This is a genomic window from Arthrobacter sp. ok909 (assembly GCF_900104405.1).
In the GTDB taxonomy this organism is placed as follows: Bacteria; Actinomycetota; Actinomycetes; order Actinomycetales; family Micrococcaceae; genus Arthrobacter; species Arthrobacter humicola.
Genome location: NZ_FNJS01000023.1, coordinates 1 through 56,800 on the forward strand (window position 1 = coordinate 1; position 56,800 = coordinate 56,800).

Annotated in this window: 55 protein-coding genes and 2 pseudogenes (1 of these 57 cut by a window edge); 20 read left to right on the top strand and 37 right to left on the bottom strand. The window is 63.2% G+C overall.

The window, feature by feature from the left end; all coding sequences use genetic code 11:
- Positions 1-1,787 (bottom strand): ATP-binding protein (locus tag BLR03_RS24080; RefSeq protein WP_139184580.1); only part of this gene is annotated, 1,787 nt, incomplete at its 3' end.
- Between the two features lie 1,751 nt (positions 1,788-3,538).
- Here BLR03_RS24080 and BLR03_RS16615 point away from each other — a divergent pair.
- The 3 genes and pseudogenes from BLR03_RS16615 (at position 3,539) to BLR03_RS16625 (ending at position 7,567) form a co-directional block, all read left to right on the top strand.
- Positions 3,539-4,072, top strand: a complete 534-nt coding sequence (locus tag BLR03_RS16615) for a hypothetical protein (RefSeq protein WP_139184581.1) — start codon at positions 3,539-3,541, stop codon at positions 4,070-4,072.
- Positions 4,073-4,352: 280 nt separating this feature from the next.
- Positions 4,353-5,588, top strand: a complete 1,236-nt coding sequence (locus BLR03_RS16620; protein WP_091254817.1) for an RES family NAD+ phosphorylase — start codon at positions 4,353-4,355, stop codon at positions 5,586-5,588.
- A gap of 346 nt (positions 5,589-5,934) precedes the next feature.
- Positions 5,935-7,567, top strand: a pseudogene (locus tag BLR03_RS16625) (IS1634 family transposase).
- Between the two features lie 35 nt (positions 7,568-7,602).
- Here the strand turns inward: BLR03_RS16625 and BLR03_RS16630 are convergent.
- From BLR03_RS16630 to BLR03_RS25355, 10 genes are all read right to left on the bottom strand, one after another.
- Positions 7,603-8,400: a hypothetical protein gene (locus tag BLR03_RS16630; protein ID WP_091254820.1), complete on the bottom strand. Its 798-nt coding sequence runs from the start codon at positions 8,398-8,400 to the stop codon at positions 7,603-7,605.
- Positions 8,401-8,674: 274 nt separating this feature from the next.
- The gene (locus tag BLR03_RS16635; protein WP_091254823.1) at positions 8,675-9,202 is read right to left on the bottom strand and encodes a hypothetical protein; all 528 of its coding nucleotides are present in this window, start codon (positions 9,200-9,202) and stop codon (positions 8,675-8,677) included.
- A 106-nt stretch (positions 9,203-9,308) separates the two neighbouring features.
- On the bottom strand, positions 9,309-9,455 hold the full coding sequence (locus BLR03_RS24495) for a hypothetical protein (protein WP_175460594.1): 147 nt from the start codon (positions 9,453-9,455) through the stop codon (positions 9,309-9,311).
- A 9-nt stretch (positions 9,456-9,464) separates the two neighbouring features.
- Positions 9,465-9,752 carry a hypothetical protein gene (locus tag BLR03_RS16640; protein ID WP_091254826.1) on the bottom strand — a complete coding sequence of 96 codons (288 nt, stop codon included), beginning with the start codon at positions 9,750-9,752 and terminating at the stop codon, positions 9,465-9,467.
- A 43-nt stretch (positions 9,753-9,795) separates the two neighbouring features.
- Positions 9,796-10,176, bottom strand: coding sequence for a hypothetical protein (locus BLR03_RS16645; RefSeq protein WP_091254829.1), 381 nt, complete (start codon positions 10,174-10,176; stop codon positions 9,796-9,798).
- 6 nt (positions 10,177-10,182) lie between these two features.
- A complete protein-coding gene (locus BLR03_RS16650; protein WP_254788557.1) occupies positions 10,183-10,497 on the bottom strand; it encodes a hypothetical protein in 315 nt (104 codons plus the stop codon).
- Positions 10,478-10,810, bottom strand: a complete 333-nt coding sequence (locus tag BLR03_RS16655; RefSeq protein ID WP_091254831.1) for a hypothetical protein — start codon at positions 10,808-10,810, stop codon at positions 10,478-10,480. The genes BLR03_RS16650 and BLR03_RS16655 overlap by 20 nt, the downstream gene beginning before the upstream one ends.
- A gap of 204 nt (positions 10,811-11,014) precedes the next feature.
- Positions 11,015-11,671: a helicase associated domain-containing protein gene (locus BLR03_RS16660; protein WP_091254833.1), complete on the bottom strand. Its 657-nt coding sequence runs from the start codon at positions 11,669-11,671 to the stop codon at positions 11,015-11,017.
- Between the two features lie 214 nt (positions 11,672-11,885).
- The gene (locus tag BLR03_RS16665; protein ID WP_091254835.1) at positions 11,886-12,788 is read right to left on the bottom strand and encodes a DNA/RNA non-specific endonuclease; all 903 of its coding nucleotides are present in this window, start codon (positions 12,786-12,788) and stop codon (positions 11,886-11,888) included.
- A gap of 379 nt (positions 12,789-13,167) precedes the next feature.
- Entirely contained in the window at positions 13,168-14,364 is a 1,197-nt protein-coding gene (locus BLR03_RS25355; RefSeq protein WP_091254839.1) for an HNH endonuclease, read from the bottom strand.
- A 568-nt stretch (positions 14,365-14,932) separates the two neighbouring features.
- Between BLR03_RS25355 and BLR03_RS16680 the strand changes: the two genes are divergently transcribed.
- The 3 genes from BLR03_RS16680 to BLR03_RS16690 all read left to right on the top strand — a co-directional run bounded on the left by BLR03_RS16680 (position 14,933) and on the right by BLR03_RS16690 (position 17,197).
- On the top strand, positions 14,933-16,138 hold the full coding sequence (locus BLR03_RS16680; protein WP_091254841.1) for an IS110 family RNA-guided transposase: 1,206 nt from the start codon (positions 14,933-14,935) through the stop codon (positions 16,136-16,138).
- 104 nt (positions 16,139-16,242) lie between these two features.
- Positions 16,243-16,560: a toxin-antitoxin system YwqK family antitoxin gene (locus BLR03_RS16685; protein WP_175460596.1), complete on the top strand. Its 318-nt coding sequence runs from the start codon at positions 16,243-16,245 to the stop codon at positions 16,558-16,560.
- Positions 16,561-16,600: 40 nt separating this feature from the next.
- Positions 16,601-17,197, top strand: coding sequence for a recombinase family protein (locus BLR03_RS16690; RefSeq protein WP_091254847.1), 597 nt, complete (start codon positions 16,601-16,603; stop codon positions 17,195-17,197).
- Between the two features lie 56 nt (positions 17,198-17,253).
- Here BLR03_RS16690 and BLR03_RS16695 read toward each other — a convergent pair whose 3' ends face one another.
- The 10 genes from BLR03_RS16695 to BLR03_RS16740 form a co-directional block, all read right to left on the bottom strand.
- Positions 17,254-17,796, bottom strand: coding sequence for a DinB family protein (locus BLR03_RS16695; protein ID WP_091254966.1), 543 nt, complete (start codon positions 17,794-17,796; stop codon positions 17,254-17,256).
- Positions 17,797-17,814: 18 nt separating this feature from the next.
- On the bottom strand, positions 17,815-18,141 hold the full coding sequence (locus BLR03_RS16700; protein ID WP_091254849.1) for a hypothetical protein: 327 nt from the start codon (positions 18,139-18,141) through the stop codon (positions 17,815-17,817).
- Positions 18,142-18,260: 119 nt separating this feature from the next.
- Positions 18,261-18,833, bottom strand: a complete 573-nt coding sequence (locus tag BLR03_RS16705; RefSeq protein WP_091254851.1) for a sulfocyanin-like copper-binding protein — start codon at positions 18,831-18,833, stop codon at positions 18,261-18,263.
- Positions 18,830-19,090, bottom strand: a complete 261-nt coding sequence (locus BLR03_RS16710; RefSeq protein ID WP_254788558.1) for an SHOCT domain-containing protein — start codon at positions 19,088-19,090, stop codon at positions 18,830-18,832. Before BLR03_RS16710 ends, BLR03_RS16705 begins: the two co-directional genes overlap by 4 nt.
- Positions 19,091-19,256: 166 nt before the next feature.
- Entirely contained in the window at positions 19,257-19,721 is a 465-nt protein-coding gene (locus BLR03_RS16715) for a hypothetical protein (RefSeq protein WP_091254854.1), read from the bottom strand.
- Between the two features lie 7 nt (positions 19,722-19,728).
- The gene (locus BLR03_RS16720) at positions 19,729-20,607 is read right to left on the bottom strand and encodes a F510_1955 family glycosylhydrolase (protein WP_091254856.1); all 879 of its coding nucleotides are present in this window, start codon (positions 20,605-20,607) and stop codon (positions 19,729-19,731) included.
- A 78-nt stretch (positions 20,608-20,685) separates the two neighbouring features.
- On the bottom strand, positions 20,686-21,297 hold the full coding sequence (locus BLR03_RS16725; protein WP_091254858.1) for a DUF305 domain-containing protein: 612 nt from the start codon (positions 21,295-21,297) through the stop codon (positions 20,686-20,688).
- A gap of 140 nt (positions 21,298-21,437) precedes the next feature.
- On the bottom strand, positions 21,438-21,905 hold the full coding sequence (locus tag BLR03_RS16730; RefSeq protein ID WP_091254861.1) for a hypothetical protein: 468 nt from the start codon (positions 21,903-21,905) through the stop codon (positions 21,438-21,440).
- 63 nt (positions 21,906-21,968) lie between these two features.
- Complete coding sequence (locus BLR03_RS16735; protein ID WP_091254863.1) at positions 21,969-24,098, bottom strand: copper-translocating P-type ATPase; 2,130 nt, start codon at positions 24,096-24,098, stop codon at positions 21,969-21,971.
- 75 nt (positions 24,099-24,173) lie between these two features.
- Positions 24,174-24,491 carry a heavy-metal-associated domain-containing protein gene (locus tag BLR03_RS16740; RefSeq protein WP_091254865.1) on the bottom strand — a complete coding sequence of 106 codons (318 nt, stop codon included), beginning with the start codon at positions 24,489-24,491 and terminating at the stop codon, positions 24,174-24,176.
- A 307-nt stretch (positions 24,492-24,798) separates the two neighbouring features.
- On the opposite strand from BLR03_RS16740, the pseudogene BLR03_RS16745 reads away from it, so the two are divergent.
- The 4 genes and pseudogenes from BLR03_RS16745 to BLR03_RS16760 form a co-directional block, all read left to right on the top strand.
- Positions 24,799-25,319, top strand: a pseudogene (locus BLR03_RS16745) (recombinase family protein); the annotation flags it as partial.
- A gap of 379 nt (positions 25,320-25,698) precedes the next feature.
- Complete coding sequence (gene dprA / locus BLR03_RS16750; protein WP_091254867.1) at positions 25,699-26,613, top strand: DNA-processing protein DprA; 915 nt, start codon at positions 25,699-25,701, stop codon at positions 26,611-26,613.
- A 955-nt stretch (positions 26,614-27,568) separates the two neighbouring features.
- The gene (locus tag BLR03_RS16755) at positions 27,569-28,801 is read left to right on the top strand and encodes an IS110 family RNA-guided transposase (protein WP_091254870.1); all 1,233 of its coding nucleotides are present in this window, start codon (positions 27,569-27,571) and stop codon (positions 28,799-28,801) included.
- A 195-nt stretch (positions 28,802-28,996) separates the two neighbouring features.
- On the top strand, positions 28,997-30,340 hold the full coding sequence (locus tag BLR03_RS16760; RefSeq protein WP_091254872.1) for a ParB/RepB/Spo0J family partition protein: 1,344 nt from the start codon (positions 28,997-28,999) through the stop codon (positions 30,338-30,340).
- A 437-nt stretch (positions 30,341-30,777) separates the two neighbouring features.
- On the opposite strand, the gene BLR03_RS16765 is transcribed toward BLR03_RS16760, so the two are convergent.
- The 7 genes from BLR03_RS16765 to BLR03_RS16795 form a co-directional block, all read right to left on the bottom strand.
- Positions 30,778-32,421: an SIR2 family protein gene (locus tag BLR03_RS16765; RefSeq protein WP_091254874.1), complete on the bottom strand. Its 1,644-nt coding sequence runs from the start codon at positions 32,419-32,421 to the stop codon at positions 30,778-30,780.
- A 48-nt stretch (positions 32,422-32,469) separates the two neighbouring features.
- Complete coding sequence (locus BLR03_RS16770) at positions 32,470-35,355, bottom strand: DNA methyltransferase (RefSeq protein ID WP_091254877.1); 2,886 nt, start codon at positions 35,353-35,355, stop codon at positions 32,470-32,472.
- Between the two features lie 538 nt (positions 35,356-35,893).
- Positions 35,894-36,277, bottom strand: coding sequence for a DUF6262 family protein (locus BLR03_RS16775; protein WP_091254880.1), 384 nt, complete (start codon positions 36,275-36,277; stop codon positions 35,894-35,896).
- Positions 36,264-37,811 carry a tyrosine-type recombinase/integrase gene (locus BLR03_RS16780; protein WP_254788559.1) on the bottom strand — a complete coding sequence of 516 codons (1,548 nt, stop codon included), beginning with the start codon at positions 37,809-37,811 and terminating at the stop codon, positions 36,264-36,266. Before BLR03_RS16780 ends, BLR03_RS16775 begins: the two co-directional genes overlap by 14 nt.
- Positions 37,808-38,911 (bottom strand): tyrosine-type recombinase/integrase, encoded by a 1,104-nt coding sequence (locus BLR03_RS16785; protein ID WP_091254882.1) that lies wholly within the window; start codon positions 38,909-38,911, stop codon positions 37,808-37,810. Before BLR03_RS16785 ends, BLR03_RS16780 begins: the two co-directional genes overlap by 4 nt.
- 375 nt (positions 38,912-39,286) lie before the next feature.
- Positions 39,287-40,252, bottom strand: a complete 966-nt coding sequence (locus BLR03_RS16790) for a DUF2971 domain-containing protein (RefSeq protein WP_091254885.1) — start codon at positions 40,250-40,252, stop codon at positions 39,287-39,289.
- A 401-nt stretch (positions 40,253-40,653) separates the two neighbouring features.
- Positions 40,654-41,166, bottom strand: coding sequence for a hypothetical protein (locus BLR03_RS16795; RefSeq protein ID WP_091254887.1), 513 nt, complete (start codon positions 41,164-41,166; stop codon positions 40,654-40,656).
- A 355-nt stretch (positions 41,167-41,521) separates the two neighbouring features.
- Between BLR03_RS16795 and BLR03_RS16800 the strand changes: the two genes are divergently transcribed.
- The 4 genes from BLR03_RS16800 to BLR03_RS16815 all read left to right on the top strand — a co-directional run bounded on the left by BLR03_RS16800 (position 41,522) and on the right by BLR03_RS16815 (position 43,167).
- On the top strand, positions 41,522-41,797 hold the full coding sequence (locus tag BLR03_RS16800; protein ID WP_091254889.1) for a glutaredoxin family protein: 276 nt from the start codon (positions 41,522-41,524) through the stop codon (positions 41,795-41,797).
- Positions 41,794-42,306, top strand: a complete 513-nt coding sequence (gene ssb, locus BLR03_RS16805; RefSeq protein WP_091254892.1) for a single-stranded DNA-binding protein — start codon at positions 41,794-41,796, stop codon at positions 42,304-42,306. Before BLR03_RS16800 ends, ssb begins: the two co-directional genes overlap by 4 nt.
- Positions 42,307-42,616: 310 nt before the next feature.
- Positions 42,617-42,874 (top strand): ParB family protein, encoded by a 258-nt coding sequence (locus BLR03_RS16810; protein ID WP_091254894.1) that lies wholly within the window; start codon positions 42,617-42,619, stop codon positions 42,872-42,874.
- A 2-nt stretch (positions 42,875-42,876) separates the two neighbouring features.
- Positions 42,877-43,167 (top strand): helix-turn-helix domain-containing protein, encoded by a 291-nt coding sequence (locus BLR03_RS16815; protein WP_091254972.1) that lies wholly within the window; start codon positions 42,877-42,879, stop codon positions 43,165-43,167.
- Between the two features lie 1,183 nt (positions 43,168-44,350).
- On the opposite strand, the gene BLR03_RS16820 is transcribed toward BLR03_RS16815, so the two are convergent.
- Positions 44,351-44,671, bottom strand: a complete 321-nt coding sequence (locus BLR03_RS16820) for a hypothetical protein (RefSeq protein WP_091254896.1) — start codon at positions 44,669-44,671, stop codon at positions 44,351-44,353.
- Positions 44,672-44,876: 205 nt separating this feature from the next.
- On the opposite strand from BLR03_RS16820, the gene mobC reads away from it, so the two are divergent.
- From mobC to BLR03_RS16835, 3 genes are read left to right on the top strand one after another with little or no spacing between them, the layout of a single operon-like run.
- Entirely contained in the window at positions 44,877-45,272 is a 396-nt protein-coding gene (mobC, locus tag BLR03_RS16825; RefSeq protein WP_254788560.1) for a plasmid mobilization protein, read from the top strand.
- A 7-nt stretch (positions 45,273-45,279) separates the two neighbouring features.
- Positions 45,280-46,878, top strand: a complete 1,599-nt coding sequence (locus BLR03_RS16830) for a relaxase/mobilization nuclease domain-containing protein (RefSeq protein WP_139184583.1) — start codon at positions 45,280-45,282, stop codon at positions 46,876-46,878.
- A 9-nt stretch (positions 46,879-46,887) separates the two neighbouring features.
- Positions 46,888-47,637, top strand: coding sequence for a hypothetical protein (locus BLR03_RS16835; RefSeq protein ID WP_139184584.1), 750 nt, complete (start codon positions 46,888-46,890; stop codon positions 47,635-47,637).
- Between the two features lie 180 nt (positions 47,638-47,817).
- Here the strand turns inward: BLR03_RS16835 and BLR03_RS24085 are convergent, their stop codons facing one another.
- From BLR03_RS24085 to BLR03_RS16865, 7 genes are all read right to left on the bottom strand, one after another.
- Positions 47,818-48,498 (bottom strand): hypothetical protein, encoded by a 681-nt coding sequence (locus tag BLR03_RS24085; protein WP_139184585.1) that lies wholly within the window; start codon positions 48,496-48,498, stop codon positions 47,818-47,820.
- A gap of 6 nt (positions 48,499-48,504) precedes the next feature.
- Positions 48,505-48,888 carry a hypothetical protein gene (locus BLR03_RS16840; RefSeq protein WP_091254902.1) on the bottom strand — a complete coding sequence of 128 codons (384 nt, stop codon included), beginning with the start codon at positions 48,886-48,888 and terminating at the stop codon, positions 48,505-48,507.
- 24 nt (positions 48,889-48,912) lie between these two features.
- Positions 48,913-49,386 (bottom strand): hypothetical protein, encoded by a 474-nt coding sequence (locus BLR03_RS16845; protein ID WP_091254905.1) that lies wholly within the window; start codon positions 49,384-49,386, stop codon positions 48,913-48,915.
- Positions 49,387-49,466: 80 nt separating this feature from the next.
- On the bottom strand, positions 49,467-50,153 hold the full coding sequence (locus BLR03_RS16850) for a hypothetical protein (RefSeq protein ID WP_091254907.1): 687 nt from the start codon (positions 50,151-50,153) through the stop codon (positions 49,467-49,469).
- Positions 50,154-50,185: 32 nt separating this feature from the next.
- A complete protein-coding gene (locus BLR03_RS16855) occupies positions 50,186-50,608 on the bottom strand; it encodes a hypothetical protein (RefSeq protein ID WP_091254909.1) in 423 nt (140 codons plus the stop codon).
- 297 nt (positions 50,609-50,905) lie between these two features.
- The gene (locus BLR03_RS16860; RefSeq protein WP_091254911.1) at positions 50,906-51,334 is read right to left on the bottom strand and encodes a DUF4913 domain-containing protein; all 429 of its coding nucleotides are present in this window, start codon (positions 51,332-51,334) and stop codon (positions 50,906-50,908) included.
- On the bottom strand, positions 51,331-53,100 hold the full coding sequence (locus BLR03_RS16865; protein WP_091254914.1) for a type IV secretory system conjugative DNA transfer family protein: 1,770 nt from the start codon (positions 53,098-53,100) through the stop codon (positions 51,331-51,333). Before BLR03_RS16865 ends, BLR03_RS16860 begins: the two co-directional genes overlap by 4 nt.
- A gap of 221 nt (positions 53,101-53,321) precedes the next feature.
- On the opposite strand from BLR03_RS16865, the gene BLR03_RS16875 reads away from it, so the two are divergent.
- The 3 genes from BLR03_RS16875 (at position 53,322) to BLR03_RS16885 (ending at position 56,543) form a co-directional block, all read left to right on the top strand.
- Positions 53,322-54,413 carry a tyrosine-type recombinase/integrase gene (locus BLR03_RS16875; RefSeq protein ID WP_175460597.1) on the top strand — a complete coding sequence of 364 codons (1,092 nt, stop codon included), beginning with the start codon at positions 53,322-53,324 and terminating at the stop codon, positions 54,411-54,413.
- Positions 54,414-54,417: 4 nt separating this feature from the next.
- Positions 54,418-54,765: a helix-turn-helix domain-containing protein gene (locus tag BLR03_RS16880; protein WP_091254920.1), complete on the top strand. Its 348-nt coding sequence runs from the start codon at positions 54,418-54,420 to the stop codon at positions 54,763-54,765.
- A gap of 407 nt (positions 54,766-55,172) precedes the next feature.
- Entirely contained in the window at positions 55,173-56,543 is a 1,371-nt protein-coding gene (locus BLR03_RS16885; RefSeq protein ID WP_254788561.1) for a site-specific integrase, read from the top strand.
- 59 nt (positions 56,544-56,602) lie between these two features.
- Here the strand turns inward: BLR03_RS16885 and BLR03_RS16890 are convergent, their stop codons facing one another.
- Positions 56,603-56,800 carry the 3' end of a helicase HerA domain-containing protein gene (locus BLR03_RS16890; RefSeq protein ID WP_254788562.1) on the bottom strand. 1,356 nt of this gene lie beyond the right edge of the window, so the window shows 198 of its 1,554 coding nt (coding positions 1,357-1,554); its start codon lies off the right edge, out of view; it ends in the stop codon at positions 56,603-56,605.

Genomic DNA, 56,800 nt, shown 5'->3' on the forward strand with positions numbered 1-56,800 from the left:
TTGTTCAGTGATCCTGCGAGGTGCGGGAGGTAGACGGCGGGATTTCCAGACTCCGGGTCAGCCAGTACCCGGTAGATGTCGACAGCCTCCTGGGCGGGTGCCAGTGCTTCCCGGCGCCGGCCGGCATTGTGGTATCTGTAGGCCACCGTTGCGAGCAGTGTGGCGTGTTCCGCGGTACTCGTGTTCGCGTTCGATGCCAGTGCAATCCGGCGTTCTGCGACGACGACAGCAGCTTCGTCGAACTCGAGGTTCGCCCTCGGGGGAAGCTGTCCATCGATGAGCTTGAGGAGATTGGCATCGGTGCCAGCCAATGTGGCAAGACGGGCCACGGTAGCGCCGCCGCCGACAAGCACCAAACCCGGGTTTCGATTCAGGAGCGGCCGTATTATCTGCGTGAGTAAATGGGGCCAACGCGATGCTGCTTCCACCAGCCCTGTGACTGCGGGTCGTATATATATGGGTAGGGCAGGGGAGCCGTCCCGCCAAGCTTGGGTCGGTGTGAGCAAGTGGCTCAAAGCACTAATTGTCCATGGGTCACTAAAATCCGATTCTGGTCCAGCCCCGGGAACAGTGAGCGCAATGTAGTCCTCGGCCAAGCGGTCAGGGGTTAGTGCCTCAAGTACCATTTCCGGTCTGGTAGTCGGGTAGGTGATCTTGTGGTCCAGCAGTAGCTGATCGGCTTCGGGGGCGCTTGTCGCGATTCCGGCAACCTGAACCGCTTGTATGCCCGCAGAGTAAGGCAGGGCCTGGGTGAGTGCCGCGACCACGCTGACGTGTCCTATCTGCTGCGGCGAGGAGGTGATTTTGCCTGAGTTCGCGAGCTGCCACCACCCTTCCCGCTCCCGATCCAGCAAGTAGGTTGATAGCGCGGCAGGGTTTAATGGCGGTTCTGATCCACGGGCTGTTGCATCAGCTACTACCAATGCAGCCATGTATAAGGTCAACGCATCCCCACTGCCTGGTGTTGGTGCGTAGTCAGGGACCGACACAAGGGACGACTCGGTCAGGCCGAGATACGGGGAAAACGCCGCCACTGCCGACCTAAACGCGCGTTGGACGTCCAACCCTTCACGGTCAAGCCCGTCGGACAAAGGCGAGAGTCTGAACTCATCGACCTCATCAATTCCCGCATCAAGCAGGGCCCCCTCCACTGACTTCCACCAGCCCTGAAGCCCCCGTCCCACCAGCAGGACCCGGACCGGGCCAGGCAGACCAATATGGGCGTCCAATATGGCGAGCAAGTCCGGGGTGGGCCAGCGGTCGGCATAATCGACAATAATCAGCAATCCCGCGCCGTCCAGGGACTGAGCGGTATCTACGGCGGTAGTGGCGCCACCCAGAAGGGGAGCTAGGCGGTTATGAGCCTCGACCACAGCCCACCCCACCTGGGACAGATCATGAGCGAACCGGGCCACGAGCCGCGTCTTTCCCTGCCCGCCCATGCCGTAGACGACCCTGACTGCGGTTCCCGCCGGCTTCCAAGCCCAATCCCTCAAATTTTCAAGCTCTTCGCTGCGGCCGACGAGATCGACCACTTCGTACCGGGCCGCCAGTAACCGGCTCGGAAACCTGCGTGCTAACACCTCTGACAACACCGCGGGTCCTGTGCCGGCTGGCCGCAACCGATAATGGGGATCGCCCCGATACGTCCAAGCGAACAGGTCTCCGTCCTTGACCGCGAACACATCACCAACACCTCCCTGCACCTCTTGAGCAATGCCGGGGCTGGCAGTGGGCTTCCTAGAGCCAACGGGGATGTCCCGTTTGAAAATGGATGCCCGCTTCATTGGTTATCCCGACGCTTCGCTTCCGGCTTGGATGGCTTGTTCACGTTCATGGTCCCGTTCTGAACGCCGAATGCATCACCGCGCTCGGCTTTGACCACTTGCATACCCGAACCTGAGTTGCCCGCAGGTTTCGCAGCTCGCAGGCCCACCACGCCTAAGACAACCCCGACCCCGGTCAACACGAATCCCCATATGGCCAGCGCACTTACAAGGCCTTCAGGAGTTCTTGCAGCGAGCACCACCATCACCACGGCGCATACGAGAACGGCTACTGACCCAAAAATTAGGACGCGCCGTAACATGCTTACATGCTCTCATCCGTCCAAGGCGCGAGACCAGAGCTAAGACTTCAGCGCCCTGCATGAACCCCGTGAACGGAATTGCACGAAGTTGTGCCGCACAACGCAAGAGTGAATCTGAACCGGCTCGCACGTTTACCCGTGGGAGCAGGGAATGTGTTTCTTACCAACCCTAGGGATACGAAACGTCCCAGAGCTTAAGCAGCGTTGTCTCGTGCCCTGGTGACCAATTCGCCAGCCGAAAACCGAATGTACCGCTGTCCGCGCTATCACGTGACCACATTCAGCAGATGGTCAATACTCTGAAGACCTTCACCCACAGGGCGGACACAGTGTCTTGAAACCACGGTCTCGAATCGCTAGCGTTTCGAGACGGGTGCATATGTGCCTGCATTGGTAGTGGCTACAGTCGGGGCATGAACCAAAGGGCCCGCCGCACGGGGCCTCGTGCCTTGGACTGACTAGGGCACGCTGAGGCCCTGTTGATTACGGTGACACTGGGGAGGTCCTTGTGGACCTCGTTCTGGGGGTCGTTGTACCAGGATGTGTTGCCCGAGTAACCCGCAAGCTGCCCCGTTAATCCCAGCTCGATGGAGACAGGCTCCTCCATGCCTTCGGGCCACTGGTTCATCAGGTGCGGGTATTTCTTGTCCGGGTGCGGGAAACCGCTCGATACCCGACGGGGGCGGGGAGATGACAGGTGTTCCGTGCTCGCGGGCCGCGAACTCGCCACCGGAAGGCACTCCCCTGGGGACGCGGGGCTGGATGGCCACCGTTGTTCTCTTCAGGCGGGGCAAAGGCAGGCTGGTCTTTCTGCCGACTGACCTGCCTGTGCGGCGGGACGCGAAAACGCGCTTCCAAAACAGAACGCCCCCTCCAGCAGGGCCCGGGGCGGGCTGCGGAAGGAGGTGTCTAGACCCGAAATGGCAAAGCGTCGCTTGTGATGAGCTCGGAGCATCGTGACGGGACGGAAAATAACGTGTGCCCGGAGTTAGTTTTCGACCCTTGCGGACTCTATACGTCTGATGGACCATTGGTGCACCTACAGTCCTGGATTCAGGAGGCAATGATGGCTGTTGACGACGATGCCGCTGGCGATGAAGACCAACTCAGAGAGAGGAACTTGGCCCGCTCACATGAAAACATCCTGCTGCGAACTACAGTAACTTCGATCGATCCAGCTTTGGCGTCAATCCTAAGACTAGGTGAACCTCGTGAGGTCCCTGATGACGAAGTTCGTGACTCGCAATGACATATGTGGTATTTGTTTACGCGGGAACGCTAGCGTACCTCCCCGTCACCAATGCTTCATTCGGGAAATATAGTGCGGAGAATCTCAACTTCACTCGGGGAAGTCAGTTTGCGGGTTATTACCTCGTGGGGGTTGGGGCCAATGAAACCTTTCCTACGAACGCGCCCGGTTACGACACCGTTCAGACTTACACAGACTCCGTGGATCCAAATCTTCAGCAATTCAATGTGCATTTGTCGCCAACCCCTACTCCACCCCCGCCTCCGCCGCCACCTCCACCCGCACCGGCAAAGCATGGTGATCACTTCTACACCACCTCATCTGTGGAACGTGATAACGCGGTGCAGAAATACGGCTATCAAAAAGAAGGAATTGCCTGCTATATCTTCGATACCCAACAGCCTGGCACGGACGCCTTGTACCGCCTTCTAAACAGTCAGAATGGGGACCATTTCTATACGACGTCGGCTTTTGAGCGAGATAACGCCGTGCAGAAATATGGCTATCACAGTGAAGGCGTCGCGGGTTACGTCTACGTCGGCCAGCAGACTGGCACATCCCCGTTCTATCGCCTTCTAAACAGTCAGAATGGTGATCATTTCTATACGACGTCGGCTTTTGAGCGGGATAATGCCGTGCAGAAATATGGTTACCACAATGAGGGGGTTGCTTGCTTTGTGTTTACTGATCAGCAAGCCGGTACGACCCCGCTCTATCGGCTTGTGCAGGCCTGATATCCCACTGCCTGGATAATTCGCGGGCTTCTTGACCAGCGGGCCTACCGCTATCGAACGGGCGGCCGGGCGTCATACCGCCTGACCTGCCTGTGCCCGGCCGCACGCGAATACGGGCGCCAAAAGCACCACCGCCCCTCCCGCAAGACCCAGGGGACCCGAAGAGATGCGGCATCGAACGTAGGACGGTCCAGTCTTCGTGCCGAATCTCGTTGTGCTGCGATCGTTGCGGGGTGCGCCTGAGCCTAGGAGCGACCGAGGACGCTGGCATCATCTACGTATGGAGTTCAATTCAGTAAGGCCGGCTGAGGACACGATGTGCCTTGCGCATATCACGGACTCGCATCTTCTTCGCCGCGTGGAAGAGTTCGCGGAAACTGGCGAGTGCACAATCTGCGAGACCGAGAGTCTCATGCCCAGGGGACACGTCGTGAACGTGGAGCGAGTGGCGCGCGTCGTCGCGGATGTCGCTTCTCGTAGCTACGACCACGAAGGTTTCGTCGTGGACAACGAGCAACTATCGCGGCCGTTACAAACGGACGAAGTTGTGGCGACGTTGCTCGACGGTAGCGTAGAGCCTGCGGCCTTCGACCTCGTCAGTGGCTTGACGAAGCAACTCGTCCACCAGGAACAGGACTGGTTCGAACCGTTCGACGAGGGCTACGAAGCAGGTGTTCAGTTCGAATGGGATGACTTCGAGCAGAGCCTGAAGCACGAGTCGCGGTTGCTCACACCTACGACGAGCACCCGGCCCAAGACGGCGCCGGAGAAAAACTACGCGTTCGTGAGGTCGTTGCTCGTTTTCGCGGAGGAACGAGCAGGGCTCGTTCGCACCTTGCGCAGGGGCACGAAGCTGTATCGAGCGCGCACCGAGCGTGACTCGCGCGCGCTCGAAGAGAAGGTACGAGATTCACCCGCGAGGGAACTCGGTCCCGCCCCCGCCGAGCGAGTGACCGCCGGCCGTATGAACGCTCAGGGCGTTCCGATGCTTTATGTCGCCCTCGACGCAGAGACAGCGTGTGCTGAGGTGGCGTCGCACAGCCCGTACGACGAAGCCGTGGGCGGGGCGTTCATCCTCCAGCAAACGTTGCGCATCCTCGACCTCACGCAGGTGCCACCGCCGCGGAGCGTATTCGACGAGACCCACGAGGAGGGTGATGACCGCCTGCGTTCTCTAAACTTCTACAAGGACCGCATCACGCGCCCCGTCATCCTCGACGACAATCATCCGGTGGATTACGTGCCGTCGCAGATGCTCACAGAGGCGTTTCGATGGTGGACCAACCCGTCGCTCGACGGAATCGCGTTCCCGTCACGTGTGCGCAAAGGTGGAACAAACGTGGTCCTGTTCTTCGGCGACCCGATGTGGTTTGAGCAGCAAGGCCGGCAGTCATCCCGCTTCACGCGCTTCCAGCGAGACAACGAACGTGGCAACCAGGGGCCGGTCTTCATCATCGACCCGAAGACGGTGCGGCGGTATCGAGTGAAGCGTGCGTTGACCGTCGAGCGCCAGTAAGACTGGCCGCCTGTAGGTGCGATCTCGCCCGGTGGCAGTGCAATAGCTCGCCTCGATAGATGCCGTTGGCGATACCAGGAAACGTCAGGTCGTGCGACCGTGTTGGGCGGCTTCTTCTTTGAGGTGCTGGGAGGTCCCGGAAAGTAAATAGCCGGGGCAGACCACAAGGCCTCGCCAGCCGAATGCGATTCCAGCAGCGGGGGCCTTGCCGTGCCCGGTGGGGAGCTAAGTCCTGACTTGGCTCACGGGTCGTGGTCTCCCGATCGTGCAGGGCTCTGACCTGCGGTGATGTTGGCAGAATGGTGCCTTTTCACGCACTAATGGGTTTTGTTCTAGTGTCTCCGGTGTGGCGTTCATCAGGAGGGTACTGACGGCCTCGGGAGCGACGGCTGTGCAGATCGCCGAGTATGTGCGCGGTCGTCAGCGGATCGTGGAGCACGTCGGCTCGGCGCATACGGAGGCCGAGCTCGGGGTGCTGCTCCAGCGCGCCCGTGAGCTGCTGGACAACCCTGCCCAGGGTGTCCTCGAGCTCGGCATCGAACCCACGCCGCCGGTGAAAGGCCTGATAGTGCCCGTCGAGACGGGCCTCTTCGAGACAGCCGCCGCGGTGACGCCGGCAGGCCGTGACAGTCCGGGACGCGTGGTCGGCGCGGACTCTCGGATCTTGTTCGATGCGCTGGCCGGGCGGTTCACGGCGCTGGGGTTCGACGCCCTCGAAGACGAGGTGTTCCGCGATCTGGTGATCGCCCGGATCGTCGAGCCGACATCACTGCTGGATACCGGCCGTGTCCTGCGGGACCTGGGCCGGGCCCCTGCCAGTTACGCGACGATGAAACGTTCCCTGACCCGGGCCGCCACGGGCAAGTACCGCGACCGGATCGCAACCTGGTGCTTCCAGCACGCCAGCACCGACGGGGACATCTCCTTGGTGCTCTACGACGTCACCACGCTCTACTTCGAGGCCGAGGAGGAAGACGAGCTGCGCAAGGTCGGCTATTCCAAGGAACGCCGGGTCGATCCGCAGATCGTCGTGGGTCTGCTCGTGGATCGGGGCGGGTTCCCGATGGAGATCGGCTGCTTCGAAGGCAACAAGGCCGAGACCTCGACCATGATCCCGATCATCAAGCAGTTCCAGGCCCCGCCATGACCTGGCCGACATGGTCGTCGTGGCTGACGCGGGCATGCTCTCAGCGGGCAATCTGCGTGAGCTGGACGAGGCGGACCTGCGGTTCATCGTTGGCTCCCGGATGACGAAGGCCCCGAACGATCTGGCCTCGCACTTCCGCTGGCACGGCGACGCGTTCACCGACGGGCAGCTGATCGACACGATCACTCCCAGAACCGGGCACACGAAGGAGAACAACGCGGATCTGCGCGCTGAACCGGTCTGGGACCCAGTCACGCACCCGGGCTCGTGGCGGGCCGTGTGGGCCTACTCCCGCAAGAGAGCGGCCCGTGACGCCATCACGCTCACGGCCCAGGAGAACCGGGCGCGCGAGGTCATCGAGGGCCAGAAAGCGGCCCGAAACCCGCGCTTCGTCAAGACCGCCGGCGGGAAACGCAGCCTCGACGAGGCATCACTGGCACGCGCCCGGCAACTGGCCGGCCTGAAGGGCTACGTGACCAACATCCCCGCAGCCACGATGGCCGCGTCAGAAGATATCGGCTCGTACCACGAGCTGTGGCACGTCGAGCAGTCCTTCCGGATGAGTAAGACGGACCTGCGGGCCAGGCCAATGTTCCACCGCACCCGCGACGCGATCGAGGCACACCTGACGATCGTGTTCACCGCGCTGGCCATCTCCCGCACCATCCAGGCCAGGACCGGGCTCGCAATCGGGAATGTCATCAAACAGTTCGGGCCCCTGCGCTCAGCGACCATCGCCATCAACGGCACCACCCAGACATTCGCCCCCGACATCCCCGCCGGGCAGCAAGCCATCCTCGACGCGATCCAGGACCCAAAAGTCACGCACTAAGGAAATGAGCCAAGTCAGGTGGGGAGCTAAGTGGGTCAACGGGGGAGGTAGAGTCCTGGACGAACTATCTGCAGTTCAGGTGCTGGGCGGGAAAAACTTGTCCCGGAATGTAACGGATTCTTGGAGAAGGCGCCCTGCACGGTTTTGGCCTTGCGCGCGATGCAGCAGGCTATGTGGAGTGCCATAGCGATGGCGCTTTCGTCGGAGACAAGGCGACCGCTGAGAACCTTGGACCTTCCGTCGTCTTGAGCCTCAAAGAGTGTCAGATACTCTCGTGCCCAGCGGCGGCCATGAGCTGCAGCCGAGCACATCTGCCACATAACAGCAGCACCGAACACATCAAAATGTTTGGACGTCTCTTGAATGATCTTCAGGTGGCCTGGTGGACGTGGCTTGATTTCCGAGAACTTCCAGCCGTGCCGGGAGAGGCAGTGGGTGAAGACCTCCAGCCGAACTTCATCGTGCCCGGCAGCTGGGTCTATAGATTGGTTTGCCCGCTTCAGATCATTCAGGTCGGCGTACTCGAGTTGCAACGACCGGCGTGCAACTTCGTGCGGTGAATCCGGTTGAAGGATCCACAGAGCTGTGGACGCGCTCTCAATCGCCGCCCGGATAAGCGTGTATGGAGCAAAAGTATGCTGCGCCCCGGCCTGCCCCATAACCATCGTCAGGGTGTGCAGGTGGTCCACTGCCGTATGAAGCAGATAGCCGATGTGATGAGATACCTGGTAAGGCTCAGTGACAGCATCAACGCCGTCGAGAATCGAACCCGAGCTGACTGCGACCGTGTTTGGGCCCTCGTCCTGCCACCGACCAATCTCGGCGAAGTCCATTCGCAGAGACCGCCACGCTCGCTTGGACTCGTCTTGGGACAGTTGGCGGCGTAGCCCTGACTTGGTTTCGCTCAACTTCGACTCTCGGGTTTAGGTGGCTAGGTGGTGCGGATTGCGATGGCTTTGGAGCCCTCTGGGATATTCGCTTCGGCGTCTACCTTGGCCTTATCGTACGTCTCGCCGTTGGTATCGACGTACGTTGGTAAGCCGTCTCTGGCTACTAGTGTCAGGATCACTTTCACCCCCATATCCTCGGTCGCCGTGTCTGCCGGAGTTATTGCTTATCGGCCCAACGTTCGTGGGCGGACTGACGGCTGATTCCTACGGCGCGGCCGATGTCCGCCCAGGATGCTCCGGCGGCTTTGGCCGCTGCGACGGTCTTGTCCAGGCGGTGCCCGGCCTGGTTGTACTCGCGCGCTGCGGCTTTCACGCCGGCCACTGCTTCCAGGGGTGCGAGGTGGATTTTCCATTCGTCGTGGATGGCGTCTTCGACTTTGTTGGACGCGTGCGCGAATTCGTTGGGGGCAAGGTACTCTCGGCGGCGGCTGAAGGCCGCGTCAGTCGGGGACGACATTCGCTCCCACAGTTCGCCGCGCCAGCCGCATGTGCAGGCTCCGCGCCAGCCGATAATTTCTCTGTCCGGGACTACTTCGTAGTCCGGCATCATCTTGTCCGGCTTGTAACGGCCGGTGATGCCCTCAACGAGCATTCCTTCGCTTGTGGAGGAGCCTGCGAGCCGTCCGTCCGGCGCAACGGGGGCCGCCCAACCTTCGTGTTCGTTGTCGTTTGATACCCAGCCCATAACGCACACCATCCTGTCAGGTAATCCTGACGGTCAGTATGTCAGGGAACCCTGACGAAGACCATGGGAGGCTTCCAATCCCTGCCCTCATGCTGGCCGGGCCAGATTAGCGGTCGGTGCGGATCGCGAGGAGCTTGTGTCCCTCTGGGATTTTTTCGTTGAGGGCTTCGCGGGCGTCTTCATAGGTTGCCCCCTGGACGCTCACGCGCTCATGGCTGCCGTCGGGTGCTTGGATCGTGCCGGTAATTTCCACCTGAACACCTTATGCCGGGCTGACCTGGAACCCCTCCAGAGCCTCGACTTCCGCGGTGTCGAGAAGTGCCGCGGCGTCTGCGCCGGTGGCCCGGGCCAAGTCGTCCAGAGACTTGAAGTGGACTCGGGCGAGGGTGATGGCCACCAGTTCGAGGTAAGCGGTGCCGTTGCGTTGTTCCAGTTCGCCCAGATAGTCCCGCATGCGTCCCTCCAGGGCGCCGGGTCCTTCGGATTCTTCGGCCGCGAGCCGCGTCAGTGTCACGGCTGCCAGGTCCGGATTGTCATAGATGAGTGCCATGGGCCAACGCTACGCACCCCACCGGCGCGGTCAAGAGGAAGTTCTAGCTCCACCGGAAGGCTTCCAGCGCGCGCAGCAGGGGAGCAGGGCCGCCCTTCAGATGGTCAACGGGACGGCCTCCGGCAAAGGCTCTGGACGAGGTAACCATCCAGAGGGTGAAGTAGTTGTGCGGGATCTGCAGTTCCATCGCCCGTTGAAAGAGCAGCATGACGATTGGGTGGAGTTGTCCGCCGGGGAGGAATTGGAACCCCGGGCAGAAGGTGCCGTCGTCGATGAAGACGCGGACGAGCTGCTGCATCACGGGTTCGGGGTCTTCCATCAGCTCCGAGAGCCGGCGGCGCACCTGCCTGAGGGCCGGCAGCGTGAATTCTGTCCGGATCGCCTCCCAGGTCTGATCGCTGATCGGCTGGCTGCTCGGTGTCACTGTTGCCTAGCCGCCGTCGCTGATGTCTTCCAGCAGCCACTGGGTGGCGAGCGGGTTCCGGCGTAGCGTGAAGGTCCGCAGCGCGGAGCTGGAGCCAAGCCGGACCTGAATGCGCCAGTATTCGATGCTCACCAGGTCACCGCTGCCGACGGAGGCCGTGCGCCGGGTGTCCCACCAGGCGTCCCGGGTGAACCAGTGCACCGGATCGGCGGCCACGGCCCAGATGCGGCCCTCATGCCGGACGGCCAGGGGTGTGCCGGCCTGGGTGAACCGGACGTCCACGGCAACGTCCAGGGCTGTATCATTCGCTACTGCTGTCACGGTCTACGCGCTCTCCCAAGTTCCTGGTCATCATTTCTTCCCGGCGGGTGACCGCCGAACTCCACACCCAGGTCCGGTAGGTCACCGGACCGTCTTTCCATGTCACTTCCGCGGCCTTGGCCGTCCAGGCGTACACCTCGCCGTCCACCAGCTCGGCGCAGTTTGGAAACCGGATCCATGCCTTTACCGGGATCCCGGGGAACCCGTTCTTCGCGGGGAAGTGGTCGAAATCGAGCTCTTCGACCGTCAGCCCGATCGGGCCCGCCCGCCGGGCATACTGCGCCTGCAGCCTGCTCGCCTTCTCCGGGTTCATATCATTAGTTTTGAACTGATTTTCGATTGCATATTTTCTGTCTAGCAAGTGTGTTCGAATATCTGCGGCCGTAAAAAGCGGCCCGGAAGCCGCTGTGAACTACTCTGCACGCAGGCACCGACATTACAGCCGGTTGCACCCCCAGTGTGGACAGCCTTGAGCTTCGCCAGGGCTCCGTCTGCCCACAATGGGCACAACCAGCGGCTACTGCCGGGGAGGGCGGCCTCTGGTCCTCCCTACCTGCCATCCGGGAACGGCGTCGTCCAGGAGTTTGAGTTTCGCAGGGTCGAGTTCGCCGCGGCGGTGTTTGTACCGCTGGGTGTGGATCCACACGCCGAGGGTGTGCTCACGATCAGAATCGCACTCCTTATGGCGCGGCCAGTCGTTGCCCTCCTGCCGGAAGTCCACGAGCTGGGCCAGCCGATGGTGCCAGCGGGCTTCGTCCTCGGTTTCCCTGCGGTTTTCGGCCCACCCCGGCACCCGGGCGAGACCGGCGCTGTAGGCCGGGTCCAGGGTGCCCTCGGCCGCTTCGCGCCGGCGCCCGGACAGCCACCGCGCCATCGACCTTTCCCCCCTGTCACCGGAACGGTCCTCGGGGAGCCGGCCTTCGGCCAAGACCCAGGCGATGACCTCGTCCATTCGGGCGAGGTCCGTGGGGGAGGGGTACGGAACGGCCGCGGCACCGGCGGCGTCCTGGTGTTCGGCCTCGAGGCCAGGGTCCTGGCGGCGGGCAATGACCAGGTGGTATCCGACCGTGGCGGGCTCGGCGCGGACGAGGGCAGCGATGCGCTGCCGGCTCAGTCCGAGCCGGTACATCAGTACCCATTCGGCGTCCGGGGCGCGCCGCAACCGCCTGTCCATGGGCCCCATCCTGCCACGGCCCTTTCCGCACGTCGGGCGTGCACCCGGCCCATAATGCACGGCTTGTGGCCGTCCGCTGGCGCGGCCGGCGGTCCGGTCTGGTGCGGGCGTCTCTCGCAGGGCTTTGCCGTGCCCAAATGGTTGCTTTTGCCGCCGTCGGTGCCTGCCTTGCCGGGGTGGCTCCGGTGCCCGGTATGGGTCAGGCCGGGGGAGGTCAGTCCGGGCTGTTGAGGTCGAAGTCCAGGTCGAGGTCCCGCGGCGAGTTCAGCCGTCTCCAGGTGGAGGTGACTGGCGCGGTGGTCAGCGCGCGGGCGATTGGCATCCGGTCTGCTGCCACGAGCTGGTCCAGGTTCAGGCCGGTCAGGGCGGCAATGTCTCGGACGGGGACCTGGAAGGTGCGGAACGGGCCGAGCGGGGGAGCCTCGTCGATGGCGCCGGGCCGCGGGATGTCGGGCAGGTTCGCGAGCTCGGGTGTCTGGTCCACGATGTAGCCGGTTGCGGCGAGGTCTCCGTGGTGGAGGAAGAGGGCGACCTTGAAGTACCGCAGCGGAATGTTCACACCGCGGTAGGCGGGGTCGGTGTCGCTGAAGATCGGGCCCGTGAAGACGACGATCCGCCGGCCGTTGTCGGCTGCGTTGTCCTGCAGGTAGGTTTCCAGACCGAGCCAGAGGCTCAGGCCCTGGTTGAACGTTGCCGCCTGGGGCGCGGCGTTCGTGTAGTGGAAGGTGTCCTCGTTGGCGCGGGCGGCCTCGTCCCGGGTCTCGCCCCAGACGGCTGAGGCCCGGCGGACCAGGTGGCCGCGGTCGATGTCGTTGCGGGCGTAAACCCTCTCGCCGGTCTGCTGGTCTTCGCGCAGCCGGGGATCGAGCCGCCACTGGATACCGGAGCGGTCCAGGTCCATCAGCTTCGCCCCGTCAATCCCCAGGGCCGTCACCGCGGCCAGGCGTTTGTCCAGCCGCATGAGCACGGAGAAATGCGTGTAGGGCAGAAGGACCGTCTCGACCCCTGCCAGGGTCGGAACGGGGACCGGCACACCGAGGAAGCCGGTGTCGAAACCGGACCGGCCCGACAGATCGCGTGCAGCAGCAGGGCCCGGTCCCAACAACAGTTCATCCATCCCCGGACCCTAACAGCCGCCGGTGACAACGAAGTGAATCAGCGCCGGCCGCCCAACGGTCCGGGGCCAGAAGGTGGGACGGGACTCCGGCCCGGCCGGCACAATGCGTCGGCTCTTTCGCCTTAACGCCCCTGTGACCGCCACGTCCAAAAGACCGCGGCTATCGCCCCGTTCAACCCCACGATAAACAGATCGCCAGCAGCTGACCTGCCGATGGCCAGGTCAACGCCGACCAGCACCAGCGAACCCAAAGCAACCGCGGAAAAGACCACGGCCAGAACCAGCAGAACCCCCCGGGGCGGCACCGCCCTGCTAGGCCGCGCAGCGCGCTCCCTAGTTCGGGACGGATTCACCTCTTTCATCCACCCAGACTAGGCGGCTAGAACAGCTGTAGCTGGCCTTCGGCTATGCCACCCCAGTGGGCTGGCCGGTCCCGAGCAATCCACGCGCACTCAATAGAACAGAATTTCCGTTCGCTCGTCCCTTTGCGATCGGGGAGCTCAAAGTCTTTTCCACACAGGGGGTTGAGGCACTTCTTGACCACGGAACGTGCCCGGCGGGCCTCAGTGCTGCACATCTTCGAGCAGTGTTTTCTGGAATCTGCCTCGTGCGCCCTGATCATAAATGTGGAGTTGCACTGGGGGCAGGTCCATTCGACGCGCGGCCGCCGAGGAATCTCCTGGTCCCTTCCGGTCCGTGGGCTGGGGTGCCGGAATTTTGCGAGGAGATTGTCCGGGGCCAGTGGCCAGCGGCCGCCCTTTGATGAGTTACAGGAACGACAGATTGGCCTCAGGTTGGACAGACAGTGGGAACCACCTTTGACTATGGGCTTGACGTGGTCTTCCTGGGTGGCGCCTTCGATTCCACACATCCAGCAGCGTCCGCCCCAAAGGGAGAAGCGTTCCGCCTTCTGGGCCGGCGTGAACTTGACGACGATACCTCCCGGCGCTGCCCGGTAGCCGTAGCGTCGCAACCTGTAGCTGTCCTTGTTTTTTTCGTAGTAGCCGCGGGCGCAGTCCTTGCATTCGCTGGCCAGTCCGTTGCGGTTGGTCTTTTCTTTCGTGAAGTGGTCGCCTGGGCGTACCCTCTTGCATCCGCTGCACACAGCAAAGATCTGCCCAGTTTGGGCCGCGTGATCCTCAAGCTGCGCCGTCACCGCGCAATCGTCCGAGCAAAACTTCTCTCCAACCGCCTGCCTGTCAACGGGGCGGATTTTGGAACAAACGGCGCAGCCCAACGCGGCGAACATACAGGCCCGGTTGCAGAAGCGTTGGCGTTTCGCCCGATTGGCTTTGAAGCTGGTCGTCTGGCCGCAGTGCTCACAAGTGACGTCCCGGCGCCCGGCCGCGCTACGGCATGCAACTGAGCAGAACCGGGCACGTTCCCGAGTGACTGCCGCCCTGAAGGACTTGCTGCACTGTTCACAGGTCACCTCGCGGGAGGTCGATGCGGCACGACGGCAGGTCATGGAACAAAATCGTGCCCTACGTTGCTGCGCGATGCTTGTGCCGTTGGCGGGGATAGTTTGCCCACAGATCTCGCAGCTATTGCCGGCGAAGACCCTTGTGCGTGGCATGTCGTTGTCCCGTCTTCCAGTGCCGACGAACCCGCCGCGCAGGTGATGCCTGTCAGCGTTAGGATAGCGGCCAGCTAGGACGGTTATACCGACCGCCGTCCTGGGTGGCGCCTAGTCAACGCTCCCCGGAGCCGCCGAGGGGCAGTGGTCCGGCGCGAGTTGGACCAAGGACATGCCAGCAGAGCTCGCACGGGTTCGTCGCGCTCCAGGCCAACGACCAGAGCGGGCGTCCGCTGGCGCGGCCGGCTGGTGGGTCCAGGGTGCGCCGTCGCAGAGCTCCGTCACTCCCTGGCCCTGTTTGTCTACGACGTCTTTTGGTTGCTGTCCTTATGTTGTTACCGGGTGCAGTTCCCCGGCCGTTGTAGGGTCGTGGCTACCCAGGGGAGGCGGGTATGGCTTTGGTTGCTGTGGCCGGACGATTCGTGTCGTGACGGCTTCGAAGGATTGGCCGCCCGCCACCCCGCGATGACCCGACCGCTGATTGAGAGACGCGACATGATCGCCGGATAAGGACACGACGGCGCGGTTATCTGCTGGGCTCCACCCATCCGACAGACTGGAGGCTGTTTTGGTGCACCTATGGGCCGGTATCGATGCCGGCAAAGCCCATCATCACTGCTTTGTGATCGATGCCGACGGAAACCGTCTGCTCTCCCAACGAGTCCCCAACGATGAACCGGCCCTGCTCCAACTCCTCGCCGCCGTCCTCAAACTGGCCGACGGCAATGAGGTGGTCTGGGCGACCGACTTAAATCACGGCGGGCCGGCGCTGCTGATCGCCCTGCTCGTCGGTCACGGCCAGGACATCCTCTACATTCCCGGCCGGACCGTGCACCACGCCTCCAAAATTTACCGCGGCGACGGCAAAACGGACGCGAAAGATGCCGCCGTGATCGCCGACCAGGCCAGGATGCGCCGCGACCTGCAGCCGCTGCGGGCCGGGGATGAGATCAGCACCGGGCTGCGGATCCTCACCGCCCGGCGTGCTGACAAGTCCGCGGACAGGGTCCGGGCGATCAACCGCCTGCAGGCCCAGCTGCTCGAATACTTCCCCGCGCTGGAGCGTGCCTACGACTACAGCCGCTCCAAAGCGGCCCTGTTGCTGCTGACCAAACACCGGACCCCGGACGGGATCCGCCGCGCCGGCCAGGCCAGGATCCACGCCTGGCTGAAGAAGCAGGGTGCCCGGTCTTCGGCTGCCGTCGCCGCAGCAGCAGTCGAGGCCGCGAAGTCCCAGTACACCACGGTTCCGGCCCAGCACATGGGGGAGGGGATCGTCGCCGCCCTCGCCCGGGAAATTCTCGCCCTGAACGAGGAACTGGCAGAACTCGACGCGCTGATCAGCGAGAAAGTCGCCGAACACCGGCACACAGAAGTGCTGCTTAGCATGCCCGGCTTCGGGCCCGTCCTCGCCGCCGAATTCCTCGGTGCCACCGGCGGCGATCTCACCGTCTTCCAGACCGCCGACCGGTTCGCCGGCGTTGTCGGACTGGCGCCTGCGCCGCGGGACTCAGGGAGGATCACCGGCAACCACCACCGGCCCAGACGTTACGACCGGCGGCTCCTGCGCGTCTTCTACCTCTCTGGGCTCTCGGCACTGAAGTCATGTCCCGCCTCGCGTGGCTATTACGACCGAAAACGTGTGGAAGGAAAATCCCATATTCAGGCAATGCTCTCGCTTGCACGGCGGCGGCTCAATGTCCTCTGGGCCATGCTCCGTGACGGCACAACTTACACTCGAGTGCCGCTTCCGGCGGCGAGGATTGCTACCTGACTCCTCCTAGGCAGCGCCTAGAGTTACGTCATCGGTTGCGGCTGTTCCGCTCCCGGATCGGAGGGGCCATGGCAGGAATTCGGCGAGACACGTACAAAGACGGAATGCCTATGGGTGAAGGCCCGATCCTTGACGGGAAGAAGCACGGCAAGTGGTGCAATTGGTACCGCAACGGCCAGGTTAAAGCCGAAGGCAACTTCGTTCAGGGCGAGTTTGACGGGAGCTGGACGTGGTGGCGGGAAAACGGGGAGTTGCTCCAAAAAGGCAATTTCGTAGACGGCAAGCAGAGTGGCACGTGGCAGCGCTGGCATGACAACGGTGCTCTTATGGATGAGGGCATGTGGCACGCTGGCAAGCGCAGTGGCGACTGGGTGTTCTACAACCCGGACGGATCCATCAGAAAGAAGCAAACATTCCGGTAGCCGGAGTTGTGCGACGGGGAACGCCGATGCCGTCGGATACATGCGCGTCTCAAAGGCCGACGGCTCTCAGGCCACCGACCTGCAGCGGGACGTACTCCTGGCCGCGGGCATCAACGAGGACTCCCTCTACGAGGCCAGGGCCTCCGGGAAGAAGGATGACCGGCCCCAGCTCGCCGCGTGCCTCAAAGCCCTGCGCCACGGGGACACCCTGGTCGTCTGGAAACTCGACCGGCTCGGCCGGGACCTGCGGCATCTGGTCAACATCGTCCACGACCTGACCGAGCGCGGCATCGGGCTGAAGGTTCTCACCGGGCAGGGCGCTGCTATCGACACCACTACCGCCTCCGGGAAGCTGGTCTTCGGGATCTTCGCCGCCCTGGCCGAGTTCGAGTGCGAACTGATCTCCGAACGTGCTCTCGCTGGCCTCGCCTCTGCCCGGGCCCGCGGCCGTAACGGCGGGCGCCCTTACAAGATGACCCCGGCGAAACTCCGCCTTGCCATGGCCTCCATGGGCAAGCCTGAGACCAAGGTCAGCGACCTCTGCACCGAACTCGGCATCACCTGGCAGACCCTGTACCGGCACGTGTCGCCTACCGGCGAGCTGCGACCGGACGGTGAAAAGCTACTGTCGCGGTAGGCGGTCAGTGAAGTGTGGGGGGCGCGGCTGGGTCTATTGCGCGGCGGAAGGCGGTTTCAGGGCCTGCCGGGTCCGTCCGGGTGGCGGAGGTTTAGCTGTTTGGCGTGGAAGTCGAAGTGAAGCGTGGGATAGGCGTAGACGTCGTGGAGCGTCATGTCGGGTTTGAAGTAGGGGTCCCACCTGTCGGGGAACGGCATTGATCGGGAGAGGGATCTCAGGCTCTCGCGTTCCAGGCGCCGTGACAGGGCATTGATCGTTCGTTCCAGTTTCCGTCCCATCCGGCGCCGGTTGTAGACGAGGGCGGCGGCACGGGAGCCCCAATAGTTCACGACATCGAACGGGCGGGTGCCTGCGTTCAGCGCGGCGGCGAACGCAGTGCCGGCGGGCCTGGGGAGGTGGCTGACGACCCGGACGAGGGGAAGCAGGGCGCGGACAACCATGTATCCGAAGACCATGTGGAACAGCAGTTCTTCATTGGTCCACCGTGTTCCGTTGCTCCTGCGGTGAAGTTCCGCGGTCGTTGTGCTCCCGAGCCAGGTGTCGAGGTCGTGGGCGGCGCGGAGGTACCCGGCCTTAATCTCGTCCTTTGCTGGCTCCATGGTGTGCACGACTTCGTCCTAGGTCGGGAGCCGGCTCTGTGGCCCGGCGCGGCGGATCGCTTTGCGGAGGGATTCCAGGTCTGGTTGCCCTGACAATCCGCGCTGGCTTGGATACACCCGGCATGTGAGGGCCGGTGCCGTGCTTGTCGGGAAGAGATCTGTGCCGTCGATGATGAAGGAGGGTGATCCGTGGAATGACGCTGCTGCCGCGTCGGCGTCTGTGGTGATTTCCGTGACCTCGAGCAGCGCCGGATCGATGCCCTCCCGGGACAGAGCACTGGCGAACAATTCCCGGGCCGAGCGGCTGTGGGGGCAACCCGGAATGGTCAGCAGTTCGATGTGCATGACCTCATTATTGCCCCCCTGAGGTCAACGCAGGAGCTCAGGTTCCTCATCTGATCGCAGGCGCCCGCCGTCGGGCCTCGGGCCTCAAGGGCTTGCGGTGTCGAGAGTTCCCGAAGGGGCTAGCTGACCGTGAGCTGGGTGTACATCCCGGCGGCGTAGTGGCCGGGGAGGTTGCAGACCAGTTCATAGCGACCTGGCGGCAGCGTGAGGGTTACCCAGCCTGAGGTGCCGGGCAGGATTCCTTGTCCGGTACCTTCCGCGCAGGTGTTGGACGCTTCCCCGAGGCTGCCGGCCTCATCGATCTTGGCGTCCGCGCCGATCTGGCGGGTGCCGGGAATCTGGTTTTCGGGAAGGGGAAGGATGACGAGTTCGTGGCTGATGGTGCCGGCATTGGCGACCAGGAAGGACACCGTGCCGTGTGACACCGTGCTTCGGTCTGCCGTCATCCGCATGGCGCCGCCCATCATGCCGTTGGGCCGGCGCATCATGGGCCCGCCCATATTGGTCAGCGAAACGCTGACGACCGGTCCGGGAAGATCCGGTGCCACGCAGCGGGTCCGGGACAGAAAACCTGTGCCCCCCGGGTTCATAAGAGTGCCCGCGACACCGACCGCCACCAGAGACAGCGCGGTCAGAAGGATCACGGCTGCTGCCCCGAGGATGACCTGCCCGCGGCGGGAAGGGCTCTTCATTCCTGCCGCCTGAGCGCCGTGCGCCGGGCGGTTAACTCCTGCTCGTCGATTTCCCCGCGGGCGAAGCGCTCATTGAGAATACGTTCGGCGTCGTGGTGCGGCGGCCGCGGCGCGGCCGGCCCCTCACCCGGATGGGGCCGCCGGAGCAGGAGCACAACGACAGTGACCACCCCGCCCCAGAAAATCAGCATCAACAGGGCCATGGCCACCCACGCGCCGATACCCCAGCCATTCCCGTCCCAGCCATACATCATCATCAGACCTCCTCTTGTGAAACTACGTCCGGGCCGCCTCCCGGGACAGTGCCCAACGGCCCGGAGGGCATTCACAGTCACCTCCGGAATCCGGGCATGGCCGGTCCCTGTGGCGGGTCGCAGGATCGCCGGACCCCGTTCCTCAGGACTCGGAGCGGGGCCACACAGCCTAGCGAAGTATCAATCCGGCCACCACGGTGATTAGACCCAGAAGAAGGAGCAGAAGGCGGAGGAACGTGCCGATGTATTCGGCGGCTTTGACTTGGGCAGGCTCCGCCGGCCTCGGAAGGCCGTAGAGTACGGCGCCGAGCCACAGCTGGTACCGGAGGACCTCGTCACGGAAGATGGACCACACGACGGCGAGGACCATCATGGCAAGCCCGAGCTCCACGGTGACGCTGCTACCGGCGGAGGAGGAGGATGTGCCGATCCCGTATGAGGCGGCAACGTCCAGACCTGCCGCGGCCAGCAGGATGCAGCCGCTCAGTTCCCAGCGGCGCACTGTCCGCCTGGCCCGGGTGGTCTCCGGACGGGGCCGGGCGCCTTTCCGGCCCGGACCGGCCAAGGCCATCCAGAGAGCTATGGCGACGGAAACGATAGAACCTCCAAGCAGGACCATGATCGAGTCGCGCATCGAGGGGTCAGGGGGCGTTGGCGGGACGGAACGTCGTTCCGCCGTCGGTGGAGACGACCAGCCCGCTGGCAGTGGCGGCCCAGATCGCCAGCTTTGCATCCGGGCCCTTCACTGCCGCCACAGCCTGGACCGTGTCCTGGATTTTGCCCTTGCGGGTCCAGGTCGCACCGGCGTCCGCGGAGGAGTGGACGGACCCGTCCGGTTCGACTCCAACCGCCTCGGCGGGGCCGGCGAAGGCGGCGAACTGGACCACGGGTCTGGAGGCCACCCTGGTCCAGGTTCTACCGCCGTCCGTTGAGCGGCGGATCCCTTGCGGGGTGGTGGCCAGGACGGTGTCGCTGCTGGGGTTTCCGGCGAGGACGGCTGGGACGAAATCCGCGGCCACCGTGGTCCAGGTCGTACCGTCCGGGCTGGTGCGCAGTGCTCCGTCGAAGCCGACGATCCCGGATCTGGTCACGGTGAGCGCATGGAAGTCGGATTCACCCTGACGGGAGAGCTGCTCCCACGTTTCACCGGCGTCGGTGGATCTGATCAGCCCGATCGGATTGGGAAGGCTGGAGCCTTCCCCGGGGTGTCCGGATGCGTAAAGGACGCCGTGGTCCGTGCCGCCGGTGAAACCCATCAGGTCGTTGGTCGCGCCGATCTTGGCAGCGGGCTGTTTCGTGACGTCGAACAGTCCATCGTGCGTGGCCAGAAGCACTTGGCCGGTTTCGCTGCTGACGCTCAGCCCGTGAACATGGGCGTCAGGCAGGCCGCTGCCGGTGCCGGCCGGTGAGGGTGCTGCCGCGCCGGAGGAGGGACTGCATGCCGAGAGGGCAAATATGAGGCTGGCGCCGGCTGCCAGGACGGCTGTGGCGCGGCGCCGGGGACGGGCGGGACGGGGCATGGGGACTCCAGGGATTCAGGCGGGCATGGCAAGGGCGTTGGCGCCGGACCGTGACGGGCCGGCGCCGGAGGACACCGGTCAGAGGGTGGCCAGCAGGTCCTGCATTTCCTTGATTTCGGCTGTCTGGGAGGTCACGATTGCCTTACTCAGCTGGATGGTGTCGGGGTTTTTGCCTTGGCTGATTTCAGTCTGGGCCATCGCCACGGCGCCCTGGTGGTGGGTGATCATCCCGGTCAGGAACAGCTTGGCCGCTTCGGCGCCCTGGGCGGCATCGAGCTTGTTTAGATCGTCATCGCCCATCATCCCGTCGCCCATGCCATGGCCGGACGCCATCTGGGTCGGTTCGTTCCAGGTCTTGAGCCAGCCCGTCATCTGCTCGATTTCGGGGGCCTGTGCGGCCTTGATCCTGGTGGCGAGGGCGGTGATCCGGGCATCCATACCCTGTTTCTTGAGCATCATGTCGCTCATTTCCACGGCCTGGGCGTGGTGCGGGATCATCCCTTGGGTGAACATGGTGTCCGCCGCGTTGTGGTCCGAGGCGGCCGGGGCTGAGCTCGAGGACATCCCCATCCCGTTTTGGCCCATGCCCGGCATGGAGCTGGCAGGTGTAGTTCCGGAGGTCCCCGCGCAGCCCGCGAGGGCTATGACGGAGGCAAGGCCAAGGGCAGAAATGGTCAGAGTTTTCTTCATGGAGTTCAAGTCCTTTAAATCATCAAATCAGCTTTGTTGCACGACTGCGGATGACACGCCCATACCAGGCCTGAGCGGCCGGCAGGTGCGTATCGGGTAAGCGGGGGCGCGCCGGGCAGGACGCGGCGCAGCGTGGCCGTTTACGTCCGGCTGATGGAAAGTTGGCCCGGAGAAGGACCTCGCGGAATAAACCCGTACCCGAGGGCAGGCACGCCGCCGCCGGGCCCGCCGCCGGAAGAGCAGGGCGTCGTGGCCGGCGGCGGAGCTGCCAGTGTCGTGTTCCCGGGAGATGGGACGCAGTCCCCGCCCATGGCGGAGATCATCGTGCACCCGCAAGTATCGGCGCATGTCGGTCCCGGTGCGTGCGTGATACTAGGAGTCGCGGAGACGCCCTGGACCTTGGTGATGTCCGCGACGTGGCCGGGGTGCTCAGGAGCCGGCATGGCATGCAGTGCCCCGGTGTCATGACCGGTGGCCGCCGCCGGCATGGCGTGCGTGCCGGTCATGATGTGCATGCCCAAAATGCCGGCGACGATCGCCAGCAATCCCGCGAGAAGGGCACCCCGGAGGAGAAACGCCGTGGCGCGCTGGGCTGAGATGGCGGTCATGGTGTTCCTCCTTCCGTGCGGTCTGGTTGGCTTCAAGGTTACCGGCCCGGGACGGGCCCGGGTTCAGCGGACCTGGGCGGGATTGAGTTTCAGCCGGCGTAGCAGTTGCGCGTTCAGGGCGACGACGATGGTGGAGACGGACATCAGCACGGCCCCGGCGGCGGGCGAGAGTACGACCCCGGCGAAGGCCAGCACGCCGGCGGCCAGCGGGACGGAGATGATGTTGTAGCCGGTGGCCCAGATGAGGTTCTGCCACATTTTCCGGTAGCTGGCCCGGGACAGGTCCAGCATTGATAGGACGGCCCGGGGGTCGTTGCCGGCCAGGACCACGCCGGCGGATTCCATCGCGACGTCGGTTCCGGCGCCGATCGCGATGCCGACTTCGGCCCGGGCCAGCGCAGGGGAATCGTTGACGCCGTCGCCGACCATCGCCACCTTCAGGCCGCGGGACTGCAGTTCGGCGACCTTCTTGTCCTTGTCGGCTGGCAGGACCTCGGCGAAGACCTCATCGATGTTGAGTTCCTCGCCGACGGCGCGGGCGACCTGTCGGGCGTCTCCGGTGATCATGGCGACCTTGATGCCACGGTCCTGCAGGGCCTTGACGGCCTGGCGGGACTCGGTGCGCACGGCATCCTCGAGACTCACGGCCCCCAGAATTTTCTGCCCGTCAACGATGTGCAGCACGGCCGCGCCGCGGTCCATCCATGCCCGGGTGGTACTTGCCAGTGCCTGCGGTTCTTCCGCTTCGAGGTCACGGAGCAGAGCCGGGCCGCCGACCTGGATGGTCCTGCCGTCGACTGTGGCGCGGACCCCGCGGCCGGTCATGGACGAAAATCCGGAAGCCACTGGAATCTTCAGGCCCTGTTTTTGTGCGGCCCGGACGATGGCCCGTGCCACCGGGTGCTCGCTGTCTGCTTCAACGGCTGCGGCCAGCGCCAGGAGATCGTTCCGGTCCACACCCTCGGTGGCCGCGACGTCCTTGAGTGCGGGTTCGCCCTTGGTGAGGGTCCCGGTCTTGTCGAAGAGGACGACGTCCACGGTCCGCATGCGCTCCAGTGCCATCCGGTTCTTGATCAGGACACCGGCCCTGGCCGCCTGCTCGGTGGAAATGGCGATCACCAGGGGGATGGCAAGGCCCAGGGCATGGGGGCAGGCGATCACGAGCACGGTGACGGTGCGGGTGACGGCGTCCGGGATGCTGCCGAGCAGTGACCAGACGATGAAAGTGATGACGCCGGCGCCGGCGGCGAAGTAGAACAGAAAGGCGGCGGCCCGGTCGGCCAGGGCCTGGGCCTTGGAGGAGGAGGCCTGCGCCTCGGCGACCAGGCGCTGGATCCCGGCCAGGGCAGTGTCATCCCCGACCGCGGTGACCTGCACGCGGACGGTGTTGTCGGTGGCAACGGTTCCGGCGATGACTTTATCGCCGGGTGAGCGGAGGACGGTCTTGGATTCGCCGGTGATCATCGATTCGTCGAACTCGGCCTGGCCGTCGACGACCATGCCGTCGGCCGGCATCCGGGCCCCGGAGCGGACCAGAACGGTGTCCCCTGCCACGAGGTCGCTGACTTTGACGGTTTCCGTGCCATCTGCGGTGATCCGGTCCGCCTCGTCGGGCAGGAGTGCGGCGAGAGCGTCGAGGGCGCCCCGTGCGGAGCCGAGGGCGCGCATCTCGATCCAGTGCCCGAGCAGCATGATCGTGACCAGCAGGGCCAGTTCCCACCAGAAGTCCAGGTCAAAACCGCCGATCCCGAGGCTCGTGACCCAGGAAGCGATGAACGCCACGCTGATGGCCATGGCGATCAGCAGCATCATGGCCGGTTTCCGGCTCTTCAGTTCCTCCAGGCCACCCTTGAGGAAGGGCTGGCCTCCGTAGAAGAAGATCACGGTGCCCAGCACCGGCGGGATCCAGGCCGAGCCGGGGAAAACCGGAGGCATGTAGCCCAGCAGATCCGCGAACATGGGGCTGAAATAGACCACCGGCACGGACAGGGCCAGCGTGACCCAGAACCTCTTTTTGAACATTGCCACGCTGTGGCCGGCATGCTGACCCTGGGTGTGCACCATGTGCTCATCGTCCATGCCGTGAGGATGGTCGGCATGGGCATCAGGTGCGTGCGCGACGGCGGACTCGCTGTGGGGAGCGCTTGGCGCGTCCTGCCGGGCGATAGGTCCGTTGTGGTGGTCGTGGTCCATTGATGTGCTCCTTAGGAATTTTGCCGGCGCCGGGCGGCCCTTCCGGGCCTGCCCGCCACGGGTGCGCCGCCGGGATTACCGGCTGGGCGTGAACCTGTATCCGGCGCCGGTCACAGCGTCCCGGACCGCGCCTTCGCTGGCGGTCCCGGCTACCGCCAGGCGGGATGTGCCCCCGGCGACGAGCTCGACGGCTGCGGATTCCACCCCGTCCACGGAGGCGACTGCCTTTTCGACGGTCTGGACGCAGTGCCCGCAGGTGAGTCCCTCAATCGAGTAAACGGAGCCCTCGGCCGCGGGCAGCGCCGTTGTTTGGGCCCCGGCCGAGCAGCAGCGGCAGCCGGACTGCTCCGGCGCGGCGAGGGGAAGTTCGGTCCGGGTGTCTGTTCCGCACATGTCAGCTTGGTCCTTTACGGGAAGGAGTAATGGGGTGCTGGGGTTGAACGGCTGTGACGGCCCGGGCAATTCCGCGGACCTGGACAAACCACTTCACTGACAACACCCCAAACATACCCCTAGGGGGTATATTTGGCAAGCAGATCGGGAGCGACGTTCCCATCACGCGATGCAAAGTCAGCTCCCTGTACGGAGCCCAAAACCAGAAGCGGTGCAGAAGACTTCTGAAACTGACATGAGTTAGCGGGAAAGCCGGGCAACTTGTGTCTCGGAAACGCGACTCACCGGAAATCGCCTTGCGGTCGCCGCCGGGGTGCAGAAGCGCGACGTGTTCGCCGACGTGACTTCAGGAAGCGAGCCCGCGATCGAGCGGCCCGGAATGAAGAAGCTCCTCGAGTACGCCCAAGAGGGCGACGCCGTCGTTGTGGGGCGGGTCGACCGGTTGGGCCGGTCGCTGATCGACGTGCTCAACACAGTGACCCTGCTCCGCGATCGTGGCGTCCATGTCCAATCCATCGCCGACGGCATTGACCCGGCAACCTCGACCGGGCGCATGATGCTGAATATGCTCGCCACCCTCGCCGAGTATGAGCGCGAGCTGATCATCGAGCGGGTCAACGCCGGCATGGCAGCCGCGAGGCAGAACGGCACACACTTCGGCCGGTCGGTGTCCGCCCGACCATCATCGCGGACAAGCTGGCGATCGCCCAGGACGCCCGCGCGAAGGGACGAACCGCCGAAGACGCCGCCCGCCTCGTCGGCTGGAGCCGCGCAACGCTCTACCGCCACCAACAAGCCCTCGCTGCACACGAGAGCACCACAATATAGGTGCCCCTGAACGGCAGGTGACGGAGGGTCTCGTTTCCCAGTCTCGCCCAGGTAGCCCCCGAGTTAGGCCCTCGGACCTCGCTGCGCTCGGGCAGTACAAGCTCTTTTTTCTTTTTTGCTGCTGTCCTGCGGATCGTAAGTGCCCGCTCCACCGGGTCAACCGTCCTGCGGACGGCAGCGCACCGGATGCCTTGTGTCGGCGCTTCGCTTATTTCCTCCCACAATCCATCCGCTGCTTGCCCTTCGGGTTGCCCCGGCTCCGTCGGGCACAGCTACGCGTTGCTCCGCCAGCAGCCAAAAAGCAACGGGGGAGAGGGAGCTGGCCGGTCACCTGAGCCGCCCTACCCGCCGGAATCCTCAGCAAAGGACACAAGAAACCATGACTGACGAAAACCGCACCGCACGCGCCGCCCTGACCCGCCTGTTCGAACCCGGCGACGTCGTGGGCCGGGCGCTGGTGGCCAAACACGGCGCCCACGCCGCGCTGAGGATCGCCATCGGTGCCCGCCCTGCCCGGCCATTCTGGGACGTCACGGCCGATGAACTCGCCGAGGCCCTGAGCCGCTGGGCACCGCGCATCCACGACCTTGACCCGGGGAAAGATTTTGCGACCATCGAACGCCTCGGCGGCGGTTTCCTCGTCCCCGACGACGAGCACTGGCCCGAGGGTCTGGACGACCTTCCCGACGCCCCGTGGGGCCTCTGGTACCGGGGCAACCTCGAGACCGGGTTCCCGGCACCGTCCCGGTGCGCGGCCCTGACCGGCTCACGGGACAGCACCAGCTACGGCGCCGCCGTCACCGGCGACATCGCCTACGGGCTGGCGCAACGCGGAATCTGCGTCATCTCAGGCCTTGCCTACGGCATCGACGCCCACGCCCACCGCGCCGCCCTGGCCGGAAGCCAAGGCAACGGACCGGCGACCATCGCAGTGCTCGCCGGTGGCCTGGACCGGGACTACCCGTCCGGGAACGCTGATCTCGCCGCGGCGATCCGCGCCAACGGCCTGACACTCTCCGAGCTGCCGCCCGGAACCGCGCCGACCCGGCACCGGTTCCTGCAAAGGAATCGCATCATTGCCGCCCTCGCAGGTGTCACCTGCGTGGTGGAAGCCCGCTGGCGCTCCGGTGCACTCAATACCGCGCACCACGCAGAAACCATCGCCCGGCACGTCGCCGCCGTCCCGGGCAGCGTCCACAGCGCCAACTCGGCCGGATGCCACCGGCTCCTGAAAGAAGGCGGCGCGGTACTGGTGACCGACGCGGCCGAACTCACCGAACTGCTCGCCAGCTAAACCCGGGAGGGGTGGCCGGTCCCTTGTGAGGGCCGGTCACCGCTGGCGGTCCGCCGCCCGGGGCCCGGTTTGCTGGGTGGTTGTCGGCGGCGGACCGCCGTTCGGCGCGAAGGGATCCGCGGGGCTCGCCTGGTGCCGGCGGCAAGCCCCGGGGCGCGGGCTATCTGGGCGACCGGTGGGGACCAGGGGAAGTGCATGCTCGCAGGGCTCGCACCGAGAGCGGGCGTCCGCTGGCGCGGCCGGCTGTTGGGCCCGGCCCCGACGTCGCAGAGCTCCGCCGTACCCGGACCTGTGTGTCTACGACGTTTCTTGGCTGCTGTCCTGACGGATTGTACGTGCCGCTCCGGCCGGTCTAGCCCCTCCTTCGTCGGGGCCTGCGGCCCGCAGAATATGCTCCGGCGCTCCTAATTCGTTGTTAAGCAGCTTCTCGCGGGTCATTTCGGTTTGTTTGCCGGGGGCTGTCTTCAGGGTTCTGCGGCACAATCCGCTGGTGCGACGCCTACGGCGCTCTTGGGTCTTTGAATCCTCGACGCAGAGCGGCGCGTCCTGGCTTGTGCGGTTGTGCCGCAGAGCACTGGTGCGACGCCCTCGGCGCTCGTGGGTCTTTGAATCCTCGACGAAGAGCGGCGCGTTCCGGTGCGGTCGCGCCGCAGAACCCTGAAATAGCCGGCAGATGCCCTCCGGGTTTTTGCCGACCAGGTTCTGCGGCCGCGTGGCAGCGGAACCTCTGACTGCTGGTGTGGTACTTGATTCTCGTGGTGCGTGCAGGCTGCGGGATGACCCCTATTTCCTCCGGGAGCCTTAGAGCTCTTGGTCAGACCGGGGCGCCCGAAGTGGACTCGTTTCACGAACGGCTGGTGAGATGGCAGACCCTCGAGTCTTGGAATTAGGGCGCCGCGTGATCCGAACTGGCACGCCCGGGAACAGAACACACATTGACCGAGAGGAGTACAGATTGGACCTCTACTGCGGGATCGATTGGGCCGAGGGCCACCACGACATTGCCATCGTCGACAGCGCCGGCGATCTGCTCGCCAAACGCCGCATCACCGACGACGCTGCAGGCTACCGGGCACTGATGGAACTGCTCGCCGAACACGGGGACACACCCGAGGACCCTGTCCCGGTGGCGATCGAAACCAGCCACGGCCTCCTCGTCGCGGCCCTTCGCGCTGGCACCCGGAAGATTTACGCGGTCAATCCGCTCTCTGCGGCACGCTACCGCGACCGGCACGGAGTCTCGAAGAAGAAGTCCGACCCGGGGGATGCCCTGGTGCTGGCGAACATCCTTCGCACCGACGCCCATGCACATCGCCCTCTCCCGGCCGATACCGATCAGGCAAGGGCGATCACTGTCCTGGCCCGTGCCCAGCAGGATGCCGTCTGGGCACGTCAGCAGACCGCCAACCAGCTCCGCTCCGTGCTGCGCCAGTTCTACCCGGCGCTCCTTCAAGCCGGCTCGGTATGGCAGAACGGGCTCGCCCGCCCCGAAACCAGAGAACTTCTGCGCATCGCACCCACCCCGGGCGCCGCCGCCCGGCTCAGCACCGCCCGGATCGAAGCAGCACTGCGCCGCGCAGGCCGCTCCCGCGGCATCGCCGCCCAGGCCCAGCGAATCAAGCTCATCCTCCGTGGTGACCACGCCCGCCAGCCCCAGGCCGTCGAAGACGCCATGGGCCAACAGGTTTCCGGGCTTTTGCACCTTCTCGATGCTGCCTGCCAAGCCGTCGACCAGCTCAGCATCGCGGTCGAGGAGGCCTTCCTCGCCCACCCCGACGCCCAAATCCTGCTCAGCTTCCCCGGGATCGGCACCCAGCTCGGTGCCCGGATCCTGGCTGAAATCGGAGACGACAGAAACCGGTTCTCCGACGCCCGGGCCCTGAAGGCCTACGCCGGCTCCGCACCAATCACAAGAGCCTCGGGCAAGAAGAAGTTCGTCGGCCGCAGATTCGTCAAAAACGACCGCCTCAGCACCGCCGGCTACATGTGGGCGCTGTCCGCCCTCACCGGATCCCCGGGCGCCAGAGCCCACTACCAGCGCCGCCGCGCAGCAGGCGACTGGCATGCAGCGGCCCAGCGCAACCTCTTCAACCGCCTCCTCGGCCAACTCCACCACTGCCTCAACACACGCACCCATTTCGATGAAGCTACAGCCTTCACCCCGCGGGCAGCAGACCTCGCCGCTTGACTTCCTAAACACGTGAGATGTCTGCGTCGCTGATTTCCTCCGGGAATTGCCTCCCCCTTGCCTGCGGTAGACAGGCCTCCGTCGGCCACAGCTCCGCAAGCTTCGCCAGCAGCCAAAACAACGGGGGAGAGGGGAAGCTGGCCGGTCACCTGAGCCGCCCCACCCACCGGAATCCTCTGCAAAAGGAGCAACACCATGAACACCACACCGACCCTTGAAATGCTCGACCCCGCCACCCTGACCGTGGACATCAACGTCCGCAAAGACGCCGCCCTGACACCCGACTTCATCGCCAGCATCAAAGAGCACGGCGTGATGGAACCCGTCATCGCCCACCGCAAAGACGACGGCGTGGTGCACGTCCTGATGGGACAGCGCCGCACCCGCGCCGCCGTCGAAGCCGGACGCACCAGCATCCCGGTCATGATCATCGACTCCCCCGAGGAAGCCGAGCGCATCGTGACGCAGGTCGTGGAGAACATCCAGCGCGCCGAACTCACCGAAGCTGACGAGGCCGACGCCTACCACCAGCTGTCCCTGATCGGCGTCTCGGCCGCCGCGATCGCGAAGAAGACCGGACGCACGAAGACCACTGTGGAAGGTGCGCTGAAAGCCAAGTCCTCGAGCGCCGGATCCGCCGCCCTGGGCAAGGGGTACAGCATCGATGAAGCGCTCATCATGGCCGAATTTGAAGGGAGCCAGGACGCGACGGAGGAATTGGAGTCCGTGATCGCGGACGAACCCGATCAGCTCCTGCACGTAGCGCAGATGCTCCGGGACCGCCGCGACCGCGCCGCCGCCCTCGCCGCCCTCATCGCCGAGCTCGAAGCGGAGGGCAAGAGGATCGTGGAGGACGCCGGGCACTACGCCAACGAAGAGAACCTGTACGTCTCGGCCGCGAAGCGGGCCGACGGGGAACCGGCCACCGACGAGGACGCCAATGCCTACCTGATCAGCACCGACTACCGGGGCCAGCACAACGCCCAGCCCGTCATCACCGGCTGGAAGGACCTGGGCTTCACCCCGAAGTACGAACGCTACGACGGCGGCGCGCAGGCCCAGAAAGGCCCGATGACCGAGGAACAGAAAGCAGAGCGGAAGACCTTGATAGCCAATAACCGCGAGATGGAGAGCGCAACGAAGGTCAGGCGGGAATTTGTGAAGACCCTGCTCTCCCGCAAGACCGCGCCGAAGTGCTGGCAGTACTTCACCGTCCACGCCATCACCCACGACCCCGAAACCGCCAGCGGCTACGACGGCAAGGTCGCCACCGAGATGATCGGTGCCAAGACCGGGGAGGACACCGACCGGTGGGGCTGGAACCCGTTGCGGGACCACACCGCAAAAACCACCGCCCGGCCCGAGTTCTCCCTCATCGCCCTGATCTGCGCCGGGTACGAAAAGACCATCCAGAAAGACTCATGGCGGTCCGCCGAGAAGCGGCACTTCCACTACCTGAACCAGCTCACCGCATGGGGTTACACCGCCAGTGCCGTCGAGAAAATCATCATCGACAAGCACACCACCGACACCGAGTAACGTAGAAGTGAGCCGGGCGGCTGATCCCCCAATGCAGCCGCCCGGCCACCCACCCCAGCAAGGGCCCCCAACCTTCCAGAAGTGGGGCGGTCCGCCGCCCAGGGCGAACCACAGCAGCCACTCACGAGCGACGGACCGCCATTAACCGCGACCACGCACCAGCGCACCACCACCCGCGGGACCAGGAACAACGAGGTACCCGGCCGCGGCAGCACCACAAACCATTCAGCTAAGCTGAAAAGCAGATTTCCTTTGCAGAGGGAAACCAGGCAGGGCCGGCTCACGTCGGCCCTGCCTGCTTTTAACACAGCACCTGACGACCGTGAGAGTGCCAGAGCTTTAGTCAGAGGCCGATGTTCCCGAAGACTAACTGTCCTCTGGATCCTCGCCACTCCCAGCTAGCAGCATTCGAAACCGGCGGCATCAAAATGACCAGCCTAGACAGCTTTCGGCTGACAGTAGCGGAGCCTGTCGTAGTGACACAGGGCCTTCCTGAATAGTCCTCGGTCCGTGGTCGTAAAATCTCCGGCCTCGTAAGTTTCCTGCAGAACTAGCCGAAGGTCCTCAATGTCATAGTCCCCCGGATCGAGGCAGAGGAGGCTTTCGAGCTTGAAATAGAGGGCGTGATCAGAAGCCATCAGTTCTCGCGGTGTGGTGAGAGTTCCTCGAACGGTCCGATCAAAGCGTGAGGCAGTGTGGTCCGCCGCGGTAATTTTCCGTTCGGCGAGCTCACGGATGACCTCCGGGAGACCGTCGAAATTGATTGCACCGTCTTCGGCGATTCGGCCGGATTCGGCCAGATATTTGTGCACCGGAACATAACTGCTTGATGCCGGCCGAATGCCGGAGGGGATCCCGTCAGTCAAAACATTCTCTGCGTCGAGACGGCGCTCTCTAATGCCTAGAACATCCTGTTCGACGTCTGTGCGCCTGAGAGTTCTACCGCTGATGGACGAGAGGTCTTGGAGATCTCTTTCAGTGAAGGAACCTACGCCGAACACCACTCGCAGTCCGGAGGCGCCTTCGGCGTCGATCGGAATGGCGTGGACGCTCTCTCTCGCCTGCCCAGGCTCGGGATGAGCCACTAGGTCGTAGACGTGCTTCCTCAACTCTCGAAGAACGTGTGCCGGAAAGGTCCGCTCTAGATCTGTGAGTGCCGCCAGGATTGGTGCATAGTCATGGGCATCGATTCGTCTAATTGGAAGTCTTCCACTGTCCAGCACGAGCGTGGCAGACTCAATTTTGGCCGGTGCGGCGGTGTCCTCGTTCCACTCCACGAAGTAGATCCGCTTGGCGAGTTCATCGATGCGAGCCGGACCCACCGCGGTGGCCACGTTGGCCAAAATTTCCTGAATGTAGACGTCGCCAAGGCTGTAGCCAATGAAAATAACCGGGTGTTCGGCGAAGATTGTCAGGAGCTTCGCGGCGAGATAGTGATTTCTTTTCGAGTATTCGACGTAGTCGTCATGCGTCAAAATTAGGCTGGACGGCTCAGCTGCACTGCCGTGGATCTTGTACGTCTCTGCAATGAACTGTGCATCGCTGAGCATCAATTCGTCCTGGCCGACGTACGGCTGAAAACTGGGGAACAGTTCGTCGGTCAGGGAATCGTAGTTGGTCGTGATGACGCCATCAATGACTGCCTGCCGCAAGAGAGAGACTTCGTGGCCTAGCTTAGGGTCATCGACGCCCGGTCGGCCGGCTTCCAGCGTTTGCAGCTTTGAGACGTAGTCGGCGACCGCAACTTTGAGTGCCGCTTCATTGTCGGTGACGATGGAGCGGTATTGCTGTCGCTGGCTTTCATATCTGCTCTCGTGCCACCACACGTTGTGAAATACGCTTGCGATGGATGACGCCACTTTGGGGAGATCACGCTTTGCGGTCGCGTAGTGATAATCAAAGTCTTCACCGATGTCATCGGCGAAATGTCGCAGCAATGAGGACCAGTCCGGAAGGCCAAGGTACCGTCGCGAGACCCCACTTCCTAGGAACAGATAAGGGAGTGCGGAGTGTCCAGCTAGTTCATCGCGCAACGTCGATGTGAAGAGTTCGTCATCACTCTGGCGTGATTCTTCCGTCATACGTCATCCTCTCGTGGGCTTTATAAGCTCCATCGATAATCTTTGAAATTACAAGTACCGCTTGTACGAGGTGACGCGAGTGCCCTCCCAGACGCCAGGTCCAGGTGCGACCGCTGTCGCAGGATCCTTGGCCATGTCCTGATTCAGGGCGTAGATCTGGGTGAGGAGATCCTCGCTCGTCGTAAAGCCGTAGGCGTCTAGGACGGCGGCGTCGAGAGCTGCCTGGCACGAGCGAAGCCGGCTGTTACCCGGTTCCTTTAGGGAGTCGTACTGGGCTGCCAGCGATCTACCCTTGGCCAGGTACTCGGAGCGAACGAGGAGAAGGCTTTCAGCAGCCTTTACGACGGCATGAACCTGGTGTCGGGTCGGGGCTTGGGGCCAAGGGTAGCTATCCCAAACAGTGGTCGAGGTGTATCTCGGATCGCTCTTGTAGTTAGAACAACGTGCCTTGATCCATACTCCGTGGACACTGCTGGAGAGGATGCCGAATGAGTAGTCGTCATCTAGTGCAAAGACGGTAAGGGCATCTCCTGGACGAACACGAGCGTCCACGAACTCGAAGACAGCCAGCCTGTTGACCGTGGTGGTGCGAGAGGTGGCGATATAGCGGTCGAGTTTGGAAATTTTTTCGATCAGCTCGCCACGACGCCGCCACTGTTGCCACCATCTCGCGAGGAACTTTACGTGTTGGTCATTGATTTTTGCCTCAGGGTTTCGCTCCAGGATGGCCTCATTCTTGTCTCGCTCCTCCGCGGCCTTCTTCGAGCGTTCGGGCAGAACGTTGGTCCGCAGGTGGGTCATTGCAGCAGGGTATGCCGCATCGGCCGCTAGGACGTCGGAGTCCGGTACATCGATGATCCATTGGGTAACCGAGAAGTCGTGGAGCATCTTCTGGCCGATGAGGTACGGGTGGACGACCGTACTGCTTCCTGTGTCGGCTGCCCGGAGCCGCGCACCGTCCTGAGCTGCGAGAACGTAGCCCTTTGTGATGCCCGGCGTTTGTCCTTGGAAAACGACAGACGGAGTCATATTCGCTTCGAGATCAGCGGCCTTCCGGACATCAATGTTGGCTGACAAGGAGGAAGGAATGTGCTCCAGTTCCAGTCTTAGCTGGGCATTATTGATCCACAGATATTTCGGCGCGGGCACCACCACCTCCGGACCTGTCTTGATCCAATTGACGATGGACACGTGGACTACGGCGTCTCCTGACCAAGGTTGAGAAGAAACAGCGTCAAAAATCACGCCGCCGTTGTCGACGAGATAGTCAAGGGACGCGATACGGGAATCATTTTCACGGACCGTATTAGTCGCGACCAGTCCGGCACGTCCGCCCACTGGCAAATGATCATGGGCTAGCGGGAACCAATAACAAACGAAGTCGGAAACACCTTTCACGCCAGGAAAAGCCGCCGCTAAACGGGCGGTGTACTCGGAACCAAGATCGGCGACCATTTTGCGGCGCCCAAGAAAGGGCGGGTTTCCGATGATCGCATCGGCCTGGGGCCACGTATGAAATAGTGCGTCAGCGGCGATGATGCTGCTGTCGAGGTTTTCCAAAGGGAGCACCCCTTCAACATCGCCGAGCTCGTCTGATGCCAGCTTCTTACCGAGCATCATGGTGATCTTGGCGATTTCAACAGCGAACTCGTTGATGTCCATTCCGTGGAACTGATCGGCCGTTACATAGGCCAGTCCCTGCTGACCAACCGGGGTTGTAGCGGGTGCCAATGTCGAGATCGCATCCTGGATTTCTCGCTCCAGACGCCTCATTTCTCTATAGGCAACATATAGGAAGTTTCCCGAGCCGCATGCCGGGTCCAGAACCTGAAAGTTGGAAAGCTCGACGAGCAAGGCCTTCAGTGCCGCGACACCGCCGCCGCCGCGGGTTCCGGCGGCATGGATCCTTTCTCGCCACGGATTCACGATCGTCGGTACTACGATCCGGGCAATGTCAGCCTGGCTCGTGAAGTGCGCTCCTTGTGCATGACGTGCGCCCGAGTTCATTGATTGTTCAAAGAGCGTTCCGAAGATTTCCGGCCGGACGAAGGACCAGTTAGTGCGAGCAGCCTCTCGTAGCCCCGTCAGCTCCTGGACTGAGATCTCGAAGGGTTGGATATCGGAGAATAGTCCGCCGTTGAAATACGGGGTTCCCTTGTATCTGCCCCCGGATGTTATACCAGGGGTGTTCATTTCTCGAAAGAGTCCGAATAACAGTTCGTAGGCCTGCTCGGAAGGGTTTTCGGCAGTAAGGCAGTCGTCAAGTGCAAGCGTGAAGAGATGCGATGGCAGCAGGCCGATGTCCTCGGCGAACATCGACATCACGGATTGCAATACGAATCGCTGTGCTTGCCCACGGTTTTCAGTTCGTTCGTAGATTTCGCTGAAAACTCCGGCGACCAGGGCTGCAGCTTCACGCGTCACCTCAACGAGGTCATTGCTGAATACAGGTCGGGTCGGCGAAGGGAGAAGGAACGACAGGGCTTCCCACTGTGACGACAGATCTTCGATCTTCACACGATCGACGGGTTCGTCCAGCTGAGAATCGAAGTCGTAGATCCAGAACTCGTCAAAGTTGCACAGAACCACAAACTGAGGGCGCTCAGGCACTGCCTGTACCCAGTAGTCGAAGGCTTGTCTGTAGTGCTTGCTGAGGTCAGTTCCGGATCGTTTCATCTCGATTAGTACCCGGGGTTTCCACATCAGGTCGGCGAAAGCGGTGCCCTTCGACCCCGGTACTCCGGAATTTTTCTTCAGCCGAAACTCGAGAGTTGCCCCGGCTTCCCTGATGCCGGCGTGTCCGAACGCGCGGAACAGCCTGTCCAGAAAGGTCTGCGACTCTCCCTTTTCATCTCCACTTAAGAAGTTTTTTCTCCACTCCGCGAAGTCTGTCAGGGCGTTGCGGAGTTGAGATGTTTCTAAGTTGGAGGACATTCAGGAATTCTATGTTCCTAGATGCCGTTTCTCACGATCCATACGTCGCGGCAAGCCGCGTATCCGCTAGGCCATGGGCTGCCTCCCGTCTCGGGCGTCGCCAACCGTTTCCGATGCTCTGAGAAGTGTCTCTTCGCGAGTCACAAACGGTCGATATCTTTAGTCCGGCTCGGTGGAAGCCGTAATGGCGGGGCGCATCCGTTCTGGATAGTGTCCAAGACGTACCTCGGCGGCGTTCTGCGTCCCTATAGGAAGGCCGAGCATCGTGATGCACTTGAGATGCATCCGCGACGACTTGAGCCGACGGTTGCAGGCTCCGAACACGTCGGTATCATGTGGACCCAATGGGTTGGAGAAAGATGAAAGCTGCAGTGGTTATTTGGGCCTTGTTGGCGCTGTGCGGTGTCGCCCTCGCTATTTTTGCCGCAGACGGCGTCTCAAAGATCCTAGGGATTCTGCTTGCCCTAGTTGGAGTCATAGGGTTCATCCAAGCCAGAAGACGCCAAAATAAATAGGCCCAACGCCGCTCAGGATTCCATTAGGAGCCGCCTTCGTTTCGTCGCCGTGCGTGTCCCAATGCGAGGGCCAGCTGGTGTCTGAGGTGCTCGATTTCCGTGGACAGCTCGCGGTTTCGTTCCAGGGATGCGTTGAGCCGGGCGCGCAGGGACTCCGTGCTGGCGCTGCTTCGGCTTGCTCTGGGTTCTTGTGGGCGGTCGTCGCGCAGTCCAACGATGTCCGCGCGCAGGTCGGCCTGGGTGTAGAGCCAGGACCTCGATACTCCGGCGGCCGCGGCTACCGCTTCGAAGGTGACGGCGCCGCCTTGGTTCTGTAGTTCACGCAGCGCCGCCACGGCTTTGGAGCGGGTGAGTTCGTGCCGGCGCTCCGCGGCCTGCCGGATGTAGCGGCTGTTATCTGCCCGCAAGGTTATCGTCCTCCTGGACGTGGTTTGGGCCTGCATGCGTTTCGTCGTCGAGTGTTTCAATAATGCGGTCCAGATTGCCGAGCACCCGGGTGTTCATTTCGGCGAGCCGCTGTTGGCCGCGGGCTTCGGCGGCGGAGATGATCTGCACGACCTGGATCCGGTGTTCGCGGTGTTGCGGGAGGAAGTCGGCCGTGGTGATGAACATGGGACAGGTCAGGCAAGCGTTGGCGTGCGGGCAGGTTTTCTGCACCGGGAGTCCGCAGTAGCCGTTGGGCAGTGCCTGGGTCGCCCTGCCGAGGCGCTGTTTGGACCAGGCGGCCTCGGCCAGGGGCCCGTCGGGATCAAGTTCGACGACGCTGCCGGATGCGTTGACTTTGCGTGCAGCCTCCCAGTGCCGCCGGATGGTTGTGTCGCTGAGTCTGGCGTAGTGGGCGGTCATCTGGTGGGAGTCGTGGTCCAGGATCCGGCGCACGACCTCCTGCGGGACGTCGAGGTTAATCAGCCTGGTGCCCAGCGTGTGACGGAACCGGTGCGGGCTGACAACGGCAGCGCTGCCGTTTTCGTCGGTGACATCGCAGTCCCTGACCCACCGCCGAAGGGCGGTGCTGTATGAGCTTGCGCTGATGTGTCCGGCGCCGTAGACGTCCACCCGGTCATGGGCGAAAAGCAGATGGGTCGCCGAGTTGCTCGTGCCGTTGACGTAGCTGATGTGCTCCGCGATGGCCTGTTCGAGTTCCTCATCGATGGGAACGAGCGCCTCGCGTTTCATCTTGTGGTTCAGATACCGCAGATACGGGGCGCCGTCCTTGTCCCGGGTAATGCAGTCCTGGGTCAGGGCCACGGTGTCGCTGATCCGCAGCCCGCACCGGATCAGAATCAAGGTGATCAGCCGGTGATGCGGGGTGCCCATTTTGGCGAGGTTTCTAGGGTCTTCCAGCTGGGCCATGACGTGTTCACTCAGTGCCCGGGGTTGCCGGACCGTCTCTTTGGGATAGTCCTCGGTGTAGATCTGGGCCGTACTGGGCAGATCGGTCACCCATCCGTGACGGCGCATGGTGAGCAGGAAGGTGTTGAACTGACCGATCCGGATCCGGTGCGATGGAGCCCCGGCGCTGTGGGTGTGAAGGAATGCCAGGAACCCTTCGATTAGCTCCCGGTCAATGTCGGCGGTGCCGGTGACCGGGATCCTCGTTGAATCCAGAAAGGCGTTGAAGCTCTCCACCGCCTTGGTTCCCAGCACCGCGGATTCAACCGTCAATCCGGTCGTCAGCCGCCAGCGGGCCCATCGCTTGGCCAGCTGCTTCAACCAGGGCCGGGTGATGTTTTCGAAGTGGACCGTGACCTGGCTGCGGGCGGCGATACCGAGGGCCCTGGCATGCCAGACATCCTTGGGGAACTCGGCCTCCCACGGCGTGGCTCCCAGGGAGGCCTTCCCCATGGGCCCCGTCCAGACGGGCGGCGGGTCGACGCTGCTGTCCGCCCAAGGGTCTGCTGCCGGGTCGTTTCCTGAGGGCACGGGATGCAGGGTGGTCATATCGTCACCGTCCTGGTGGCGAACCAGCCGGCACCGGCCAGTGCGCGGCGGGCATCATCGCTGGAGATATGGGCGTAGGTGTTGACGGTCGTCGTGAGGCTCGCATGGCCCAACAGTTTGGAGACCACCTCGACCGGGACGTTCTCCCGAAGCATCCGGGTGGCATAGGTGTGCCGGAACCAGTGCGGATCAAACCCGATGCCAGTCTGCCGCCGGAGCCGCCGCACCAGGTCATGGACGGCGGCATACGTCATGGCCTGCCCGTAGGGCCGGCCCCACAGGTTGACGAAGACGTAGTCGGAATCCAGGTCACCGTATTCGACGTCGAGGTAGTCGGCATACAGCCGGATCAGTTCGGCGGTGACCGGGACCGTGCGCGAATGGGGCGATTTTGCGCGCGCACCGTTGGTGTTGTCGCGCCGGCGGATCGTGATTTCCCGTTCGGCCACGGCGATGTCCTCATGCCGGAGCCCCAGGGCTTCCCCGATCCGGATACCGGCGTCGTGGAGCAGCGCGAAGAGCAGCCGGTCCCGGAGGCGTCCGCACGAATCCAGAATGCTTTGGACCTCGTTGGGAGCCAGCAGACGGGGAATCCTTGCCGTCACGGAAAGCTTCACCGCCCGCCGCTGTTTCGCCGCGCCCTTGCTGATGTGGTGCAGGAAGGGTTTCCACCCTCCCTGGCGGGCGCCCGGGTCCCAGCACGTGATCAGCTCGCCCAAGTCAAGGCCATGGCGGGCGGCATGCTGATAGAAGATCGACACGGTGGAAAGTTTCCGGTTCACCGTCGCCTCGCTGCAATGGTGCCCGATCGTTGGAAGAACCGAAAGGACCTGGCCACGCATGTCCGGCGGACGCCGTAACCACCGGATGAAGGCACCAACGTCTTCCAGCTTCACCGACTGCCAGTCGAGCCCGTATTCACGCAGGAAAACGAACCAGTCCTTTAAATCGTGGGCATGGGCCTTGATCGTGTTAGGTGACCGCTCGGTCTCGGCCACATACCGCAGATACCGCTCCGCCGGTTCCACCACGCCGGTCACGCCGATCAGCGTGAAAGACACCTCATTGCTTGCCGGATCCAACACCTTCGATACCCGCATCGCCGCTCCCGTCAGCTGCCTCGTGGACGGACAAGACGCTAACCCATCCACAACGAAGCAACCAGAGCCCCAAACCCTCGTGGGCTACATGACAGACAGCAGCTGAAGGGCTAAAGATATCGACCGTTTGTGACCTGAATCCCGGCAAGCCTCCCAACCAGGTGAGAAAGGCCGTTCTTTGTTGGTCAAAACTGGTTTACGAAAAGAAGGTTGGTCAAAACACGAAGTGGAGGGTATTTGCCTCTCATAGGTGAGCGAGGTCGCCGCTCCTCCGATGCTGCCGGCGTACCGGTGGAGGAGGTTGTTCTCGCGGCGCCGGTTCTCCCGGGAGAGTTACTGGAGGCTCGCCCCGCCTACAAGCGGTGAGAACAGCATCTACCTGAAAGGAATGTGAGACGTTTCGATCTCTATCTCATCCTCGATGCGTTGAAACTCTTCGTTGTAAGTTCCCCCGTATCCGTGAGCTCCCAAGAGCGCCTGCAGACTGCGAAGTGCATAAAACCTGTCCGGCCCGGGAGAAATGCGGATTTTGCGGATAGGTAGAAGGTTGGGCTTGTCTACGACGGTCAGATTGGCATCCCCGTCGCATCCTCCGGTTAGCGCAACGTACGGGATCATGCCTAGACGTCCAGATCGGTAGCGGGTGAGGTCCCCGCTCGCGTTGACGATGATTCGCGCCTCTTCTTCGTGTACGAACCCCGGGTGCTTTGTTTGGTTGCGGAGAGATTCTGTCGTTTCCTCTATAGCGGCAATAACTTTCTTTAGGTTTTGGGGGCCTCCGTCCCGCGAAAGGGCCATATAGGCCTTCAATATGGTTTCGATGGCCTGCTCGGCGCCGAGCTCTGAGGCCCTTTGCTCGTAAATGACGTCGAGCCAGGCCGAAACATCTGCCTTGCCCGTTGACCAGTAATACCCGTGTTCTCCGGGTTGGGGGCGCAATATCTTCAATGGTTCGTTGCGGTCAAGCCCTATCGCATACGAAACTTCTTCGGTGCCGGCATAACCTCTCCACATGGTGAGAGAGTCCCCGCACCTTGAAGCGCTTAACAGATACCTGGTTCCATCTGCCGTGTCCGAGCGGTAGCGCATTCTGTCGTGCAAGTCCCCTATGTGGTCGAGATAGAGGTCCAGTTCGGCAGGAAAGTCATCACCGATCTTCTCTCTGGCCTGGATTAGATACTTGTCCGCGAGACGCCTTTCGTGGATGTCATTCATGAACGCTGTGTTGCTGGCCCAAAGTTCGTTTTTGAGGAGGATGCTCTGCAGCGCGGAGCCGTTGGTGTAATGCCAAACGAGCCCATCATCGTCGCCTTGCATCTCATCGCTACGGGAGTACTCCATTCGAAGAATGTAGCTGCTCCTCCCGCATAATTTTCGCAAGGACGTAGACGTTGATTCGTTGGTCGTCCGGCCCCGGAAACTCCACAGCGATCACTTCCCGTCCGTCCCCGGCCCGACGGGCCACCGAGGTTCTGCCCGGCCGCAAGCTTGCGTTCCCCCAGCGCCCCGTTCGAGACCGCGGTTTCTAGCCCGAATGAGGTTTGGAGAGTCGGGTTCACAGCAGCTCAGAACTGACATGGCCGTAGTCCTTACGGCGCCCGCGATGGCGAGGATAAAAGCGTGACCTCGGCGGGGTCATGGTTGGTCTGTAGCGCGAGGGTGCTCTTTCCAGAGTCCATCGAACCTGTAGAAGAGCCACAACTCAGCCACGACCGAGAATCCTCCCATGAGGAGGCCGTGCGTCAGCCACGCAGGTGCTTCAACTGAGCCGCGCGCTCACCTGTGACCCAGAAGAACACCTCGTTGGCACGCGGCGGCGTGAACTTGGGCCCGGACTGCGCGCACCACGGCCAGGTCAAGCCCGGGAAGTGCTTGCCCAGCGTGCGCGCAACCTGAGTCGGGATGTTCTTCATGACGGAGTAGTCCAGGTCCAGCGCCTTCGCCAACTCACGGGTACTCAGAGCTTCGTCCCGGCCGGGGTGGCCGGAGAGGTGGCGGAGCATTCGTTCGACGATGACGCTGGTCTTGGTGCCCATCGCGAAGAACTTGATCAGGTTCTCGTCGCTCCAGCCGTCGATCGCTTCCTGATCGGTGACGACCGCATCCTCAGCAGTCGGCTCGATAGGGGTGGCGGCTGTGACGGCCGTAGTCGAAAGCCGTTCTCCGAGGAACACAAGCACAGCACGGACGTGCTCGTTGGGGACCGGTACGTACTGGAACTCGGCGGCCGAGTCGGTGGTGGGGGTGATGATCATGGTTCTCTCCTGTTTAGTGGAACACTACGTCACGTAGTCTAACACTATTCCAAATAGTACGTGACGTAGATCGTCCACGGGTCCAGGCATAGACTTGCGAAGTGGGACCTGGCCACCAGACGTTCGACTGCCGGTCCCCATTACCGGACCGGAGTGCAGGGGACTTCCAGCATTCCATGCAGACGACTTCTGAAACTGACAGACGCCACGGTCACCTCGATCGTTGACACAATTGAGTCGACAAATGCCTAGATTTCAAGGGATTTTGGCTATTCATTCAGTTGAATGATTGCTAGAATGGACGTAGCAGGTCCAGACGAACGAAACTAGTCGAGATACGAAACCAGGTGCTGAAATGACCCTCACCATCTACACCAAGCCGGCCGGATGCTTCGGCTGCGCCAAGACCAAGCAGAAGTTCACCGACGCAGGCATCGCCTTCACCGAGGTCGACGTGACCACCAACCAGGCCGCGTTCGAGTACATCACCGAGGAGCTCGGCTACTCCCAGATTCCCGTCGTGGTCTACGACAAGGAGAACACCGAAGACCACTGGTCAGGGCTGAACCCGGCGAAGATCGCCCGGGTCATCGAGATCGAAGCCGCCGCCCGCGAAGGCGTCCTCTCGTGAGCGGCGAAGCCGGCGTCACCGTTATCGGTAATCTCACCGCCGACCCTGAGCTGCGGTTCACCGGATCCGGGACTGCCGTCGCCCGCTTCACTATCGCCTCCAGCCCAAGGGCCTTCGACGCTCGTGCCGGCCAAGGATCCGACGGGGACACCGTATTCGTGGCCGCCACGGCATGGCGGGCCACCGCCGAACACGCGGCCGCGTCCCTGACCAAGGGCATGCGCGTGATCGCCACCGGAACCCTCAAGTCCCGTTCCTTTACGACCCAGGCGGGGGAGGACTGCACCGTGGCCGAACTCGAGGTCGAGGACATCGGCCCGTCCCTGCGCCGCAGGACCGCGCAGGTCACGCGCACCGGTCCCGGCCCGGAGCAGGACGAGGAGCACCCACCGGACAGGTTCGCCCTGTCCCCCAGGGAGTACGGGGACGATGATGCGTGGTTCGGCCTCGCGGCCAACCCGACCGGCCGCATCAACGTTCCGGCTCCCGATACCGAGCCGGCACTCTGAGCGTGCGACCATGGCCGAAACGACCGGGAGACGAATGCAGGGGACGGATGGCAAAGACGCCGATTGAAACAGTACGGAACCAGGCTGGCAGGAGGGCTGGGCATCTTCGTTGGCACGGCCGTCGCCGGCCCGGCAGCATCCCGGCTTGCGAACAGGGGTTTCAGCTGCCCGGACGTCCTGCTGGTCGCGGCAGGTGTTTTCCTGCTGGTGTTCTGGGGTGTCCGGCTGGTCCTGCTGGACCGGGCTCTCACGAGCCACGCCGGAAGCAAGTATTCATCAGCCGGGCACTGCGGGAGGGAAGATCAACGGGATGAAGAAGATCGCGGCTTTCACGCCGTATTTCACAGAGGATGAAGCCGGGCAGGTCCGTGCGGCATTCCTGGCCGCCGGCCATCTGGAGGGGGACGCGTCCATGTCGGACTTCATCGTGCGGGCCACGATGCGGGAGGTGAAGCGGCTGCAGCGCCGCCACAACGCCGGCCGGGCCTGGGCCCCTGTCCCGGCCGGCGGACTGCGTCGCGGACAACGGACCAAGGATGAACTGCAGCACCGGAACGAGGGAACCTGATGATGACAAGGCGGACTGAGGAACCCGACGCCGCGCCGCCGACGCCGGCTGCTGGTCCTGCGCTGCCCAGGATGCTGACCCTGGACCAGGTGAAGGAGGTCCTGAACGTCAACACGCCTTTGGTGTATGCGCTGGTGCGCAGCGGGGAACTGCGGGCCGCGCAGTTCGGCGGCCGGAACGTCTGGCGCGTCCGGGAAGATGACCTGCTGGCCTACATCGACGCCGCCTACGAGAAGACCGCGCACCGGATCGCGGCCGGGCAGATCCCCGAGGAAACAACCATCGAGGACTGACACACCTGGGGTTCCCTGGCAACGTGCGCCTTGCCTGACGGGGATTGCGCGACGGAGGACGGCATGGGTACGCCATTGGTGCGGTCCACTGCCCGCAGGAGGGCTTCCTCTTCGTCGACGTCGATCACCAGGGAGGTACAGGGGCTTTTTCGTCTCATGGGTGCGGACGGCGCAGGGAGGACCGGCTGCGGGCCTGGGGCGCTGGGGAACTTAGGCCGCCACACGATGCGGGGGGACGGGTCCATGAGGAGGTCGATTGCTGACGACGGTCCTCGTGAGAAAGCCTCGTCCAGTTGGGGGGCTGAACGAGGCTTTCCTCTATGTGCGGCTGCGGTCAGACGTATGAGCCGTGAATAACGACCCAGATCATCAGCAGCAGGTGCATGAGTTCGACGGCGAACATGAGCCAGCCCGACGGCTGCCCACGTCCTGGTTCATGTGCCATGACGGTCGGTCCTTTCCTTGAAGGTAAGGAACCGTTTGCCCGAGAACAACTCAGGGGAGTGGCAGAGTTGCTTGGACTCTCATAAGGACTAGCCTTGTGTGTGTAAGACACCGGCGGCCAGATGAACGGTTCATTTTCCCTGGCCCCAGGTACTTGAGCCCGCCTGCCAGCGGGCTCAAGTACCTTAAGGGCCACATCCGCCCGGAAGTCCCGGGATTCATGGATCAAAGGTAAGTCTCTGGGGGCGGTTTTGTGAGTGAAAATTACGGCGATTCTTGTTGCCGTCTTGTCAACCTTGTCTCAACTCCCCAGCTACACCGTTGCCCGCGTTTCGCGAGCCCAGCGGATGCGGATGCCGTAGCCCCGCCGGAGCCGACCAAACGACGCTGGTGGAGATTCTAAGTGCCTACCGGCGGACAATTTGCTGCCGGGTATGTGCCGAACTACCTCGCTGCGGGTAGACCGGCAACGGTGTAGTTGGGCAGAGATGAACCCATGGGTCAATTACTTACTCCACTACTTCCTAGCTGACTTCGCCCGGCCTCCCTTCGGGGCAGCCGGGAACACGTTGTGGCAAGACAACGCGGATCGGCCGCCCCTAAAGGTGACGGCCAATCAGTGGGTGCGGTGCACCGGCTTGCGGGTGTTCTTTGTGGTCTTTGGCTGAAGAAAGCCGGCCCTGATCTGGGGTGCGCCGGGCGTACCGTCTTGGACCATGGGGAAGGACCGCGCCGCTCCTTAGGACTGTGTGGTCGCGGTGTCCAGGATGTCACTGTGCGGGGGAGTGGGCACCTGACCTGCGGTCTGTGACGCGGAGGTTTTCCGCCGGCGTGAGACGGCCCGGGGTTCGAGTCCAAGCTTCTTCAGCTCCTCGGTGCTCCACCCGTCCTTGGTGGCCCGGACGTATGAGCGCTTGTCGTCGCGTTCAGCATCCGCGAGTTGTTCCTTGAGGTCTGCGACCCGCTGCCGGGCCTTGACCAACTGCGTGACGGATTCGATGCGCGAGTCGAGCAGTGCGCGGGCCTGGTTGCGTGTCTTTTCAATGTCGAGGTTCGCCATGCCTCCACCCTAACCACCACCTCCCCGAGTACCCGGATGAACCGCCGTGCAGACAGCGATCCGAAAAAACACCGGAGCAAGCTGGTAACTTAGCACGGCTAAGTTGGCCCGATCTTCGACTTGTCGTCGCGGATGCGGCACACTTGTCAGTGTGGTCCCCGGGTTTCCGGGTCGCTGCGCTGGCAAGGAACGGAAGGCGGGACGAGTGAATGCAAGCAACGGCTTCGCCGGTTGGAAGACCCGTCGGCGGCGGGCGAATGTTGACGGCGGTCGGATGCACCGGCACGAGGTCAAGGTCAGCCCGGAAGAGGAAGCCCAGCTCCTTGCCCTAGCGGAGAAGCATCGCGTGACCATCCCGCGGCTTTTGATCGAAGCGGCGCTCAGCGAGGGGACAGAGATCCCGTCGGAGCGGCGGGACCAGTTCATGCAGCTCTCTGCGTTGCAGCGTCTTGTCGGAACCGTTGCCAACAACATCAACCAGATCGCACGCCACGCGAATGCGACGGGCGAAGTGCCGGCAGAAGCTGCCGCTTCCATCGCCCATGCACGGGCTGTCATCATCCGGATTGACCGTCAGCTCGCCGTCATGGCCGGGCGGTAGTTTCACCGTGATTCCGAACATTACCCAGGGCGACCGCATGGCGGGTCTGATGATCTACCTCGCAGGACCGGGGCGGGCAAACGAGCACGAAGAACCGCACCTCGTGGCGGGCGATTCGGCGCTCATGGCCTGGCACGATGACAACGAGCTGAACCGCGATGCGGCCCTGGATATTGCCAACGCACTCGACCGGGCCAAGCAGTTTTTCGAAACCGAAGTAGACGGCGGACACGTCTTCCACTGCTCGCTGAGTTTGGCCGCGGAGGAAGGCCAGCTCAGCGACGAGAGATGGGGCGCCATCGCGGACGACTTCATGAAGGAAATGGACTTCACCGAGGACGGCGGAAAGGCCCCCGCCCGGTGGGTCGCCGTCCGTCACGGACTGAGCAAGAACGGCAACGACCACATCCACATCGTGGCGTCCATGATCCGGGACGACGGCACCAAATGGAACGGCTGGAAGAGCAAGTACAAGTCCCAGCAGGCTGCCAGGAGCCTGGAGAAGAAGTATGGGCTGAACGCTGTCGGAACCCTGCGTGCCGAGCGCGGATTCACCCCGACTGAACAATCCAAAGCCGTCCGCCAGGGACTGCCGGAAGTCGAGCGCCACAGCCTCGCCCGCAAAGTGCGCGTCTGCGCCGGAGCATCGACAGATGAGGCAGAGTTTGTCCGCCGGGCACGCCAGGAGGGCATACTCGTGCGCCCCCGCTACGCGGCCGGCCGAACAGACGTCGTGAACGGCTACTCCGTGGCCGAACGCCCCCACAAGGGTGAGCGCGCCGTCTGGTTCGGCGGCAACTCTCTGGGACGTGACCTGGCGTTGCCCAAGCTTCGGGCAGAGTGGGAGAGCACCCCGGAGTCAGCGGAGAGCGCTGTCGCGGAATGGAACGCTGCGGCGCGCAACCGCCGGCCCGTAAGCCCCGGCCGAGAGACGCTGCAGCCATCGGCTGAGCTGTGGGGCAAGTACGCCAACGACGTCAGTTCCCTCCGGGAGAAACTGGCCACCACCGGCCACGATGATCACGCCGCCTGGGCGCAGGCAGCCCGCGAGACATCGGCGGCGTTCGGTGCATGGTCCAAGCGGATCGAACCGACTCCGGGACCGCTGGCAGACGCCGCCAGAGAACTCGCCAAATCCGCACAGCTGCGCCGCTACCCGGCACGCCCGGCAGTGTCCCTGCCGTCCGCACGCGGCGCCACCATGATCCTCCTGGCCGCGACGTCCAAGAGCGAACCCGCAGCCTACGCCCTCATGTTCCGGCAGCTCGCCCAGACAGCACGGGCCATCCACGACATGCACAAGGCCACCGACGATCTGCGCCGGGTCAGGGGACTTGCCACAGCCGTCCGGGCGGCCAGCAAGATTGTCGAGGCCAGCGCCACCGCACAGACACTCAAGGCACAGCCAATGACGATGGAGACGCTGCGCCAACAGCACCCGGAAGCGTCCGAGGAAAACCTTCAGTCGCGGCTCCTGGCTGAACGTTCGCGGGGCGGGTCACCGCTGCCTCCCGTTCTGACCCGACCGGACGCAGCGCAGCTGCAGGGAGCGCAGTCACGGACCGAAGAGACCCACCGGCAGAACAATCCAGGCATCGAGCGATAGGGGAAGAGCATGAGCGAAGCAGACGGAATGGAAGATGCAGTGGACGGGGCGATGCGCACCGGGCTGATGGTTGCCAGCCGCATCGGCGAGCAGCTTGCCAGAATGCGCGAACAGGAACAGCGCACCATCGCCGCAGCAGAGGAACAACGGGCCCGGGAGCTGCAGGAACGCTTCGACGCCCAGCGGGCTGCCGCCCGGGCCCAGCTGGCTCCCGTCGGCCGCGAGGACTGGTGGGACAAAGCCACCCCCGAAATGATCGAACGGGTACACGAGACAGCCACGGCATGGAGGGCCTACGACCCCGAAGCCGCCCGTGCTGCCGAGAAAATCAGCGAACAGGTCCAGAGCCGTTACGGCATCGACGTGAACAACACCGGTGCGGACGAGGCGTCCGTTTCCGCGGCCGTTGCCCGGGCACTGCAGGCTCGCCTTGAGGCCGAAAGTGAATGGGCCAAAGCATCGGCCGCGCGCACCGATGAAATCGTGGCAGGTGCTGCCATTGCCGGCGCCAACCGACAGGACCGGGTAGATAGAAGCGAACCGGCATGGGACGCCGCCGAACGACGCCAGCAGCTGGCCGAAAGCCTGGAAGATAAGGGCGACCGAGAGTCCGTAAACTCCCGTCTCCTGGCGGACAAGCACCAGGGCACGCCAGCCACGGCCGCCGTGGCACAAAAGTCCTTGCTGGCCAAGACATCCAAGATGGCAAAGCCGGGCGACAATAGGAGAATACTGCAACGAGGCGGCTTGGAGCGTTAAAGATTTCCAAAAAGGTGAAGACCCTTCAGCACCGCTGACGGTCACCGCTTCAAGCCCGCGCCTCCTGACGTCCAGTGCCCCAGAGCTTGACTGAGGCCACCAGCTTCACGGGAGGGCGCCATGGGGCGACCAATCTCAAGGCGAGAAGCTAGTATCTCAGCGAAATTTAGTAATCTCCGTTCAGCCAATTACGATCTTCCCTACTGAGATATTGATTGAAAAAGAGGCTTTAACTCCAGTTGAGCTGCCATCTGTCATGACGCTCACGATGTAAGGCGTCGGTTCATTACGCTGGATATAATAGTCTTGTTGGGGAAACGTAGCGGTGATTGGGTTTCCGGCTCCAATCACATAGAGCGGAGGCTTCGGAGTACCCGGAACTTGAATGCTGTCCGGTGACCTCCGCGACCAGGTAAACGAGCTTCCTGGTATTGGACTCCCGTCCCAATTAAACGCTGTGGCGTCGAAATCGATGGGTACTTTATCGCCGTCCGGAAAATTTGAATTATTCGCCGGGATATTGATACTAATTGTAGGGGATTTTCGAGGGACGGTGTTAATGGGAAAGGTCACATCAATGCCGGGTCCCTGATGCTTACCCGTCTGGGTCTCCTGCTGAAATCGAACCCCCGTGTCGGGACGAAACCAAACGACATCTATGGTCATGTCACCGTCGCACTGGACGGACCATTCATTGCGCCCCCAATACCTCGTAAGAAAAATCGCGGTGTTCTTTCCCTTTTTGAGCACCCCGTCCCTATCAAGGAAAACTACTGGCTCATAGAGTGCCGTGGCCTTGAGGAAGCCGACGGACTGATAAATGAAATATTGGCGGGATTCGGGTTCAAATGCGGTACCCATCGCAGATCACCTGATCTCGTCTTCGCCGGCATCGAAACCACGCTCGGTGTCCCACTCGACATAGAACCTCGAGCCATTGACCGAGAACTCAGCTCTCACCGCACGGTAACCAGAGGGGACGCGGACCGTGACCCAGTCCGGAACTGAGACCTTATACTCACTGAGCACCTGGGCCGTGTCGCGGTTCAGGCGAGCAAAAAGCCCCGGATCGTCCGCCAGAGCATCCAGAAGAGCGCGAACATGCATGTTTTCCGCCGTATTGAGCACAAAATTGTGTACAGCAATCTCGGTATTGAGCCTCATCTGCTGCTGAACCGTCCGTGTTAGTTGGTCCCGGTGGCGTGCAAGATCCTGCTTTAGGCGATGGACATGGTCGGGTGGCAGTGGCATTTCGTCGCTCCTATTCTCTTCCTGTCAGAACGCGTTCAGGCTGTCGACTAGGAGGTCCTTGTCAATCGTGTTCAGGTAGACCTCCACGCGTGCTCTCCAGATCTCGATCTTCGACGGAGGGCTCAGAGTATCCAGCGTGCACGTGACCAGCGTCCAGGTGGGACCTACCTCAAAGGGTGCCGTAACGGCTCTGTCAGATACATTCAGATCCCATATAGCCAGAGCCCCCGCCACGGTTTCATCCGTCTCGGACCGAAACCAGCCGAACGCAGAAAGGCTCCGAACGGTCGGGTTAACGTTCGCTTGGTGTGCAATGAAGTCTTGAGCGATCGATGCGCCCGTCTCGGACGCCCGCATGACCAGGACCCGATCGCCGGTCCTCGCTAGCGGGCTGATCGACGAGTCATTGTAGCCAAGCGAATTTGCCAGGTTGTTTGCGAACCAACCCACTCCACCTGTGCTGTGACGCTCAAAGCCGGGATTGACCAGAAAAGACATCGCAAGATCCTTTTGTAGCGAAGGGACAGTCAGTCGCTCTATTGCTGAGTGGCCAAATGGCTCGGCGGAGACCACCGGACTCATACGCCGGGTGCTGAATCGGCCTCCCAAGTGAAAGTGACGCGGCAGCCCGGAACGAGCCAAGACGGATCTACTTTCATCGTGTACGTCTCGGACATCAGACCTAGGGTCTTCGCTTTCAGGAACGTCAGATGCTGTCCGTTGTTCGCTTGATGCGCCCAGAGCGCCACCTCATCATCAAATCGCCGGGCGCCCCAGGGCCACGCCGCTCCCGTCCAGATATTCCAGCTGCTCCCCTCGCCGTCCGGAACGTTTATCCGTTTGAACCAATGCAGATCGCTGTGGATGTGAATGGCGACAACATTCTGGGGGACCTGGCCTAGGTCCCGGGTGCGGTAGATGATGTCACCGTCATCCAGCGGCCTTGTCGGCGGGGAACCGAGTAGCGGTAGTTCGTTGTAAAAAATCTCATACGGCCATAAATGATGAAGGCTTACCTCGACGGGGATTCCTCCGACAGCGTCGTGTTCTTGGCCCTCGCTATTGACAATTTGACTTGAGTATCCGCGGGCTGCTACCAGTACATCCTGGAAGTAGCCGACTTCGACGTAAAAGAGGTTTCTCGGGTCTCCGGGCTTCTGTTCGGAATGGAGGGTCAATCCCGTGGCGACACTGGTAAAGGTAACGCCTGGGAAGTTTTTTCCGTCGTAGGTAATTCTCCAGTAGGATGCCACTACCATTTCCATCCTCCGTACGTTTCCTTGGATTTTCGGGGAAACTACTGCTGTTCTTCGCCAGCTTTGATCATCGTCCGCAATTGTTCAGGCGAGATGAACGTTGGCGGCATTTCCGTGTGGGCGAAGCCGCCACCGGCGCCCGGTAGGAGTTCAGCTTCAGAGAAAAGTACCGGGTAGGCGGTTACTACGGGGAGGTGCATCGTATAGGCGAAAGCCGCCATCAGACTGTGTGAATCCGTGATGGGAAAGATGTCTTCCGTGGCCGCACTGGCGAATTCCGCAGCCGGGGGTGGCGGGGCGGAGTCTGCGTTCTCCACCGCTGACCGCAAATCAGCAAGGCCTTCGACGGGATACCCCAGCCGGGATTCAAGCCACATCAAGGGGTGAAGGACATCCTTCACGAGAGGATGCTCGCGTAGAGCCTCCTTGAGATCGCTCAGCTGACGTGGTTCGTAGTCGCTCATGCCATTTCTCAATTCTGAGAGGTGTGGGATGCGGCTCTTCGAGGAATTCCTATGTCGTTAGATTGGTCGCTGAATCGAGATTCGTCAAGACTCTGTTTAATCAATTCCTTCTGCTGAATGCCAGGTCTCTGCCGACGACACCGTCCTGCCAGCTGTCTCTTCACTGGGCCTCATGCTAGGCATCCAAGGGTGCTTCGGGTCGTTGACCTGACGTTCGCAGAGTCTCTCGCTTATGTCTTCTACCCCGCCGGTTAGAAGACGCACGAGTGGTCCCGGTCGCAGGACAGCCGGCGCCTGTCAGTCGAAAATGCCTGCCTCCGGACCGACGTGCGGCAGCGTTGCCTTCTCCGGAGTGGGCGGCTTATGCCCGTCGTAGGCGCATTTCTTGAACGGACCTTCTGTGTCCATGAGGACGCGCATGTGTGGGTCTGCGTGGTTCAGCCACCAGGTGCTGACGCCGAGGGCGGGTTCGAGTCGGAGGTGTTCCCAGGCCCGCCAGATGCTCTCCATACGGATGAGGGCTTCGGGGTGTTTGTACCACTCGGGGCACCAAACGAAGGCGGCGCCCTCGTTGACTTCCCGGACGTAGGACTGGGCTAGGAGCTCGGCGAAGAATTCAACGGCGCTGGAGTAGACCAGTTCCGGTTCGGGCTCGTCATGACTATGACCGCTTGTTGTGGGCTGGGCCTCTTCGTCGCCGAAGGCGTCCCTGAACTCTTCACTCACGCGATGTCCCCGTCCGTCCAGGGGTTGTGAGCTGGGACGGTCACCGGTTCCAGCTGCTGCTGTTTCGCAGCGGCGAGAGAGTCCTTGACCTTTTGGGCGTGGGGGCCGTTCATCCAGGGGATGGTTTCGATCATGGTGGCCGGGGCACCGGATGCGAGCAGGATGGCCCGGAACCTCGGCAACGCGGTCAGGTCGGCCACGGACAGGATCTCGTCCTTGTTCTCCTGCCGGGAGGACGAGGATCCGTGTTTGCTGTGGCTGCGGGAGACATTGATGTAGCTGTACTGGCCGATCAGGCGGGAGAGCTCGTCGAGGTAGCCGACTTCGGAGACGCCGCCGCCGTAGATTTTCACGTTCGACGCGGACCAGAGCTTCCGCATGCCTTCCAGAGACCAGACTTCGACGCCCTGGGACCAGGACTGCAGGATGGTCATGAGGATGATCCCGCGGGAGCCGTAGTGGCTGTACTGGTCAGGCAGGGCCTTCCAGCGGCAGACGTTCGCAGCCTCATCCAGGATCCCGAGCAGCGGTGTCGCGAGCCGGCCGCCGGGCTGGGAGGTGGCGTACTTCTCAGCAGCTTCCACCACAGCCACGGTCAAGGCAGTCACCAGCGGCCCGGCGGTGCCGACGCCTTCGCGGGAGAGGCTGTAGAGCGTGCCTTTGCCGCGCACGAAGTCTTCGGGGACGAACTGCGGCCGCGGGTCCGTGTCCACGGTCGTGTCCCGGGCCGGGGTGACCCATTGGCTGACCTCGCGGTCGGTCAGGCAGGAAACCATTTGCCGGGCGGTGCCGTAGACGCCGGCCCGCTGCTTTTCCGGTTCGCGGATGTGGCCCATCACCATGTCCGAGAGCAGATCATACCCGGCAGTTCTGAGCAGTTCTGCGGGGGCCTCGTCGTGCGGGCGGGTCAGCCAGGTGTAGACCTGTGTCACCGGGGCGGAGTCGAGTGAGGCGGCGAGCAGGAAGGCTTTGAGCAGGTTCTGCCCTGCCGGGTCGAAGTAGGCATCGGGTTTGGTCCCGGGTTCGCGGGAGCCGTTGGCGAAGTGCTGTGCCAGGTTCCCGGCCGTCGCTTCGTTCGTCACGTAGGACAGCGGGTTCCACCACCAGGTGGGCTCTTCTTCGGCGACGGCCTGCGGGTCGAAGACCCACACAGCGCCGGCCTCAGCCCGGATCGGGCGTGTCACGTCCACGATGTCACGCTTGTTCGATGTCGCGATCACGGCGCCGGGTGCGTCCAGGATTGCCGGGACGGCGTAGGAGGTGGTCTTCATCGTGCGGGGACCGGCGATGAGGATCAGCATGTCTTCCCAGGAGGCCCACAGCGGGCGCTTCCCGGCGACGCTGCGGCCGAGCCGCACCCCTGTGGAGTTCTCCACGCCGAGACGCACGGCCGTGGCCGTGGCCCCTTTGGTGCCCAGGTGGTCGAGGTCTTTGCCGCGGCCCATGTGGACGGCGGCCTTATCCACCCGGGTGCGCTTGTGCGCTGTTCGGGAGCGGACCACCAGCACGGTCACCGTCAGGGCAACCAACATTCCGAGGAGCGCGCAGGCGACGATGGTGGACTGGACCGGCCAGGGCACCCGGCCCTTGACCAGTCCGGCGACCAGATCAATCGGGTGGGCCGGGGGCGCGGTAAGGCCGGCCATCCAGGATCCGAGATGTGCCGAGACCCAGCTACCGCCCCCGACGACGACAGCTGCGCCGATGGCCAGCCAGATCCCCAGCCCGTCGCCGAGCCCTGTGCCTTTACGGTTCGGAGCGCTCATGCTGCACCCTCTTCTTGGACCGGAGCGGTGGCTTCCAGTAGGGATTCTGCCGGTATCTCTATTCGCTCAGGTTCGTTGGCCTGTTCTGGGCCCGGGATTCGCGTTTGAGCAGGTGATGTCGGTTCGGAGCCCCTTGGGGCCCGAATCGACGAACCATCGACGAGAGTGACGGTTTGGGCGTAATGTCGACGCATGCTCGCTCCTTCTGAAGTTGGTAGCTGATGGTGCTGGTGGCGTTGCCCGGTGGCGGCGCCATGGATCCGGCGTTCTGGAGTGTGCAGGCGGCCGAGGATTTCGAGCAGGAGATCGTTGACCAGTACGCGTTGGCGATGGCAGCGGCTGGTTTGAGCGACTCGCATATCCGCAATACCCGGGCGACGATTATTGAGTTCGCCCGGTCGGTGACGGGCCCGCTGTGGGCGGCGACCTGCCAGGACGCCGACCGGTTCCTGGCCGAGCAGCGCAGGCTGGGTCGCAGTGTGAGCACCCGGGCCGGCAAGGCAGGGACACTGGCGTTGTTTTACGAGTTCATGATCAGCCGTTATCAGGGCCGGATCCATCGGGTGGCCGGGGTGCTGGTCGAGCAGCCCATCGATGAGTTCAACCGCCAGTCCGGGGCGTCGCTGGGCAATGTCAGAGTGCCGCCGTCGGATGCCGAGATCGACGCGTTCTTTACGTGTTGGCGGCACTCGATCCCGCAGGCCCGCAAGTATCTGCCCGCCGCGCGGGACTACTTCGCTGCGTCGCTGTGGCGTCGGCTGGGGTTGCGGATAAACGAGACGGTGATGCTCGACATCCGTGACTGGCGCCCGGACCTGGGCGGGTTCGGCAAGCTCCATGTCCGGTTCGGCAAGGGAGCACAGGGCCGTGGCCCGAAGCCGCGCCTGGTCCCGGCGATCAATGGCGCGGCAGAGCTGATCGACTGGTGGCTGGGCGAGGTCCGGCACCAGTACGGCGAGGACTGGGCTGATTCCGATGCACCTTTGCTCCCCTCGGAGCGGTTCGATTCCGAGCTGGGGCGATGCGGCCGGGTCGGTGGCAACGCGTTGCGGCGCAGCCTGGGGTTGCAGGTCGAGCAGTGGTTGCCGGCATGGTCGGGTCGGATGACCCCCCACGTTCTGCGGCATTACTGTGCTTCCTCGCTGTACGGGGCCGGGATGGACATCAAGGCCCTCCAGGAGTTGCTGGGGCATCAGTGGCTCGCGACTACCTCGGGTTACATCCACGTGCGCAGCGAGCACGTCGAGCTGGCCTGGAAGAACGCCAATGAGCGGGTCGAGTCCCGCTTCGGACCTACACAGAAGGAAGGATGAGGCCGTGTTGTGGAATCTGCGGATCAGAGCCGCCGAACGCGGGGTCTGGAAGTCGGCGCAGATGCGCCGGATGCTCGCCGATGCCGGGCTGGAGATCAGTGCCGGGAAGATGTCCTCGTGGTGGGCCGGGACACCGGCGACGATGAGACTCGAGGAGCTCGACGTGCTCTGCTCAGTGCTGGCGTGCACGCCGACGGACCTGATGAGTCCCGAGCCGGACAAGGTCGCTGCACGTCGTCCACGCGCGACCGAGGCCGTCAACGGCAATAACCAGGACCACGGCAGTGGCGGCGGGGTATCGCCGGCCGTCACGCCGCGCTTCGGCAGGCCGCGGTCCGAGCCGCCCCTATAGGCAGGGCTGTTGTGAGTCCTGCCCCGGGCCCGGCGGCGGCGCTGCGGCCACCGTCGATGTGCCCCCGCTGCCAGATCAACCGCGTCGCCTGGGTTCACCCCCGGGTGGCCTATTGCTATGACTGCCTTCCCGGCGGGCCCTTCACCGCACCGCCGTGTTCCAAGTGCGGCACCAGCATGGACTACTTTAGCCAAGGCTTGTGCGCCAACTGCCATCCCGGCAGTCCGCAGTACCCAGGCTCGTGCAGGGGCTGTCTGGCGTGGGGCGTCTACCGCCGATACAACTGGACGTGCTGGCAGTGTCGTTGGTGGCGCTCCCACAACCCGGAAGGAATCTGCGACTATTGCGGGCGCGCGGCCCGTATCGGGGAGCGGCGGGCCTGCCGGCTGTGTCTGGAACAGGCCCGCATGCTCCAGGAGCCCGGACACGGCCTGGACCTGGCCGGCGCGAATCAGGCCGGGCACCAGCTCTTCTTCGCCAACATGACCTTCGCACGTCGGGGAGCACCACCGTTGAGCCCGGACCAACGCGCCCCATGGAAGCGGCGGGACAAGAACACCCTGCCCGGCAACGGGCCCGCGGCGGAGGCCGACGGGCAGATGACGTTGTTCGATCTGGCGCCCGATCCCGCGGCCCTCGCAGCGCGTGCCCGCCTCGAAGACAGAGACCTGACCCGCTACTGCGCCGCCATCGTCCGTGAACACGCCGCGAGGGCCGGCTGGAGCAAGCGGCAACGCAACGACGTGACCCGCTCGCTTCGGCTGCTGCAGGGTTTCCGACTCAGCCCGACCGCGAAGATCCGCGCCACCGACGTCCTCCAGCTGCGCCAATACTCCGGCAACGTCATCTCCACGATCGACGTTCTGGCCGCGGCCGGGCTGCTCATCGAGGACCGGCCGACCCGGATCGAACGCTATTTCGCCGCCAAGACCAGCACCCTGCCGCCGGTCATGAAGGACCAGCTCGAGGTGTGGCTGCAGGTCCTGACCAGCGGCGCCCACCAGGCGCCACGGCAGATCCCGCGCGACCCAGGGACCATCAGGGCGCACATCATGGGCATCGAACCCATCATCCACGCCTGGGCCGAGGCAGGCTTCCAGTCTTTCGCCGAGGTCACCCGCGCCGACATCACAGCCGCGCTGGACGAAACGAGGGTCCGCCGCCACGTCGCCGGGAACGGGCTCAAGTCGCTCTTCACGACCCTCAAAGGCCGCCGGCTCATCTTCGCGAATCCGACCCGCGGGATGAAGGCGTCCCCGAAGGGCAGCACTATCCCTTTCGCTCTGGACGTCGCAGTGATCCGCGAGGAGTTGAACTCCCCGAACCCGGTGGTCGCCCTCGCGGTTGCCTTGGTCGCCTTCCACGCGCTGACCAAAAAACAGCTCAGCGAGCTGCGGCTCACCGACATCAGCGACGGACATCTTGTACTGGGCAACCGCGACATTCCGCTGGCCGCGCCCGTGCGAACGCGCCTGGCAGCCTGGCTCGACCAGCGCAACCGTACCTGGCCAGGCAGTGCCAACCCGCACCTGCTCATCAACCGGCGTACGGCGCCCAGGCTCCTGCCCGTCAGTCGGCAGTACCCCTGGGCCGGATTGACGCTGCGGCCCCAGGCGCTGCGCGAGGACCGTATCCTGCACGAGATCCACGCGACCGGCGGCGATATCCGCCGCATCTGCGATCTCTTCGGGCTCAGCGTCGAAGGCGCCACCCGCTACCTCAACACCGTCGAGCACCCGGACCTCACCCTTGAGGGCGAACAGGTTCCCCGAACCTGAGCACCAACACCCGCTGCAGCCCCCGGGCATGCTCAGGTTCGCGCCGAAAGCGTCAAAATTCACGCGAACTTCTCAACGTTGGCGTGCCAGCGCTTGTTGGTGTCGTTCAGGGATGCCTCGATGGCGGTGAGGCCGATCTGGACGGGGATGCCGGGGCGGCCGCCGACCTTGATGAGGAATTTCCCGCGTCCGGGGGGTTCGACGTCGTCGCCGCGGGAGTCCCAGGCGGGCGGGTCCTGCCAGGAGATGAGCTTTTG

Bases quoted from the DNA above. Each gene is read 5' to 3' on its own strand.
- BLR03_RS16620 (WP_091254817.1), top strand. From the start codon at position 4,353: ATGGAGTTCAATTCAGTAAGGCCGGCTGAGGACACGATGTGCCTTGCG.
- BLR03_RS16630 (WP_091254820.1), bottom strand. From the start codon at position 8,400: ATGGACTTCGCCGAGATTGGTCGGTGGCAGGACGAGGGCCCAAACACG.
- BLR03_RS16635 (WP_091254823.1), bottom strand. From the start codon at position 9,202: ATGGGCTGGGTATCAAACGACAACGAACACGAAGGTTGGGCGGCCCCC.
- BLR03_RS16640 (WP_091254826.1), bottom strand. From the start codon at position 9,752: ATGGCACTCATCTATGACAATCCGGACCTGGCAGCCGTGACACTGACG.
- BLR03_RS16655 (WP_091254831.1), bottom strand. From the start codon at position 10,810: ATGAACCCGGAGAAGGCGAGCAGGCTGCAGGCGCAGTATGCCCGGCGG.
- BLR03_RS16660 (WP_091254833.1), bottom strand. From the start codon at position 11,671: ATGGACAGGCGGTTGCGGCGCGCCCCGGACGCCGAATGGGTACTGATG.
- BLR03_RS16665 (WP_091254835.1), bottom strand. From the start codon at position 12,788: ATGGATGAACTGTTGTTGGGACCGGGCCCTGCTGCTGCACGCGATCTG.
- BLR03_RS25355 (WP_091254839.1), bottom strand. From the start codon at position 14,364: ATGCCACGCACAAGGGTCTTCGCCGGCAATAGCTGCGAGATCTGTGGG.
- BLR03_RS16685 (WP_175460596.1), top strand. From the start codon at position 16,243: ATGCCTATGGGTGAAGGCCCGATCCTTGACGGGAAGAAGCACGGCAAG.
- BLR03_RS16690 (WP_091254847.1), top strand. From the start codon at position 16,601: ATGCGCGTCTCAAAGGCCGACGGCTCTCAGGCCACCGACCTGCAGCGG.
- BLR03_RS16695 (WP_091254966.1), bottom strand. From the start codon at position 17,796: ATGGAGCCAGCAAAGGACGAGATTAAGGCCGGGTACCTCCGCGCCGCC.
- BLR03_RS16700 (WP_091254849.1), bottom strand. From the start codon at position 18,141: ATGCACATCGAACTGCTGACCATTCCGGGTTGCCCCCACAGCCGCTCG.
- BLR03_RS16705 (WP_091254851.1), bottom strand. From the start codon at position 18,833: ATGAAGAGCCCTTCCCGCCGCGGGCAGGTCATCCTCGGGGCAGCAGCC.
- BLR03_RS16710 (WP_254788558.1), bottom strand. From the start codon at position 19,090: ATGATGATGTATGGCTGGGACGGGAATGGCTGGGGTATCGGCGCGTGG.
- BLR03_RS16715 (WP_091254854.1), bottom strand. From the start codon at position 19,721: ATGCGCGACTCGATCATGGTCCTGCTTGGAGGTTCTATCGTTTCCGTC.
- BLR03_RS16720 (WP_091254856.1), bottom strand. From the start codon at position 20,607: ATGCCCCGTCCCGCCCGTCCCCGGCGCCGCGCCACAGCCGTCCTGGCA.
- BLR03_RS16725 (WP_091254858.1), bottom strand. From the start codon at position 21,297: ATGAAGAAAACTCTGACCATTTCTGCCCTTGGCCTTGCCTCCGTCATA.
- BLR03_RS16730 (WP_091254861.1), bottom strand. From the start codon at position 21,905: ATGACCGCCATCTCAGCCCAGCGCGCCACGGCGTTTCTCCTCCGGGGT.
- BLR03_RS16735 (WP_091254863.1), bottom strand. From the start codon at position 24,098: ATGGACCACGACCACCACAACGGACCTATCGCCCGGCAGGACGCGCCA.
- BLR03_RS16740 (WP_091254865.1), bottom strand. From the start codon at position 24,491: ATGTGCGGAACAGACACCCGGACCGAACTTCCCCTCGCCGCGCCGGAG.
- dprA (WP_091254867.1), top strand. From the start codon at position 25,699: ATGACTGACGAAAACCGCACCGCACGCGCCGCCCTGACCCGCCTGTTC.
- BLR03_RS16760 (WP_091254872.1), top strand. From the start codon at position 28,997: ATGAACACCACACCGACCCTTGAAATGCTCGACCCCGCCACCCTGACC.
- BLR03_RS16765 (WP_091254874.1), bottom strand. From the start codon at position 32,421: ATGACGGAAGAATCACGCCAGAGTGATGACGAACTCTTCACATCGACG.
- BLR03_RS16770 (WP_091254877.1), bottom strand. From the start codon at position 35,355: ATGTCCTCCAACTTAGAAACATCTCAACTCCGCAACGCCCTGACAGAC.
- BLR03_RS16780 (WP_254788559.1), bottom strand. From the start codon at position 37,811: ATGACCACCCTGCATCCCGTGCCCTCAGGAAACGACCCGGCAGCAGAC.
- BLR03_RS16785 (WP_091254882.1), bottom strand. From the start codon at position 38,911: ATGCGGGTATCGAAGGTGTTGGATCCGGCAAGCAATGAGGTGTCTTTC.
- BLR03_RS16790 (WP_091254885.1), bottom strand. From the start codon at position 40,252: ATGGAGTACTCCCGTAGCGATGAGATGCAAGGCGACGATGATGGGCTC.
- BLR03_RS16795 (WP_091254887.1), bottom strand. From the start codon at position 41,166: ATGATCATCACCCCCACCACCGACTCGGCCGCCGAGTTCCAGTACGTA.
- BLR03_RS16800 (WP_091254889.1), top strand. From the start codon at position 41,522: ATGACCCTCACCATCTACACCAAGCCGGCCGGATGCTTCGGCTGCGCC.
- BLR03_RS16810 (WP_091254894.1), top strand. From the start codon at position 42,617: ATGAAGAAGATCGCGGCTTTCACGCCGTATTTCACAGAGGATGAAGCC.
- BLR03_RS16815 (WP_091254972.1), top strand. From the start codon at position 42,877: ATGACAAGGCGGACTGAGGAACCCGACGCCGCGCCGCCGACGCCGGCT.
- BLR03_RS16820 (WP_091254896.1), bottom strand. From the start codon at position 44,671: ATGGCGAACCTCGACATTGAAAAGACACGCAACCAGGCCCGCGCACTG.
- BLR03_RS16835 (WP_139184584.1), top strand. From the start codon at position 46,888: ATGAGCGAAGCAGACGGAATGGAAGATGCAGTGGACGGGGCGATGCGC.
- BLR03_RS24085 (WP_139184585.1), bottom strand. From the start codon at position 48,498: ATGGGTACCGCATTTGAACCCGAATCCCGCCAATATTTCATTTATCAG.
- BLR03_RS16840 (WP_091254902.1), bottom strand. From the start codon at position 48,888: ATGCCACTGCCACCCGACCATGTCCATCGCCTAAAGCAGGATCTTGCA.
- BLR03_RS16845 (WP_091254905.1), bottom strand. From the start codon at position 49,386: ATGTCTTTTCTGGTCAATCCCGGCTTTGAGCGTCACAGCACAGGTGGA.
- BLR03_RS16850 (WP_091254907.1), bottom strand. From the start codon at position 50,153: ATGGAAATGGTAGTGGCATCCTACTGGAGAATTACCTACGACGGAAAA.
- BLR03_RS16855 (WP_091254909.1), bottom strand. From the start codon at position 50,608: ATGAGCGACTACGAACCACGTCAGCTGAGCGATCTCAAGGAGGCTCTA.
- BLR03_RS16865 (WP_091254914.1), bottom strand. From the start codon at position 53,100: ATGAGCGCTCCGAACCGTAAAGGCACAGGGCTCGGCGACGGGCTGGGG.
- BLR03_RS16875 (WP_175460597.1), top strand. From the start codon at position 53,322: ATGGTGCTGGTGGCGTTGCCCGGTGGCGGCGCCATGGATCCGGCGTTC.
- BLR03_RS16885 (WP_254788561.1), top strand. From the start codon at position 55,173: ATGCTCCAGGAGCCCGGACACGGCCTGGACCTGGCCGGCGCGAATCAG.